This is a genomic window from Bythopirellula goksoeyrii (genome assembly GCF_008065115.1).
Lineage (GTDB): Bacteria > Planctomycetota > Planctomycetia > Pirellulales > Lacipirellulaceae > Bythopirellula > Bythopirellula goksoeyrii.
This window is the reverse complement of sequence record NZ_CP042913.1, coordinates 6,398,977-6,456,647: the sequence shown is the minus strand read 5'-3', so window position 1 is coordinate 6,456,647 and position 57,671 is coordinate 6,398,977. Positions and strand designations below refer to the sequence as shown.

General features: G+C 54.0%; 41 protein-coding genes (2 of these 41 only partly in view). 20 read left to right on the top strand and 21 right to left on the bottom strand.

The window, feature by feature from the left end; genetic code table 11:
* From lnt to Pr1d_RS25570, 3 genes are all read left to right on the top strand, one after another.
* Positions 1-438: the end of an apolipoprotein N-acyltransferase gene (gene lnt, locus Pr1d_RS25580; RefSeq protein ID WP_148076187.1), read on the top strand. It extends 1,251 nt beyond the left edge of the window; only the last 438 of its 1,689 coding nucleotides appear in the window; its start codon lies off the left edge, out of view; its stop codon occupies positions 436-438.
* A 10-nt stretch (positions 439-448) separates the two neighbouring features.
* Complete coding sequence (locus tag Pr1d_RS25575) at positions 449-2,224, top strand: ABC-F family ATP-binding cassette domain-containing protein (RefSeq protein ID WP_148076186.1); 1,776 nt, start codon at positions 449-451, stop codon at positions 2,222-2,224.
* Positions 2,225-3,054: 830 nt separating this feature from the next.
* Positions 3,055-7,905, top strand: a complete 4,851-nt coding sequence (locus Pr1d_RS25570; protein WP_148076185.1) for a phosphorylase family protein — start codon at positions 3,055-3,057, stop codon at positions 7,903-7,905.
* 1,349 nt (positions 7,906-9,254) lie between these two features.
* Here Pr1d_RS25570 and Pr1d_RS25565 read toward each other — a convergent pair.
* Positions 9,255-9,680: an RrF2 family transcriptional regulator gene (locus Pr1d_RS25565; RefSeq protein WP_148076184.1), complete on the bottom strand. Its 426-nt coding sequence runs from the start codon at positions 9,678-9,680 to the stop codon at positions 9,255-9,257.
* A 98-nt stretch (positions 9,681-9,778) separates the two neighbouring features.
* Entirely contained in the window at positions 9,779-10,486 is a 708-nt protein-coding gene (locus Pr1d_RS25560; protein WP_238476740.1) for a phosphoadenylyl-sulfate reductase, read from the bottom strand.
* 518 nt (positions 10,487-11,004) lie between these two features.
* On the opposite strand from Pr1d_RS25560, the gene Pr1d_RS25555 reads away from it, so the two are divergent.
* Both Pr1d_RS25555 and Pr1d_RS25550 read left to right on the top strand, forming a co-directional pair.
* Positions 11,005-11,511 (top strand): hypothetical protein, encoded by a 507-nt coding sequence (locus Pr1d_RS25555; RefSeq protein WP_148076182.1) that lies wholly within the window; start codon positions 11,005-11,007, stop codon positions 11,509-11,511.
* Positions 11,512-11,640: 129 nt separating this feature from the next.
* A complete protein-coding gene (locus Pr1d_RS25550; protein ID WP_238476595.1) occupies positions 11,641-12,126 on the top strand; it encodes a hypothetical protein in 486 nt (161 codons plus the stop codon).
* Here Pr1d_RS25550 and Pr1d_RS25545 read toward each other — a convergent pair.
* The 4 genes from Pr1d_RS25545 to Pr1d_RS25530 all read right to left on the bottom strand — a co-directional run bounded on the left by Pr1d_RS25545 (position 12,123) and on the right by Pr1d_RS25530 (position 16,254).
* Complete coding sequence (locus tag Pr1d_RS25545) at positions 12,123-14,360, bottom strand: penicillin acylase family protein (protein WP_168205487.1); 2,238 nt, start codon at positions 14,358-14,360, stop codon at positions 12,123-12,125. The two genes, Pr1d_RS25550 and Pr1d_RS25545, sit on opposite strands and share 4 nt — an antisense overlap.
* Positions 14,353-14,859 carry a GNAT family N-acetyltransferase gene (locus Pr1d_RS25540; protein WP_148076180.1) on the bottom strand — a complete coding sequence of 169 codons (507 nt, stop codon included), beginning with the start codon at positions 14,857-14,859 and terminating at the stop codon, positions 14,353-14,355. Before Pr1d_RS25540 ends, Pr1d_RS25545 begins: the two co-directional genes overlap by 8 nt.
* Before the next feature lie 11 nt (positions 14,860-14,870).
* Positions 14,871-15,413 (bottom strand): nucleotidyl transferase AbiEii/AbiGii toxin family protein, encoded by a 543-nt coding sequence (locus Pr1d_RS25535; RefSeq protein WP_148076179.1) that lies wholly within the window; start codon positions 15,411-15,413, stop codon positions 14,871-14,873.
* 118 nt (positions 15,414-15,531) lie between these two features.
* Positions 15,532-16,254, bottom strand: coding sequence for a YebC/PmpR family DNA-binding transcriptional regulator (locus Pr1d_RS25530; RefSeq protein ID WP_148076178.1), 723 nt, complete (start codon positions 16,252-16,254; stop codon positions 15,532-15,534).
* Positions 16,255-17,729: 1,475 nt separating this feature from the next.
* Here Pr1d_RS25530 and Pr1d_RS25525 point away from each other — a divergent pair.
* Together Pr1d_RS25525 and Pr1d_RS25520 are read left to right on the top strand one after the other, a co-directional pair.
* A complete protein-coding gene (locus Pr1d_RS25525) occupies positions 17,730-18,287 on the top strand; it encodes an ECF-type sigma factor (protein WP_148076177.1) in 558 nt (185 codons plus the stop codon).
* Positions 18,284-21,931: a serine/threonine-protein kinase gene (locus tag Pr1d_RS25520; protein WP_148076176.1), complete on the top strand. Its 3,648-nt coding sequence runs from the start codon at positions 18,284-18,286 to the stop codon at positions 21,929-21,931. The genes Pr1d_RS25525 and Pr1d_RS25520 overlap by 4 nt, the downstream gene beginning before the upstream one ends.
* A gap of 62 nt (positions 21,932-21,993) precedes the next feature.
* Here Pr1d_RS25520 and Pr1d_RS25515 read toward each other — a convergent pair whose 3' ends face one another.
* The gene (locus Pr1d_RS25515; RefSeq protein WP_148076175.1) at positions 21,994-22,818 is read right to left on the bottom strand and encodes an SDR family NAD(P)-dependent oxidoreductase; all 825 of its coding nucleotides are present in this window, start codon (positions 22,816-22,818) and stop codon (positions 21,994-21,996) included.
* A 597-nt stretch (positions 22,819-23,415) separates the two neighbouring features.
* On the opposite strand from Pr1d_RS25515, the gene Pr1d_RS25510 reads away from it, so the two are divergent.
* Both Pr1d_RS25510 and Pr1d_RS25505 read left to right on the top strand, forming a co-directional pair.
* Positions 23,416-25,602 (top strand): PEP-CTERM sorting domain-containing protein, encoded by a 2,187-nt coding sequence (locus tag Pr1d_RS25510; protein WP_148076174.1) that lies wholly within the window; start codon positions 23,416-23,418, stop codon positions 25,600-25,602.
* 46 nt (positions 25,603-25,648) lie between these two features.
* Complete coding sequence (locus tag Pr1d_RS25505) at positions 25,649-26,491, top strand: NHL repeat-containing protein (RefSeq protein WP_148076173.1); 843 nt, start codon at positions 25,649-25,651, stop codon at positions 26,489-26,491.
* Positions 26,492-26,910: 419 nt separating this feature from the next.
* On the opposite strand, the gene Pr1d_RS25500 is transcribed toward Pr1d_RS25505, so the two are convergent.
* Complete coding sequence (locus Pr1d_RS25500; protein WP_168205486.1) at positions 26,911-27,663, bottom strand: adenylate kinase family protein; 753 nt, start codon at positions 27,661-27,663, stop codon at positions 26,911-26,913.
* A 437-nt stretch (positions 27,664-28,100) separates the two neighbouring features.
* The gene (locus tag Pr1d_RS25495) at positions 28,101-29,876 is read right to left on the bottom strand and encodes a B12-binding domain-containing radical SAM protein (RefSeq protein ID WP_148076171.1); all 1,776 of its coding nucleotides are present in this window, start codon (positions 29,874-29,876) and stop codon (positions 28,101-28,103) included.
* A gap of 733 nt (positions 29,877-30,609) precedes the next feature.
* Between Pr1d_RS25495 and Pr1d_RS25490 the strand changes: the two genes are divergently transcribed.
* A complete protein-coding gene (locus tag Pr1d_RS25490) occupies positions 30,610-31,614 on the top strand; it encodes a hypothetical protein (RefSeq protein ID WP_148076170.1) in 1,005 nt (334 codons plus the stop codon).
* Between the two features lie 23 nt (positions 31,615-31,637).
* Positions 31,638-32,162, top strand: a complete 525-nt coding sequence (locus Pr1d_RS25485; protein WP_148076169.1) for a hypothetical protein — start codon at positions 31,638-31,640, stop codon at positions 32,160-32,162.
* A gap of 752 nt (positions 32,163-32,914) precedes the next feature.
* Here Pr1d_RS25485 and Pr1d_RS25475 read toward each other — a convergent pair.
* A complete protein-coding gene (locus Pr1d_RS25475) occupies positions 32,915-33,778 on the bottom strand; it encodes a LamG domain-containing protein (protein WP_148076168.1) in 864 nt (287 codons plus the stop codon).
* A 415-nt stretch (positions 33,779-34,193) separates the two neighbouring features.
* On the opposite strand from Pr1d_RS25475, the gene Pr1d_RS25470 reads away from it, so the two are divergent.
* Both Pr1d_RS25470 and Pr1d_RS25465 read left to right on the top strand, forming a co-directional pair.
* Positions 34,194-34,433: a hypothetical protein gene (locus Pr1d_RS25470; RefSeq protein ID WP_148076167.1), complete on the top strand. Its 240-nt coding sequence runs from the start codon at positions 34,194-34,196 to the stop codon at positions 34,431-34,433.
* A 2-nt stretch (positions 34,434-34,435) separates the two neighbouring features.
* Positions 34,436-34,777, top strand: a complete 342-nt coding sequence (locus Pr1d_RS25465; RefSeq protein ID WP_168205485.1) for a helix-turn-helix transcriptional regulator — start codon at positions 34,436-34,438, stop codon at positions 34,775-34,777.
* A gap of 59 nt (positions 34,778-34,836) precedes the next feature.
* Here the strand turns inward: Pr1d_RS25465 and Pr1d_RS25460 are convergent, their stop codons facing one another.
* Positions 34,837-35,676: an aldo/keto reductase gene (locus tag Pr1d_RS25460; RefSeq protein WP_148076165.1), complete on the bottom strand. Its 840-nt coding sequence runs from the start codon at positions 35,674-35,676 to the stop codon at positions 34,837-34,839.
* 218 nt (positions 35,677-35,894) lie between these two features.
* Here Pr1d_RS25460 and Pr1d_RS25455 point away from each other — a divergent pair, with 218 nt between their 5' ends.
* On the top strand, positions 35,895-36,737 hold the full coding sequence (locus tag Pr1d_RS25455) for a hypothetical protein (protein ID WP_148076164.1): 843 nt from the start codon (positions 35,895-35,897) through the stop codon (positions 36,735-36,737).
* Positions 36,738-36,802: 65 nt separating this feature from the next.
* Here the strand turns inward: Pr1d_RS25455 and Pr1d_RS25450 are convergent, their stop codons facing one another.
* The 5 genes from Pr1d_RS25450 to Pr1d_RS25430 all read right to left on the bottom strand — a co-directional run bounded on the left by Pr1d_RS25450 (position 36,803) and on the right by Pr1d_RS25430 (position 41,920).
* Positions 36,803-38,254, bottom strand: coding sequence for a glycoside hydrolase family 130 protein (locus Pr1d_RS25450; RefSeq protein ID WP_148076163.1), 1,452 nt, complete (start codon positions 38,252-38,254; stop codon positions 36,803-36,805).
* Positions 38,244-40,571, bottom strand: a complete 2,328-nt coding sequence (locus Pr1d_RS25445; RefSeq protein ID WP_148076162.1) for a glycosyltransferase family 4 protein — start codon at positions 40,569-40,571, stop codon at positions 38,244-38,246. Before Pr1d_RS25445 ends, Pr1d_RS25450 begins: the two co-directional genes overlap by 11 nt.
* Before the next feature lie 46 nt (positions 40,572-40,617).
* Complete coding sequence (locus Pr1d_RS26830; protein WP_148076161.1) at positions 40,618-40,839, bottom strand: glycoside hydrolase family 130 protein; 222 nt, start codon at positions 40,837-40,839, stop codon at positions 40,618-40,620.
* Positions 40,840-41,261: 422 nt separating this feature from the next.
* The gene (locus Pr1d_RS25435; protein ID WP_148076160.1) at positions 41,262-41,459 is read right to left on the bottom strand and encodes a hypothetical protein; all 198 of its coding nucleotides are present in this window, start codon (positions 41,457-41,459) and stop codon (positions 41,262-41,264) included.
* Positions 41,460-41,515: 56 nt separating this feature from the next.
* The gene (locus tag Pr1d_RS25430) at positions 41,516-41,920 is read right to left on the bottom strand and encodes a tetratricopeptide repeat protein (protein WP_148076159.1); all 405 of its coding nucleotides are present in this window, start codon (positions 41,918-41,920) and stop codon (positions 41,516-41,518) included.
* 94 nt (positions 41,921-42,014) lie between these two features.
* Here Pr1d_RS25430 and Pr1d_RS25425 point away from each other — a divergent pair, with 94 nt between their 5' ends.
* Positions 42,015-42,197 (top strand): hypothetical protein, encoded by a 183-nt coding sequence (locus Pr1d_RS25425; protein ID WP_148076158.1) that lies wholly within the window; start codon positions 42,015-42,017, stop codon positions 42,195-42,197.
* Between the two features lie 43 nt (positions 42,198-42,240).
* Here Pr1d_RS25425 and Pr1d_RS25420 read toward each other — a convergent pair whose 3' ends face one another.
* From Pr1d_RS25420 to Pr1d_RS25410, 3 genes are all read right to left on the bottom strand, one after another.
* On the bottom strand, positions 42,241-42,756 hold the full coding sequence (locus tag Pr1d_RS25420; protein ID WP_148076157.1) for a hypothetical protein: 516 nt from the start codon (positions 42,754-42,756) through the stop codon (positions 42,241-42,243).
* Positions 42,757-43,103: 347 nt separating this feature from the next.
* Positions 43,104-44,207 carry a pyridoxal-phosphate-dependent aminotransferase family protein gene (locus Pr1d_RS25415; protein ID WP_148076156.1) on the bottom strand — a complete coding sequence of 368 codons (1,104 nt, stop codon included), beginning with the start codon at positions 44,205-44,207 and terminating at the stop codon, positions 43,104-43,106.
* A gap of 211 nt (positions 44,208-44,418) precedes the next feature.
* Positions 44,419-45,225, bottom strand: a complete 807-nt coding sequence (locus Pr1d_RS25410; protein WP_148076155.1) for a PhzF family phenazine biosynthesis protein — start codon at positions 45,223-45,225, stop codon at positions 44,419-44,421.
* A 291-nt stretch (positions 45,226-45,516) separates the two neighbouring features.
* Between Pr1d_RS25410 and Pr1d_RS25405 the strand changes: the two genes are divergently transcribed.
* The 4 genes from Pr1d_RS25405 to Pr1d_RS25390 all read left to right on the top strand — a co-directional run bounded on the left by Pr1d_RS25405 (position 45,517) and on the right by Pr1d_RS25390 (position 53,022).
* Complete coding sequence (locus Pr1d_RS25405; protein WP_148076154.1) at positions 45,517-48,219, top strand: hypothetical protein; 2,703 nt, start codon at positions 45,517-45,519, stop codon at positions 48,217-48,219.
* Between the two features lie 16 nt (positions 48,220-48,235).
* Positions 48,236-48,904: a class I SAM-dependent methyltransferase gene (locus Pr1d_RS25400; RefSeq protein WP_148076153.1), complete on the top strand. Its 669-nt coding sequence runs from the start codon at positions 48,236-48,238 to the stop codon at positions 48,902-48,904.
* A 91-nt stretch (positions 48,905-48,995) separates the two neighbouring features.
* Positions 48,996-51,596, top strand: a complete 2,601-nt coding sequence (locus Pr1d_RS25395; RefSeq protein ID WP_148076152.1) for a PSD1 and planctomycete cytochrome C domain-containing protein — start codon at positions 48,996-48,998, stop codon at positions 51,594-51,596.
* Between the two features lie 7 nt (positions 51,597-51,603).
* Entirely contained in the window at positions 51,604-53,022 is a 1,419-nt protein-coding gene (locus tag Pr1d_RS25390) for a DUF1501 domain-containing protein (protein WP_148076151.1), read from the top strand.
* 255 nt (positions 53,023-53,277) lie between these two features.
* Here the strand turns inward: Pr1d_RS25390 and Pr1d_RS25385 are convergent, their stop codons facing one another.
* Both Pr1d_RS25385 and Pr1d_RS25380 read right to left on the bottom strand, forming a co-directional pair.
* Positions 53,278-54,582 (bottom strand): hypothetical protein, encoded by a 1,305-nt coding sequence (locus tag Pr1d_RS25385; RefSeq protein WP_148076150.1) that lies wholly within the window; start codon positions 54,580-54,582, stop codon positions 53,278-53,280.
* Positions 54,583-54,608: 26 nt separating this feature from the next.
* Entirely contained in the window at positions 54,609-56,345 is a 1,737-nt protein-coding gene (locus tag Pr1d_RS25380; RefSeq protein WP_148076149.1) for a PQQ-dependent sugar dehydrogenase, read from the bottom strand.
* A 484-nt stretch (positions 56,346-56,829) separates the two neighbouring features.
* On the opposite strand from Pr1d_RS25380, the gene Pr1d_RS25375 reads away from it, so the two are divergent.
* Positions 56,830-57,671: the 5' portion of a DUF1592 domain-containing protein gene (locus Pr1d_RS25375; protein WP_148076148.1), read on the top strand. Its footprint extends 1,519 nt past the window's final position; 842 of the gene's 2,361 nt are visible here — the first part of the coding sequence; its start codon is at positions 56,830-56,832; the stop codon falls past the right edge of the window.

Here is a 57,671-nt window from a genome sequence, read left to right as displayed (position 1 = left end):
ATCTGTTATGAATCCGCCGTCCCACATCTCATCGGCAGCCAAGTTCGTCATCTCATCGAAAACAATTACGAGCGGCCAGACGTCTTGATCAATCTCACCAACGATGGCTGGTTCTGGGGCTCCAGTGAACTCGACATGCACTTGGCTTGCAGCGTATTCCGCGCCATCGAAATGCGCACCCCCGTTTTGATCGCCGCCAACGGTGGTCTCTCAGCACACATCGACAACTTCGGCCACATCGTCGCCGTCAGCGAGCGCCAGGAGCCGGAATTTCTGCTAGCGGACATAGGGATTCCCCTGGAATCATCGCGCTATCCCAGCTTCTATGCCCGTTGGGGCGACTGGTTCGCGGCGCTCTGTATGGTATGCTGTGTGGTTTTAGCAATTGTCGCCTACCTCAGCAGGGCTACTGTCCAGCCCCCAGTCCCCAGATCCTAGCCCCCTTCCCATGCCCGTCGTCCTCCAACTTCAAAACGCCCACAAGCGCTACGGCCACCAAGAATTGCTCGACGGCACCAGCTGCGCGCTGCCCGACGACGAAAAGGTCGGCCTCATCGGTCGCAATGGTGCCGGCAAGAGTACCCTTTGCCGTGTGCTCTTGGGCGAAGAAGAACTCGACTCCGGCGAAGTCGTCCGCAGCCGCAAACTGCGACTCGGCTACCTGCGGCAACACGACCCGTTTCTCGACGGTGAAACCGTCATCGGCTTTCTCCAGCGTGACAGCGGACAACCGGAATGGCGCTGCGGCGAGATCGCCTGGCAATTTCAGATCCCCGACTCGATGCTCGACCAGCCCGTGCGGCAACTCTCCGGGGGTTGGCAAACCCGCGTGAAACTCGCCGCCCTCTTGCTACACGATCCCAATCTGTTAATTCTCGACGAGCCGACCAACTTTCTCGACCTCCGCACCCAGATGCTACTCGAAGGCTTCTTGCGCAGCTTTCCCGCCGGCTGCTTGGTGGTCTCTCATGATCGCTCGTTTCTCAAACGGACCTGCACCCAGACACTGGAACTCTCCCGCGGGCAGCTCACCATGTTCCCCGGCGACGTGGATTCCTACCTGGAAAACCTCGCCGAACGCCGCGAACACGACCTCCGCGTCAACGCCGCCACGCTCACCAAGCGCAAACAACTCGAAACCTTCATCAACAAAAACCGCGCCAACGCCAACACGGCCAGCCAGGCCCGCAGCAAAGCCAAACAACTCGAGCGACTCGAACTGGTCGAAGTGCAAGGCGAAGAAGCGACTGTGCGGTTCAGTTTCCCCGAGTCCGACGTCCGTCAGGGGACCGCCCTGCGAACCGAACAACTCGCCATCGGCTATCCCGACAACGAAGTCGCCACTGGCGTGCAACTCGAAATCGAACATGGCACCCGCGTCGGTGTGGTGGGCGACAATGGCCAAGGCAAGACAACGTTTTTGCGGACCGTTTGCGGCTCTCTCGATCCGCTGGCCGGTTCGCTCAAGTGGGGCTACGGCTGCCAGGTCGGCGTCTACGCCCAGCATGTTTACACGACGCTCCCCAACAATCAGACCGTCGAAGACTATCTCTACCACCAAGCCGCCCCCGGCACGGTGATGCAGCAGATCAAAGACGTCGCCGGCAGCTTTCTCTTCAGCGGAGAAATGATCGAGAAGAAGATCAACGTACTGAGCGGTGGTGAACGGGCCCGCCTGGTGCTGGCCGGCCTGCTCCTGCAACAACACAATGTGCTGGTCCTCGACGAGCCCGGCAACCACCTCGACGTGGAAACCGTCGAAGCCTTGGCCGACGCCTTGTGCCGCTATCAGGGCACGGTCATCTTCACCAGCCACGACCGTTACTTCATGGAGCGCGTCGCCACTGCCGTCATCGAAGTCCGCGACGGCCGCGTCGCCAGTTACCCAGCGAGCTTCGAGGACTATGTCTACCGAGTCCAAAAAGAACTCGACGCCGGCTTGCGTTCCGAACACGTCGTCCGCGGCAAACCCTCCGACGGCACGACTTCCGGCTCACGCACCCTCGGCGGCAAAGAAGAACGCGAACTCCAAAAACAACTCCGCAGCGTCGAACGAAAAATCGCCAAACTCGACGAGGAGAAGAAAGAGATCAACAACCGCCTGCTAACGATCACCGACGCCGCCGAAGCCCAGAAGGCCCACGATCAACTAACCTCGATCACTGCAGAGCTATCCAAACTCGAAGAAGAATGGCTGGAGATTTCTGGTAGCCTAGAAGTCTAGCGCGTATCCCAGTACCCTCCCTCCGGGAGGGTCGGCCTCTCAGGGCCGGGGAGGGGTTTTGGAATTGGCTCTTAGCCCAAAACAAGCGGTAGCGCAGTTCCGGCAATTCCCAAAAAGCGGTCTTCTTCAACAGCCCCCTCGTCCCGATGCTCCGCGTCGGGACGCTCCCCCCACCGCTCCGCGGCCGCTCGTCCCTTCCGTAATCAGATTTCCCTTTCCACCGCGGACTAGCGCTAGCCACCGCCACTTCCCTTCATCACGCAGCATTCATAAATCTCTTCCACATTTCATACCCCAAAGGGGTTTCATACCGTAGCCCAGGGTTGCCGCCAATTGAGTTCCACGAACCTTGCTGCTACCCTGGGGTACGAAACCCACAAATGCCTCTACCCTGAAAGGGTTGCACAGAGTTCCTGGCCCCTAGATCCACTTTCTCTTTAGAGCTCTTAATTAATTCCCCCCTCTGTGCATAAAAGTGACCGCACCGCGAAACACCTCACGCGGCCAACGGTTAATGCTGATTACCATTTGTCACAATCGAACTCGACATCAGAGTGTCAGACGAGGCGGGATTGAGAACTTCAGCAGGATTCTATGGTCTGACTGACCGAGGCAATTTGGGAGGCAGTGCTGAGATGCATTGAAGTGTCGGGCTGAAGCGAGTTGGGTTGCTAGCACCCATGTGGTTGTTCCGTTAAAATGCAAATCGATTCTAGAAACATCAGAATCAAACGTGCGCTACGATTACCTCATGGTTGTCTACTCGGTAGCAAGATCCCACTAATCCACGAGCGTTGGCGATAGCCCAAGCCAGCTCCAATTGATGAAACATGTCAGACACCATTAACGTCGAAGCCGTAAGAGGTAAAGTCGACTTCGCGGTCATTACGATTAGGCCGGACGAGTACAAAGCCGTCTTGGACCGAGTACCGGACCGGCAAGTCGTGACGCAAGGTCGTTGGTTCTACGAATACGGGAGTATAGAAACTGCCGACAAAAAGCCGGTGAATGTTGCGATAGCAAGAACTCCAGGCCAAGGCCAGGGATCAGCACAGCAGGTCGCTAATAACATGGTCATTGATCTTGAGCCCAAGTGGTTCGTACTAGTAGGAATTGCCGGTGCTTTTCCCAACGACGATTTCTCTTTGGGTGACGTTGTATTGGCCTCGCGCATCGTTGACTTTGCCGTGCAAGCTGCCATTGATGGTGGAACAAGTGAATATGCGACGGGAGGCGGGCCTGTTCACCGTGATGTCCAGAACTTATTGAGTTGGATCCCAAGTCAGGAAAGCACACTTGGAAACTGGAATACCACCAGCAAACTTGGGGCCGAGAAACCCACACTTGAGATTCCCGAAACGGATTCGGACGAGCGGATTTATGGCGAAGACGATCATCGAGACGAAATCTTGAAGTCGATTCGGCGCCACTTCGGGGCTAGGAGACTGCCGAAATTCCATGACGCGTGTTTGGCTACGTCCAACACATTGGTCAAAGACGCCGCACTCGTCGCTCAATTCAAGCAAGTAGCTCGCCACATCGAATATGTGGAAATGGAAGCCGGTGGTGTCTTTTTGGTCTGCCACGATCACCAACTGCCCCTGCTTTGCGTAAGGGGTATCAGTGACATAGTAGGATTCAAACGCGGAGCTGAATGGACCGGGTTTGCGTGCCACACTGCTGCCGCATTCTTCGTTGCAACAGTGAAGAGTTTGCCACTCGATGTTTGGGGACCAACTTTGGAACCGAGGCAACCACTCGAACCGAAAAAACCAGACACGGACGCCACGGTTACACATTCCACAAAGCCTCAGGGGCTCGCAGGCTTGCGAGCTGAAATGCTGCGTATCTCCGACTGGCTACTGCGATATGAGCTAAACGATGAAGAGCGTATTCACCTAAGTGTTGAAGACAATCTTAGTGAGCTCGATCAACACCACAACGTGTCGCTTTTGCTGGGAAAACCCGGAACCGGCAAGACTTGTTTGTTGGCGCGCATTGGAAACAAATTCATCGCGAAGGGACATGCCTTACTCGCGATCAAGGCTGATCTGTTTCCTCACAATAAGTCATTAGACGAATGGGCACGTGACGAGCTAGGTACCGACCTGACCTTTCACGACTTGGTTCAAACGGTATCAGCGCGAGAGCCCGTTGTAGTGTTGGTGGATCAGCTTGACGCATTGGCAAGTACAGTCGATCTGACTTCGTCGAGACTGAATGATCTACTTGTTTTTCTTGCAAGATGTAGCAGACTTCCGAATGTCCACGTTATCAGTTCCTGCAGGAACTTTGATTTTTCTTACGACCCTCGATTTCGGCGGATGAATCCGCGAACCTTTTCGCTTGACCTGCCGACATGGGACGAAGCCAGCGAAAAGCTGCGAGGCGCGGGCATTGACGCGGATCAAATTCAACCAAAGTTAAAGGAACTACTCCGTACGCCACAGCACCTGTCGATGTTCCTGCAATTGAGAGCGGTTTCCGGGGCCCGAACGTTTGAAACTTACTCTGAGATGTTGGGTGAGTTTTGGAATGCCGTCGTGACTACAAAAGAGAAAATGGCATTTGTTAATCAACTGACGAAGAAACTGGTAGACACTGAATCCATTTGGGCTCCGATGGCCGCTATGGAAGGCGATGAGGCGATCGTCACCAAGTTGTGTTCTGCAGGGCTTCTGGAACGCGAGAACAACCAACTCAGGTTCTCGCACCAAACCATTCAAGAGTACGCGGTGGCGAGAATGTTCGCCGAAGCGAATGCCTCATTGTCCGAATTCGTTCTGAAACACCAAGAAACTATATTCAAACGGCCGACGATTTGGGCCGTGTTAACGTATCTTAGGGACAACGCCAAGGAGAAATACGCTTCAGAAGTCGATACAATCCTCACTCATCAACCACGCCCCCATGTAAGGTTTCTACTTGTCGCTTTTTTCTGTCGCCAACCCGATCCGACCGAGCATGAAATCGCCATCATTGGCCACTGGCTGGGCGATGAGGAACTCCGGCTGAAGATTCTCAGTGGCATAAACAACAACCCAGCTTGGTTTGAGGCGCTTAAGGATTCTCATCTGCCTAGCATCATGAGCGATCCTACTACTGAGCAATGGCCACTGCTCTCCGTGCTCATTGACGCGTGGAAATTTGACTGGGACGCTGCCTTCAGACTTATTAAAGAATACTGGTCGAAACACAGCGAATTTGACGGGATGACGTTGCGAGCAATGGAGCATTGCGGCATATGGACGCCCGAAGTCGTTTCGCTTATCGAACGAATAGCTACACGAATCAAGCAAAACCACGGACGCAGCTATCAAGTCGAGACAATAGTCGGAGTTATGTCTGTCGACGCACCGGAGGATGCTGCGCGACTCGCTGCGCGAGTTATTTCCACACCGACCAACGAGCAGCCTGAGTCAAAAAGCCGACACAACAGTCCTTTGGAATCACGTGAAGGATGGTATGACCTAGAAGAAATTGCGAAGGCGGCACCTGCTGTTTTCCTAAATGAGATAACTCCATGGCTAGTGGCAACTGCCGTAGAGTTTCACAACGGATACGAGGGGTCAGCTCTGGCGCACTATGTTGGCAGTTGCTGGTGGTTGGATGATCGAGAGTATCCTCGTGAGTCGCCGATACTGACGGCGATACAAACATGCGTCGATATCGTGTCAAAAGAGAATCCCGAAACTTTCGTGAGCTTGTTTCGGCGACACTGGCAATCGGAAAACGCCATAGTGCATCGCATATTCATTGATGGATTGATGAATGCTGTTAGAACCTGTACCGAAGATGTCTTCGGGTACCTTATGTGTGACGATCGACGATTTACTGTTGGTCAATATGGTGATACGCAGGGATCGCAGTCTGTTCGGCTAATCACTCAACTTTTTCCTCATCTAAAGGAGGGGCATAGTGAACAACTCACCGACAAAATTCGCGGATGGAGCAAATACAAATCAGAAATCGAACCATGCGAATCTCAGCTAGAGTGGGATCGAGAATCTCGCCTCCATCTACTTGACGCAATCCCGCCGGAATTTCGGTCCGATTCACTCGCGCAGTTCATTGAAGGCGAAAAAACTGACTTGCCAAATTGGGATCGGGAACTCATAAGGGGGCATTCCGGATGGGTAAAGACCATTCCGCCAATGGAACAAGGAGAAATGGAAACCGCTGGCGACGATGAATTGGTTGACGCATTCTCTAAGCCAAAACCCGATCGATTTGAGAGGCGTGAAGTGGAAGGTGGATTCGAGGAACAAGGAGGGGGCCCAGCCGCAGCAGATGAGTTATCCAAACTTGCTGAAACCAATCCGTCGAGAGCTGCGGCGATCGTTCGTTTGCTGGTCTCAAAAGGCCTGACGACGCATATCGACCGTACTTTGCGAGGGTTTTCGGCAAGCGAAGATCGTGAACTCGTTTTCTCACTTGTCAAGGAAATCAGCTCCGCGTGCGATGAAGGTGAGGCGTTTCGATCTGCCGCGTCTGACGTTTTGCGGTCACACTGCGATGATGATGGTCTACCTGAGGAAATCATAGTTCTGTTGGAATCATGGCTCGCTAAACCATGGGACACGACCCGTTCGGTCGTTGTCGACGGCGGTAGGAAAGAATGGAAGCCGGAGCAAAGCTTCCTGTGGGCAAATCTAGGTGCAGTAATCATTGACACCGATAATTCTTACTACACGCTCATTGCATTGACACAGAGTCTTCTCAGCAAAAACAATCCTCAGGGTGATCGGTGGATTGGCGCGCTATCCTTCCAGCTCGACAACGAGGTCTCTTACAAGACGTGGCGAATGTTCTGCGACAGTCTTCGTTTCGTTCGAGCTTCGTATTGTTCGGAAGAAATGGGAAAAGCACTGATTTCCAAATTGTATGTGAAATTCCCTCAGCTTGCGTCTGAAACGTCTGGTTGTCGATTGCTCGCAATGCTTGCAAGGTTTCTCGCCCCCGACTTCCTCAACGCGATCTTTGAACGTCTTACTGCGTCGGAGGACGAGTTTGATCAACAGGCTGCGGGTGAACTGATAACCCTTTGCGCTTTGTTGGGCGAGACGTCAGAGTGGGGTGCGCCACTGCTCGATAGACACCTGTTCCAAGGCGAGAGTCCCTCACCAGCTTTCTTGGTTGGAGTCGCACACGCTGCATCAAACTTGTGGGACGACCTAAACAAGCCGAAAGACTGCTCAAGTATCGTCGCGAAAGTAATTAGCTTCGGTAATGAAGAAGCAACGAACGCCATTCAACGGTTATTCTGGAACGAGGTAGCGTTACCTGCTGACGAACAAACGTCCGCTATCTTGCAAAAGCTAACGGAGAAGATTGAAACGGTAAGCGGAGGGTTGGCAGCGGAGGTATTAGGCCAACTTACTGATATTCTTCCTCATTTGAGACCTGAGATTCTGGCCTTTGCGCAGAGATTAGTAGAGACTCGCTTTGATGAACTTCGGCGTCAGGAATTCAACGCCTATGAAGTCGGACCGTATTTGGTCGAGATCGCAATGACTCTTCAACGTTTCGATGATACACGATCAGCGGGTCTAGACCTCTTAGAGACACTCCTAAGTGCCGGTCTTGACGAAGCAAACAAAGCGCTTAAAGACGTTGACGCAGTGGACGAGGTCTCGCCGGAAAGTCCACGCATGCCAAGACGTCGAAGACGGAAAAGATAGAATTCGGTACAATAAGCGACTATCGACTTGACGGACTGCGAGTTTTTTCTGAAGGACAAGTCTACTTCGGTTGCACTTGCCGACGCAAATTTGTTGGGCTACGTATCCTGTCTAAGCGGTAAACGCCGAATTCAGGAATCAACTTCCGAACTCCTGCAAAATCATCGTCCTAAGCTGCATCGTGGTGTGGCCGTTGTTGGTGATGCACTTCCGCTGTATCGCTTCACTTGTCCGCTGCTACGCCGGCAAAACGAAAAAACTAGAAATGCCCATCCCATTGTAGCACGACTCTCCGAGTCGTAACTAAGTGCTTGTCCCAATACCCCTCCCCGGCCCTGAGAGGCCGACCCTCCCGAAGGAGGGTAATAACAAAAACCCTCCCTCGGGAGGGTCGGACGCGGTAGCGGCCGGGGAGGGGCTACGAGTCAAATCAGTTTTGGGATAGGCAATAAGTATTAGATGCGACTCGGAGAGGCGCGCTACAATAGACCCCAGCCCCCTCCGGTCACTCTCGTTCGAGGCTGGCCAATGGTCGCTGCGCGGCTGTTTTTGAGATGGCCCAAAAATAGTTGTGGAAATCTCTCGCGACATCTAGATAATGGGACTTGCGATAAGTGATGGAAACTTACCAGCGCTCGCGGAGTCCCGCGGGTTTGCTCGCGCCAGGTCCGCGCGCTCAGTGAGTTTGACGGTATGGGCGAGCAAGTAGCGGCCAGTTTGGAGGGGTTCTGTTTACAAAACCTCGCCGCACCCGAGGCAACGTGATTCGCGCAAGTCGTGATCGGACAACGAGTTGAAGCCCAGCGGACCGACCGATTGAGAGGGGGTTTTGTTTTGTAGAACAAGTTTGCGACAAAATGTGCAGCGACAAAACCCCACCTGCGGTGCGCAGGAGTGAGATAGAATCATCCAGTTTTCACAGCCCGCTACCAGAATGACCAATGACCAATGTCCACTGACCAATGTCCAACTGACCACTCACCACCAACCACTGACCACTGACAACTGACCTCAGATCTTTGAAAATCGAAAACGTTCTTACCACGCACCGAGTTGCGTCGTGGCTAAAGATCCGCCGGTAGGTACTGGGTCTCCCAGTTGCCACAACCACGGGGCCCAGTCACGATGCGGCCAGATATTTTGTATGACAAAACCATGAGAGAAACACGCAAAAACCACGGGATTCATAGAGCCAGTGGAAATAGTTTTGTATTTTGTAAGAAATAGATTCGTGTTAACCGCGATGCGAAGCCCCAGCGAAGCAGAGCGCGAAAGATCTGCTCCATATACCCCGACCCCGCTTTCTGGCTAACAGCTAACAGCTAACGACTAACAGCTAATAGCTTCACTCAGATATACCACATCGGATCGGCCTCGACGGCGGCGCGGTCCAAGAGATCGGCGAGCGTGATGGCTTCGAGTCGCTGGCGCTGGATAGCGGTCAGCTCGGCGCACACCTCCAGCAGCACGGGGGCCAACGGCGATGCGTTGGCTGCCGAACTGGTGCAGTCGCTGGACCCTTCCACGACTTCCAGCAAATCGGCCAGCGTCACTTCCTGGGGTGACTGGGCAAGTTGATAGCCACCACTCGCCCCGCGGGTGCTGTTCACCAAGCCGGCCCGTTTAAGTTGCTGGAGGATTTGCACCAAGAATTGCGCGGGAATCCCATGGCGCTCGGCAATCAACCGCAGTTGCACCGGTTCGCCCGAGGCATGATGCTGGGCCAACTCCAGCATGGCCAGGCAAGCATATTCAGTTTTAGCGCTGAGGTTCATGGCGGGACAGTTGAGGGTTTAGTGATGAGGGTTGAGAGTCGGAAAAGGGAGCAATCGAGGTTTTCTCTCAACACTAAACCCTCAACACTCAACCATTCTCAGATTCCACTACCTTCGGATTCTTGGATCGTGTGCAGGCCGCATTCGGTTTTGCCGGTGCCGCTCCAACGGCCGGCACGTTCGTCGGTTTCGCCGTCGGTAACAGCCCTGGTGCAGGGCCAGCAACCGACGCTGGGGTAACCCTGGTCGTGCAGCGGATTGTAAGGCACGTCCTCTGCGAGAATGCGATTCCAAACGTCTTTCTTCGTAAAGTTCGCCAGCGGGCTGACCTTCACGAGATTGAACTTTTTATCCCAACCGATGATCGCGGCTTGGGCCCGATCGGCACTTTGGTCGCGGCGGATGCCACTCATCCAGGCGTGTTTGCCTTGGGCGGCTTGGCGCAACACTTTGATCTTGCGATCGAAGCAGCATTGATTGGGGTTCGTCTTGTAGAGCGGCCCGCCGTGCAACGCCTCGTATTCGGGAACCGACAACTCAGGCTGGAGCATGTCGACCTCGATGCCATACTTCTCCGCGATGCGATCTCGCAGGTCGAGCGTCTGCTGAAACTGGTAGCCGGTGTCGAGATTAAAGACATAAGTCTCCGGCGCCACCTTGGCGAGCATCGACAGAATCACACACCCCTCGGGGCCAAACGCGGTGGCCATCGTGAGGTAAGGCGCAAAACGATCGTGAGCCCAGGAGATGATCTCCTCGGGAGAGGCCGACTCCAATCGAGCACTGGCAGCGGCTAGTTCGGCCATGAGCTCGGGGGTCGGTTCCAGTTGCTGTGGCGCATGGGGAGGCCAGGCTTTGGTCGAAGTCTGGAGTTGGTCATGTTTGACAGAAGTCATCGTAGGCATGGCAGGAGATTCCTAGTGGAATGACAATCAAAAACTTGAAGAATCCTGATAGTGAGCGGATTGGCGCTAGCCACCGGTAATTCACAGCTACCGGCGGCTAGCGCCGTACCGCTCAAATTGACTAGTTTCTCGCAGCCAGGGATCCTCGTGCGGTACTCTAATCAAGGAACACCAGAATCATAACTAACTTGGTCAAGTAAGTCAAGTATAGCACTCTGTGCCTGTTTTCGGCTATTTCGTGGAGGTTGAACCACAGAATTCAGCAAGAAACTTCCACTAGCAGTGCTGGCGATAGCGGGTGGAAACCACGATTCGGCAACAGTTTCTGTGAAACTTTGACGATTATAAGGAATATAGGACCTGCTCAAGCACGACGATTGGGCGCCACCGATTGAACACCATTTACGAGGAGCGACTTTATGAACCTCTATCACGACACTTATTTGCGAACCAAGGTGGGACTCGTGTGTGCCTGTCTGATAACTCTTGCCGCAACCGAATCCCAGGGGCAGACCTATCATGGGGGACCAGTATATTCCACGCCGGCTGCTGTGTATTTTGGCTCCGCGCAGGGTAACAATCGACAGATGATGACGCCACAACAAGCGGCGATCTCTCAGCCCGTTCAATTGACTGGCAACAAACCATTCCAAGACATTCAGCACGCTCCCACGGTGAGCCCCTACTTGAGCATGGACCTATTGGAGACCGGCACCAGCCTGCCAAACTACTACGCCTACGTCCGACCCCAGCTGCAGCAAATGGAAACCAATCAGCGCCAAGCCGAGGAAATTCGCCGCCTGAAAAAGCAGGTCCGCATGAGCAACGGGCAAGGGAGTCTCAACAAGAATCAGAATGAAGGCATGCCGACAACTGGTGGCAACAAGCAGTTTATGAATCTAGGGAACTATTTCCCAGGGCGTTAAGCGCCGGGCATACGAGACTTAGCGAAAGCCCCGGCCAAATTTGCCGGGGCTTTCTTCGTTTGCTGCTGAAACATGGTAGAATGTGCCGCGGTCTGTTGTGAGTCTTTATCCCTCAAGGAGCCACACGCCATGTTACGTACTACGAAAATCTTGTGTCTGCTGGCCCCTCTCTGCTGGACGCCGAGCGCCGCTGCCGACGAGCCTGCTGCGATTGAATCACAATCAGCACGCGACACCGAGTTAGCGAAGTCGCTGACGGGCGCCACCTTGGTGGGAAATTTTACCGTCACCGGACAAGAGAAGATCAACCCGCAAGCGGAACGCTATGAACTCACCAGCGTGAAACATCTGGAAGACGACAACTGGCTTTTCGTCGCCCGGATTCAATACGGGGATCACGACGTGACGCTCCCCATCGCTCTCCCGATCAAATGGGCCGGCGACACGCCGGTGATAACGGTCGACAACATAGGCTTTCCTGGGTTGGGAACCTACACGGCGCGTGTGATGATCTACCAGGACCACTACGCCGGCTTCTGGAGCGGCGCGGATCACGGCGGGCACTTGTTCGGGGTGGTGGAACACGGAAATGCCAAGCCGCGAGCGGGGGATTAGTAATCTTCGCCGGGGTGGTAGCTATATGCGGCGGCTTTTCGCACTTCATCTTTAGTAAACAGCTCGGGTTTCATTCGCTGCCCGGAGAGCAACTCCGCCTGGTCGAAGTAGTGGGGCGAATCAGGATCACCGCTGGTGCCGAAGGGGACGAGACTTGCGCCGCGGACACCTTCGGGCGTGAAATCCCAGGCGGCCATGTACGAGGTACCGACGATGCCGTAACGTTTGCGCTGGGAGATGACCCAGGGGATTTGCAGGCTGGGTGTGTAGTACTGAGTGAAGATGACGCCCATTGGGCCGTGGCCCCCGAGGGAGGTAAGACTGGGGGCCAGGTCTTCGAATCGAGCATCGGTGAGATCGCCGATCTGAGGCGGGCGTTGGATGCGATAGAGTTCGCCGTAGGGAACTTGCCAGGTGCCATGCAGACTCTGTAAGCGGTCCGCCGCGCGGGCGAGGGCTTCGAGTTGCTTCGCGGGCTTGTCCTGATAGAGCGAACGCATTTCTTCGCCCGGGTAGGTGATGCCGTAGAGCTGTTCGTACCATTCGTGACAGAGCGAAGCAGCGGTCGAATCGGCGGTGATGCGTGCGTCCCAAGCCAACAGGTGATCGAGGTAGGGTTGCACACGTTTGGCAAGCTGCGAGTTGTCGTGGGATAGTTGCTCCAAGTGATGCGCGAACTGGGGAAGTTCATGCCGGGCCCAATAGACTTCGGTGTCGAAGGCGGCCTGTTGCCACTCTTCGAATGTGACATTGCTCATGCCGCGCAGCATCTCCAAAGAACGCAGCGATCGGCGCGTTCGACGGTCGGCATCGCCGACCATGTAGGCGGGAAACTCCGCGCGATCGGGGTTGTGACCGTCGGTTACTTCAAAAGGAGTCGAGTTGCAATTTTGCAAGAAGCCGGCTCCCGGATTGAGAACCTGGGGCAGTTCATCCAGTCCATGGTTGCCGAGCCACTCGGTGGCTGGGTCACTTCCCTCGACTGGCTGCGTCCAATCGAAAGCGGGATTGCGACGCGGCACGCGACCTGTGTAGACAAACCATGTATTGCCGTCGCAGTCGGCATACAGCACGTTCATGTAGAGAACCTGCAAAGATGCCAAGGCACTGCGGAAGTCGGCCAGATTGCGCGACTTGATCATTCGCAGCGACTGCCGCAGGGGGACCACTTCAAAAAGCCCGGCGATCTGGGCGGCAAGCATGGTTCGCCCACCGCTGGGGGTTTCTTCTTCTGTTGCGACGATGGGGCCGTGGTGGGTCTTGCGGAAGGTGAATTGACGGTTCTCCCAGCCGCGCGATTTGCGTACGCGGATCGTGTCTTGCCACTCTTCGGCTTGACGCCAGTCGCCATCATATTCGTAGGCTAGCGGGTTGTCTGGATCTGAGAAGCGAATTCGCCAGGTGTCGGCTATATCGGGTTGATTGGTGACCAAAGTCCAGCCGAGGCGATCGTTGTGGCCCATGGCCAATACAGGACTGCCGTAAAAGCCGGCACCGGTAAAGTTCCAAGGCTCACCGCCACCCGAGCCATCGCACATAAGATGAGCTTCGAACATTTGCGCGAACCCGAACCACGGCATGTGGGGATTGGCCAGCAGGAGAGGGTTTCCTGAGTTCGTACGGCTGCCACTTAACGCCCAACCATTCGAGCCGGTGGCCGCCCAGATCTGCGGATTGCGGCGCGGCATGTAATCATCGGATAGGCCCGTGAACCGGAATGTCAGCTCCAACGCGATGTGCCGATAGTAAGCCAGCACGTGCCACGGCTCGAAATGCCGAATCAGTCGCGGTCGAACTTCGGGATGTTGCTCAAGATAGAAATTGATTCCCGCGACGAATGCCGAATATAAACTCTGCGAGACGGCATCGAGCGCTGCGAAATCTCGCTCACTGGATCGGACAATTTCAAAACTGCGATTCAGCAGATCCGAGTTGAGCCCTTTGGGGCCGACCACTTCTGAATAGCGTCCCAAGGCGAGAATGTAGGAATCTTCAAGCTGCCAGAAGTAGTCCTCCGCCTGGGCGTAGCCGTAGCCGAAGATCACGCTCTCGTCGGTCGCACCGATAATGTGTGGCACGCCATACTGGTCGCGGTGGATAGTGACTTCGGCGGCAAGCGCGCGAGAGTTGAGGCTAGGTGATGCTTTCTCTGTGGCAAATGTTGCCGAGCCAAGAACATGCCACCCCATGAAGAGCAACAAGGGAGCAGCGTAGAGTTGCCAGTTGCTAACCATCGGCATGCTCGTGGCTGGCGGCCAACGCTGCGAGTTCCTCGTCGACGATGCGGTAGCGAATCCACTCGCCTTGCGGTTTGGCGCCCAGAGAGTCGTAGAACTCGATCGCCGGCGCGTTCCAGTCGAGAACCGACCACTCTAGCCGGCCCCCTTCTCGCTGGACCGTTATCCGAGCCACCTCGGCGAGTAACTGCTTGCCAATCCCCCGACCACGATAAGAGGGTTGCACGTAGACGTCTTCCAAATAGATCCCCTCTTTCGCGAGGAAAGTGGAATACGTGGTGAAGTACAGAGCAAAGCCCACCGGTTGATCGTCCCACTCGGCGATCATGAATTTGGTCGCCGCATCGGGAGCGAACAGCGATTTCTGCAAGCTGGCTGGTGTTGCTACAACTTCGTGCGAGAGTTTTTCGTACTCTGCCAATTCAGAGATCAGCGAGAAAAGTAGTTCGGCATCGTCAGGAGTGCCGGGGCGGATATGGAGGTTTGGAGTTGGCATCGATGTCTTTTTCACTTGTGCTCTGTGGGTGGCTGCAACTGCTGTTTCACGTCTTCAGCTAAGTCACTCCACAAATGCGGATGAGATTCAACGAGGCGGGCAATGTCGGCAAGGTCCTTGATTCGCTTGCTTTGACGTCTGTCGGTTGTCCGCCACGCTTTGATTTTGCCACTGAGGGTATCCTCCAAAGAGGCGACTCGCATGAGAATGCCGTTTACGTCAGCAGGAACAGAACGCGACGGAAAATGTTGATAAAAATCCTCGGTACTCACCTGGAGGCTGATCTTCGATCGTCCTTGAAAAATGATCGACCATTCAAATCGCTCCGACTTGAAGCCCGCATCCTCCAAGAGCTTTACAGTTTTTTCCATCGCATCGGTGGTGACAACGAAATCAACATCCTGAGTCACCATGGGCTCAACAGCCCAATGGTTGACTGCCACCCCGCCGATCGCGCACCAGGCAATGTCTGCGCGCTCCAGACAATCCACCAGCCGCATCACATCGTCGGTACCGCCGGAGGTCTGCCAATCGAAAAATTGTTTTTCCGTCATGGTTGCAGTTTACCATAAATGCCGTGCGTTGGGATCACGCAAGCCTGATCGTGGGCTGAAGCGTCTCAAGAGAGTCATGTTGGTCAAGCGTCTATATCCCTAGCCAAAGCCCAGCACCTTAATCAGGAAGGATGGCATTGTGGTATACATCTTGCACGTCTTCACAGTCGTTGAGCAGGTTCATGAATTTCTCGAATACGGGCAGGTCATCGGCACTGATCTCGGTACGGGTCAGAGGTAGGTATGTTATCTCAGCTACTTCCAGTTCGGTCTCCGGCAGCGCCTCTTGCAATGCTTGCCTGGCTTTGTCGAATTCGGCGGGGGGGACGAACAAAGTCACTGTCCCTTCTTCAGATTCAACATCGCTGACGTCCACATCGGCAGTCAACATCGCTTCGAGGACTTGATCACCATCGTCCCCCGCAAAGGAGAACACTGCCATATGTTCAAACGTGTGAGCAACGGAACCCGGTGTCCCGATTTTCGCGCCGGCCTTGGTAAAGCAATTTCGCACGTCCGTGATGGTGCGATTATTATTGTCGGTCAAACAGTCGACAATCACCGCACAGCCGCCCGGCCCAAACCCTTCGTAGCGGGCCGAGGAAAAATCCTCGCCGCCGACGCCACTGGCCTTCTCGATCGCCTTTTCGATCACATGTGCCGGTACTTGATCGCGTTTGGCTTTGTCGATCAAGCTGCGCAAAGCCGAATTGCCTGCCGGATCGCTGCCGCCATTCTTAGCAACGACGTACAACTGCTTACCATACTTGGAGTAGACCTTGGTTTTTTGCGCAGCCGTCTTGGCCATCGACACTTTGCGAACTTCAAATTTTCTGCCCATGGCGTTTGTCTCTTTACGGACTGTGAATGGTTGAGGGCTGGATTATAGCCAACTCGCTAGGGGAAGGAATGGGGAGTTGGTTCGAGGAACTTGGCTGTAATTTTTCCTATGCTACAGAGGAATTCTTGTGGTTAGTGGTTGGTGGTGAGTGGGTGGAAAGCTCACGATTCTTTTTCGATCCTGCGCACCGCGGGAGGGGTTTTGTCGGCGTACATTTTGTCGAAAACTTTTTCTACAAAACAAAACCCCCTCTCCATCGGTCGGTCCGGTGGGCTTCAACTCGTTGGCCGATCACGACTTGCGCGAATCACGTTGCCTCGGGAGCGGCGAGGTTTTGAAAACAGAACCCCACCAAACTGGCCGCTCCTTGCTCGTCCAAACCGCCAAACTCCTCCAGCGCGCGGACCTAGCGCGAGCGATCCCGCAATGCTTTGCGAGCGCTGGTGCGCTGCTATGACATACTGCATGCTCCATTATCCAAATGCCATGGAGGAATTCCACAACGATTATTGGGCCAGCAATTTTGGGGACAGGGGATGGGGACGGAGGACTGAAATAGGCGCGAGGCGACCATTGGCTAGCCGCGAACGTGCGTGACCGGAAGGGGCTTGGGATCTAATGTATCGCGACTCTCCGAGTCGCATCTGGTACGTAGTGCCGATCCCAAAACGTAGAATAGGACCCCGTCCCGTTTGGACCAATGCTCTAAATCTCGGGTCGGGGACCCAAGCTACTTCTGAGCAAAATCGGTTCTGGGATAGGAGGGGTTCTTTGTTACGACTCGGAGAGTCGTGCTACAACGGGATGGGGATTTCTAGTTTTTTCGTTTTGCAGGTGTAGCAGCGGACAAATGAAGCGATACAGTGGGAGAGCATCACCAACAACAGCCACACCACGATGCAGCTTAGGACGATGATTTTGCAGGAGTTCGGAGGTTGATTCGTGATTTCGGTGTTTACGGCCGAACGCAGATTCGAGTTGCCATGGATCGCATGTATCGTCGGATTGAACATCTCCCCAACATTAGACGCAGGACACGCCCTCATTGGACAGGAAGGGTGTAGTCGATGCGGGTTTCGCTAAACAGAGCCTGGTTGTTGCCAATCTGGTGGCGCAACTACATAGTCGCCACCACCTCCCTCAGTTTGAGGCGAGGCTAAGTCACATCGGATGGTCCAACCTCTATCTAATCTGAGCTTCGCGAACTGCGTTCGCTTTTCTTACCTCCGCGGCTTAACGGCGACACCGGGGGCACTACCTTTACGCAGCCACGCTACCCAGAGCCGTTAAGCGATTATTAGATTTATGTATCTGAAAGACAACCAATCGACTATGTTCGACCCAATCTACGGCACTGGTCTGTTGTAGGGGAAGCAATACTGTTCACTTGTGGATTGTGGTATGATAGGGCATAGCACACCAAACGGGGACACAAGAGTTCCCAATCCTAATCCGAGACCTTATGCAGCAATTCAATGCCTATCGATGACAACATTTCTGTCTGGCTAGAACAGCTTAAACAGGGAGACCGGGAGTCCGTCAAGCCGCTCCTCGACCAGTACTTTCAACGGCTCGTTGGCCTTGCGGCGGCGCGAATGAGAGGGCAGGCACATTTGGGTGGCTACGAGGAAGATGTAGCTCTCAGCGCCTTCAAGAGTCTGTGCCTGGGCGCTGAAAAGGGGCGTTTCCCCGATTTGCAAGACCGTGATGAACTGTGGCGGCTGCTGGCTGTCATTACGATTCGAAAGGCCATCGACTTGCGACGTCGCAAGCGGCTTGATCTTGCCTCAGACCAAGAAATGCTGCAGGCGTTTCTTGGTCGTGAACCCTCTCCAGAAGAGGTCCACGAGATGAGCGACCAGGTTCTTGCTCTGCTAGACAAACTGGGAGATCCGGAGTTAAGAAAGATCGCGCTCTGGAAGGTTGAGGGATATACCAACGAAGAGATCGCCCAGCGGCTTAGCTGCGTCGTCCGCACCGTAGAACGAAAGCTACACCAGATCCGCCTTGCCTGGCAAAGTGAGTCAGCGTGAGTGAATCTTCGTCCCACATTTATGAACAGCTTCCTGCCAATCAGGTTGCGATAGTCAACCAGTTCTGTGATCAGTTCGAACACGCTTGGCGTCAGGGTGAAACACCAGCCATCGGGGACTATCTTTCCACAGCGCCAGCATCGGTCCGCAAAGTTTTGTTACACGAACTTGTCCTCATCGACGCAACCTACCGCAAACAAGCAAGCGTTGCGTTCGATGTGAGTGATTCTTATCAGCAATTCCACGACCTTGATCAGAGTTGGCTTGCGGAGAATATTCCCACCGCGGTTTCTATTCATCCGAAGGACAAGTCAGACCTCGACCCACCAATGTCGACGAGGTACGAAATCATCAATGAAATTGGACGAGGCGGTATGGGTATCGTTTATCAAGCCCGGGATCGTCGACTGGGGCGCAAGGTATGCTTGAAATCTCTACACCCTGAAACGAGTCGAAGTCCTGAACGGCTGGCGCGATTTCGTCGCGAAGCTCGAGTTGTCAGCTCGCTCAACCATCCTAATATCTGTACGATCTACGAGTTTGAAGAGCATGACGACCGGCCGTATCTCGTATTGGAATGGATCGAAGGAAATACGTTTCGCGAACTTGAGCGTCAAGGATGTGATCTGCGGCGTTTGCTAGGCTTGATGACTCAAGTGGCGAGGGCCCTGGACGCCGCACATGCCGCCGGTGTGGTCCATCGCGACATTAAACCAGAAAACCTTATGGTCCGTGGCGACGGATTGGCAAAGGTTCTCGACTTTGGACTAGCAAGACTTGTTGAATCCGAGCCATCGAACGTAAGTCTTACCGACGATCAAACTGCTGAAGGAGCGTTGCTCGGCACGGCGAAGTACATGTCTCCCGAGCAAGCCCGTGGCGAGCCAGCTACCGCCGCGTCCGATGTTTTTTCCCTTGGGATCGTGTTGTATGAACTGGTGACGGGGCGACACCCTTTCCCCGGCGCTTACCTAGCGGGCATACTCAACGCTATCGTAGAAACCGATCCTGCGCCGGCACTGACAGTAAACTCTGTCCTTGATCCTCAGCTCGTCACACTGGTCAGCCGAATGTTGGAGAAGATCCCAGAGGATCGGCCAACCGCCGCCGACGTTGTGGCCTTGTTGGGCAGCATTGACTCGCTTGCTGAGGATCAAGGGATCTGTTTGTCCGATTCCACAACAACAACAGCGCAACTCATTGTGGGGCGAGAATCCGAGCTGCAAGAAATACGCTTGGCGTGCACTGCAGCGGAGGGGGGGCGGGGTGGAGCCGTCTTCGTTAGCGGCGAAGCTGGTATCGGCAAGACGACTCTGCTCAAGGGATTTGCAAACAACGTTGCCAGACGCAAGGGATTTATCTTTCTGCATGGCCAGTGCTCACAGCGGTTGTCTACGTCGGACGCATACCTACCTGTTCTAGATGCACTAGCCCGGTGTAAAGACGGGCCCGATGGGCGTTTCGTCGAAGAAATGTTGAAGTCTAAGGCACCCGCGTGGGAGGCACTGACGGCATCCAGCACGGACGCGCTCGCACGGCTCTCGACTGAGAGTGGGCCGTTGTCTCAAGGCCGAATGAAACGCGAGTTTCGCACCCTACTTAGTGCGCTATCGCAACGACGTCCCGTTTTGCTGCTTCTCGACGACCTGCACTGGTCCGATGCATCAACCGTCGATCTTCTCAGCTACGTCGGGCAAGACTTGCAGGATATGCGTTTGCTGATCCTTGGTGCCTACCGAACGACGGAATCCGCACTCGAAAACCATCCGTTCGAGCGTCTCCGACGAGATTTTGTCGCTCGGGGTCAAGGTCGCGATAGCACATTGCCCTTTCTTAATTGTGACGAGATCGTGCTCTTTCTGGAACGTCATTTTCCAGCCCACCGTTTCCCCGATTCATTTGCCGAATTTCTCCATCGCCGGACGGAGGGTAGCCCTCTGTTCCTCCAAGGCCTGGTGCGATATTTGCAAGACCGCAAAGTGGTTACGCAGGAAGATGATCGCTGGATTCTTACGCAGGACCCGCTCACACTAGGTCACGAACTTCCTGATTCGGTTGCCAGTCTGATCGATACGACGTTGGATCAGCTTAAGGAAGAAGACCGACATCTATTGCAGGCGGCCAGCGTACAAGGGTCTGAATTCGACAGTGCCGTCGTCGCGGACGCACTGGAAATTGATCGTGCAGCGGCCGAAGAGCAGCTTCAGCGCATCGAGCAAGTGTACGGTTTGATACGCACGGTTGAAGAGACTGAATACAGTGACGGAAAGCTGACACTTCGGCACGCGTTTGTGCACGTGCTCTTTCAGGAGGCTTTATACGCAGCGATCACGCCGGCGCGGCGTGCTGGGTGGAGCCTGGAGATCGCCCGAGTCCTGGAAGAACTCCACGGTCGGCGTGCAAAGGGAATTGCTCTCGAACTTGCCTTTCTCTATGAAGCGGCACGCGACTTTCCGAGTGCTATTGAATGGCTACTGCAAGCGGCACGTCAGTACGTGATGATTGGGGCAAATTGCGAGGCAGCAGAGACTTGCCATCGGGGATTGCGGTTACTTGAGAAGCTTCCACCCACGTCGGAACGCGATCAGACGGAATTGGAACTGCAGTTCACCAGCGGATTTGCGGAAACCTACGTGCGTGGTTACGGCTCCAGTCAATCTTTGCTGGCGTACCATCGAGCTCTAGAGCTGTGTGAGCGTCAACCTCCGACGAAAGAGCAATTCTCGGTGTTGCATGGGATCTGGGTATATCATTCGGCGAGAATGGACGCAGAGAATGTTGCTACGCTGGAAGAGCGAATTGTGCAGTTAGCAAATCACTTGGGGCTGCCCTGCTATCACTATGCTGCGAACACAACGATCGTGCTGAGTCTCATGCACCAAGGTAAGCTTGAGCTTGCGGAGAAACATCTTCAATTGGCGCAGTCCGTCAGCGAATACTCAGTAGACGACGATCGCCACTTCATCGAGCAGATGTGCATGCCATTTGGCCCTGCGTTTCATACTGCTCGTTCCTGGCTCCGTCAACTCCAAGGTCGCGAGGAGGAGGCGCTCGCGGAAACGGCAACCGCGGTAGCTTGGGAAGATGAGCTGGGCGTGCCGCAATTCCAGGTTTCATCGTGGTACGCAACTTTGCACTATCTGCAGCGCAATGCGGGGCAAGCTCTCTATTGGGCACGAAAATCGATTGAGTTCGCCCGCCGCGCCGATTTCGATCACTATCTCGACATGGCAAGCATCATCGAGGCCTGGGCAGTAGAAATCGGCGAAGTGGGCGACCGGCTGAATCGTGCATCACTCGTCGAAGCAGTCCTGAAGGACATGCCTGATAATCGAGACGAGAGAATTCGATTTGGATCACCGCTGCAAACGTGCATGCTTGGCGAAGCACTCGCGTCGCTTGGCCGCCACGATGAGGCGCGAGCGGCATTCACTGATTCTTTGACCTTCGGTCGCGAAAACAACGTGAGATGGTGGGAGGCGGAAACGCTGCGCCAGCTCGGCCTGCTATACGAACAAGCCTTTGACAATTTGGAGCAAGCGGAGGCGAACGTTCGCGAAGGTCTTGTTCTGGCTGAAAATCAAGGAGCAAAGTTGCTCGTTCGACGATGCCTTGATGATCTGAAACGCCTGGAAGCACTTTGACCCCCAACTCTTAACCCAGACTCTCCCGACCGTTGTGATCGACCTGCAACCGATAGGAAGCACTAATTGCTAAAGTCCTCACGCAATCTAAGTTTGCTTGGAGGACGTCGATCTAGAACGATTTCCACTCCAGTGAGGTGCGAGGAGTCGTCCGACGCCAGATACATGATCGTTCGAGCTACCTCTTCAGGGGTAAAGAATTCCTGCGAAGGTGTACCGTTGGAAATGGCCGCGAATGCTGCTTCCGTTCCGCCGTGTTGCTCGGTCAGGGACTGAAAGAACGGCTCTTTTTCCCACATCGGGGTCTTCACACCGCCTGGCGTTACGATATTAACACGGACGCCCGTGCGAGCATCCGCACATTCGATAGCGGCGGTTTTTGAAAAGAGTCGGACAGCCGATTTGCTTGCGCTGTAGTTGCTGGCTCCCGCACTTGGCGTAATGCCTGAGACAGAAGCAACGTTGACGATGCTGCCGCCCCCGCTATTGGCCATTACGTGAAGTGCGGATTTAGTCCCTAGAAACACTCCGTCCAGGTTAACAGCCATCACGCTGCGCCACTCATCAAAAGCCATTTCCGAAATATGTTTAGATTTCGAAATCCCAGCATTATTGACAAGCACGTCCAGCTTGCCATGACGATCAACTATTTCATTCATGACCGAGTTCCACGTCTCTTCAGAAGTCACATCAAGTTGGACGGCTTCTGCACTACTTCCGTCTTGTGAGATTACTTGCGCGACTTTCTGTGCAGCGTGGAGGCTGGCATCGGACACGATCACTGTCGCACTCTCACTGGCGAAAAGCTGGGCCGTAGCTTTGCCAATGCCTGACCCCGCGCCAGTAATCAGTGCAACCTTGTCCTTTAGCTTTCCGTGCATTGTCATTGGTTTTATGAACTTTCTGGACCTCTTCCGAAATTCCAATAGCGCGGCTACCAATGCAACGAGTCGCCGCGAAATACCTACCGTTCGAGGCGTGTCAGTTGTTCATTACTAACCGACTCGGTGAGAACCACGGGCAGTATTGTAAGCAGAAGAATTCTAGGCAATCTTCCTTAGCTCTGCAATTCGCGTCGTGGTTAGGCATGGCTAACCGCCAGTTATCAAAGTTAGCCATCGAAGAACATGTGGCCGAGCCGAACGCCAAACTTTGATGTTCCTAACAGTGATTTTGGGAATGCCCGTCGGCTTTCTCGCCCCCAAAATCCTTCTGGAAATCTATTTCGAAGTTTTTCAGTTTCAGCTGTCGGGTTTTGGGGTAGGTGGCTCGATGTTCTGGTAGAGGCATCGGTTGGGGGCTCTTGTGTCGCCGCCATTCTCCAAAATTATGGGATCAAGAAATGACCAATTCAGCATTTTGTGAAGACCAGACGTTTGGGAACTTAACTTTGATCAGAAGCCCCTGCTCCGCCATGTAGCGTAATTCGGTGTTCTACTACTGTACGCCCAAACGCGGCGTCTATTTAACCAACGGTGCCCATAATGCCTTCTTTTACTCCGATACATGCGATCGCTCTCGCTGCGGTTGCACTACTGCCTTTCGCAACTCCCTCGGAATCGGCTGCGGCGGCCTTTCATTGGAATTCCACGGATTCCTTGGATGTGTGGCATGACCCAGCTAATTGGCTCGAAGGAGCGGTCCCCACGGCTGCCGACAGTGCCTTTCTCGGCCTTCTCGCTGGCATTGAGAATACGGGCGTGCGGATCCAACAGCCGGTCTTCATCACGGATCTAGTCGTTGAAGACGGCATGGCGTTGCTCAATATTAGCCCTGGTGGTGTGCACCATCCAATTTCGGTGTCCGGGTCTGCTGTAGCCGGTGGTTTCAACTTCCCTGATAATCGCTCCGCAATACGACTGTTTCGCGGGCCTACCGCTTACGATCTGAGAGCCAATGACTTGGCGATTGATCACGGGGCAGAGCTTGACCTACGTAGCGGCGCGATCGTTGAGATTGATGACATCGCGTTCATCGGCAGCAGCGGCGTGATCGAAGGAGAGGGTGTCATTAATCTTAGAGTCGACAACGATGTCGTCACTCTGCGGAATAGTGGTGCCATTACTCCCTTGGGGGCCGTCGGCTTGACCTTCAACCAACTCGGTGCCGGGCTTTTTGACCTGGATGGCTTGAGCGAGGCCGGTGCACTTGGAGTTGTTCGAGGAACTGTGGACGGCGGCGATGGGCCGGCTAGGTTAACTTTCAACGGAACGGGTCTTAGCGACACGTTCAGCGGACAAATCCGTTTGGCGACTGGCCGGTCGCTGGCGATGAATCTCTCGGACGGATGGACTGCCGACGCACAAAGTGAGATCCGGATTGAACCGGGTTCGGGAAGCAGTGGGCCGGCGGTGCTATCCGGTGGTCACCTGACTCTCGAAGGACGGCTCAGAGTTTTCCGCAGCGTTTTCGAGTCATCTGTTGCTTGGGCCGATATCGAGTCTGAAGTAACGATCAACGATTCAGCTTCGATCGAAATTCAAGAAGACGCTCTGTCGTTCGACTCGAAAAGCATCATCAACGGCGGTACCTTTACGCTTGAGCCGGATTCTTCCCTAACATTTCAAGGCGAGACGATCGTACGGTCCGGTGATTTCAGCACTCCAAGTATGGATCCCAATGAATCGATTATTCGCTTTTCAGGCGAGACGAGATGGGATGGGACCGTAAGTTTCGTCGGCGCCGCGCGTCAAATAGGTGACGCCACGGTCGCCGGTTTGACGGTGATCAATGCCGACCTATTTGATATGGATGGACCTATCTGGTTGTCTGACAAGCCGACGTGGAATGTGAACTCCACTTTGACAGTTAACGCCGACAGCATCGACAGCCAAACCAGCAACGCCTTTCGCGGTGACGTGAGTGTGGCGGGCAACGCACTGGCAAAGCTTACGATTAACCTTGCTGACCCAACCGACTACTGGCAGCTTAATGGCACGCTGAATCTGAATAACAACCTGCCCTTCGGGGCCACTCGAGTCAGTGGCTCAGCGGTTGAGATCTCCGGCGAATTGAGTATCAATGGCTCAGACATTCGTGTCGATGCCGATGCAACCTTCGCCCCGGACAGCACAACTAGGTTTATCACCAACGATTCAAGTCTGATCATGCGTCGAGAGACCCGCGTAGAGGCGGGTGCCACATTTGTCGCCGATGGTCTGCTCGGCAACGCGGCAGCCGGTCACATGACGCTCTACGATGGCGTGAGCACCGATGATGTCGGACTGAGTAATGCCGGCTTGTTGGATATCGACGACGCTGCTGGCATTGTCGCGGTCGATCGGTTCGAGAACACAAGCACCGGCACGCTGGCGATCGACATCGGCGGTTACCTGCTAGGCGACGAATTCGACCACCTGCAAGTCGCCGGTGAGGCGGCAATCGACGGTGCCTTGATGGTCGACCTATTGCTCGACGAATTCGCTTTCTATCCCGAGATTGGCGACGAGTTCATGATCCTCACGTCGCTCGGCGGCGTCAGCGGCGAGTTCGCGAACGTGCTGCCGACGTTTGCCGAGGGGAGTGTTTACGGGTGGGAGGTGCTCTACCATCCACACGACGTGACGATCCGACTCGCAAAGGTAGGTCCTGCCGTACCCGAGCCGGGTTCGTTGGCCATGGTGGCATTTGCCTGCGTCTCGCTGGCCGGTCTCCGCCGCCGCGTCCGGTAACGCAACACTTCTCGGCATCAATATCAAAAACTTAAGGAGGTACGAAATGACAACTCATTTTCCCCGATTCGGCTTGTCGCTCGGTATCGCCATGTTGGCAATCACCACGCCGCTGCTGGCCGAAGGTCCAGGCGGGTTCACCGATGGAATGCAGGCCTCTGACGGTGTGCTTTACAGCGTCAATCAAATCACCGGCGAGTTGATCACGATCGACCCGAACTCGGCGGCCATTAGCGTAGTCGGATCCACAGGGTTCAACCTAGTTGAAGGTCTCACCTACCACACGCCAACCGACTCGCTGCTGGCTGTCGACAACGAGAGCGACCAACTGATTGCGATTGACCGGCAGACGGGCGCGGGCACCGCTATCGGCTCGATCGGGCGCGACTTCGTGTTTGGTCTAACCTACAGCGAGCATAACGATACACTTTACGCTTACGATAACCTGGCGAACGAACTTTTGACGCTTGACCCGACGTCGGGTACCGTCGAAGGGGGTGCGCCGTTGTTCATCGACTTTGTCGGAGGCCTGACCGACCAACCGGAGACAGGCGTCATCTTCGGCGTCGACTTCGGGAATAGCCAGGTCTTCTTGATCGATTTGGAAGGCGGCCTGGCGGGGCCGATCGTTGATGTTGGCCTCACCTCACTGCAGAGCGTCGCCTTCGACTCCACCACCGGCGACCTGTTCGCCATCGACCTTCAGGTGGGCTCCGACGCCCTGCTTCGCATCGATCCGCTGAGCGACACGGTCAACACGGTCGGTTTCCTCGAGTCGGTCTCGCTCGCCTCGCTTGAGTTTGTTCCCACCGCCGTACCCGAACCGAGTGCGTCCATTTTATTGTTTACGGCTGTGGCGTTCCTCAGCACCCGTCTGTCTCGCCTGTGAGTTGTGAACCCGCGTCGGTTGCATCAACCGCGTTGAATTGGGGCTTCTCCGAAGTTGCAGAGGTGTCAAATCTCGGACAAGACCGCTGCGAGTTAGCCGACTGGCTAACTCACTGGTTTTGGTCCAGCCGCTGTCATTTCGAGGAAGCTCAAACTGAACGAGGATGTGCACACCGACGCTAGATAACGTTTGGCAATGATGTGCGGTATCTGACGTCTGGCGACCTCAGCACTGTAGTCTTGCTATCCCGCCTTCCCAACTTTCCAACAGCAAGTTTTCACTTAAAGTGTATCAACCTATCATTTAGCGTCGCCCCGAAAGTCCGTTGCAAATTGGCTAATTGGCCGCATGGGAGGGCTGCCACTCGATCGACTGGCTGCACCAAGTCGGCAGCGCAAGAAGCCGGCGGGGACTTTATGTCAAGGGACTTCAACGTCCAGATGGTTCTGTAAGGCGTCGAGAGTTCGCTCAACGATTTTCTCAGGCCGGCCATGGGCTTCGATCCTAATCAGTCTTCCTCGCCCGGCGTAAAATTGGAGAAGCGGCTGGGTCGCCTCGGTATAAGCCTGCATTCGCACGCGGATTGTTTCGGGTTGGTCGTCGTCGCGCTGCACCAACTCGGCGCCACAATGGTCGCAGGTGCCCTCGAACTCCGGCGGGTTGGCAGTCGCGTGATAGACGGCGTTGCAGGATACACAGGTGCGACGTCCGCCAAGGCGGTCGACAATTTCTTTGAGCGGTAGTTCGTATGAGACGACCGCGTTCAAGTCGACTCCCAACTCACGCAACGTGCCCTCAATGCTCTCGGCCTGAGCCAGCGTGCGGGGAATACCGTCGAGCACAAACCCGCCTCCGCAACGAAGGCAGTTCGACCGCTCGCGCAACATCGATATGACTAGCTCGTCGGAAACCAATTCGCCCCGGCCCATGGCATCAAGTGCGGCGGCCATTGCCGAGCTGGGATCCTGGATGCATTGGTTTGCACGGAACAGATCGCCGGTGGACAAATGGCATGCGCCAATCCGAGCGCAAAGCAGCTTCGCCTGGGTCCCCTTGCCAACACCGGGCGGTCCAAGCAACGCCAGCCGATAGGGGCGATCTCGCCGTATAAATGGCTCGCATGAAACGCCGTCGCCATGAAACCAGCCTACTCGACTCGGATGTCGGCTCATCGGCATTTCCTCCAAGAAGTTGGCTAACTGCTCTATAAAAATACTGGCGTATCAGACAACAGCCATGACGTCACAAAGTACTATTCTATCCCTCTATGTGGGCGATTCCGCACGTGCACTCCAGCTCAGGCCCCTAGGCCTGGGTAATATGGTGGTTCTTCCTAACTCTAATCTGGAAGTGGGGCAAGTCTTGTTCCAGAAGCCGGTGTGCGAGCCGACTTCGGACCCTAGAAAGCTCACTTGTACGCGCAGCGGAGCACCAGACTTCGCTCAATTTGAAGATGGACCAACTGAAAGAAGTTGCATCAACCGCGGCGGCAAAGGAGATCGGCAAACCGCGCGAGGTATCCTAGCTGCGAGTAGACCGCTGAACCTTGGCCGACAGGTTAACTTGCTACGCTTCACACAAGTGAACGGAGAACCCAAGCAGCTGTAGTTTACGAAACCATCTCCAACTCCTCCGCCTTGCTAACAGAATCTGCCTGCTGCCTTGACGGCAAGCAACTGGAGGGCGTCAGAATGCCGTCGATTCGTTGCGCCTGCGGCGGGCCATTGGCGGAGTTGGTTTCGTAGAATGTCGGCGGTTCGTAGATCCAGCCGTTGCGGAGTTGTTTTTCCTGGCGTATTAGGGACCGGTAGAGATAGCGACCGGCGATCGGGGCAGCCAGGCGTGAGCGCCAGCCAAACTCCGCGTGCAGTTCGCGTAAGAGCCCGTTGATCTGTTCGACGCGCCGCGGCTCGTGCCAATAGTATTTCCGCGTGGCCCACAGCACGCCTGCGTAACGAGTGGGCAAGTTAGCGGCTTCGTGCGCGAAGCGAATGCGAATTCGCGCGTCGCGGTGGTTCTTAAACTTCTTCCATCCTCGCAGCACGGTGCGAACGATTCGCACTACGCTCGGGCCGTTCACTTCAAAGTCGCGACGGAAGGCACGCAGCAGGAATTCCGTTTCCTGACCCTCCGGGATGTGCGGGTGCTTGTAATTGAAAACGTACTGCCCATGGATGTCAGCAATGGAGACTTCCGCCAGGCTCTTGAGTTTCCCGTCGGCCAAGTGTTCGGCAAACAACGGCGTGCCAGGGATTGGTGTGTAGAGCATGAACTGATGAAACTCCGTGTCATGGCACACCGCATGCTCGATCGCATCATCAATATTTTCCGGTGTGTGCTCTTCCAGGCCGATGATGCTTGAGCCCAACACGCGGATACCATTGTCCTGCAAAGTCTTCACGAAACTGACCGTGTCGGTGCCGGAGAGCTTGGAGTACTGAGATTGTTTTCCTTCTAATCCCAACCAGACCCAGGAGACTCCCAATGCGACGAGTTGCTCAATGTCGTACTTTTTCAGCACGTTTGCGGAACTGAAAACATAGAGCGACCAAGCCTTGGCGTTCTGTTCCATCAACTCCAGCAGACGCAAGGCGCGCGGTTTGTCGATGAGAAAGTTCTCGTCCATCACGAAAAAGGCTTTTACCTTTAGACGCTCTTCCAACTCGCACATGACGTCGAACAGTTGCTCACCGGTCTGGAAATATTCCACGTATTTGCCTTTGCCACCGAACATGGCGGAGGTCGAACAGAAGTTGCAGCCGATCGGGCAGCCGACCGATGGGATCAACGTGGCGCAGGCGTCTCCTGGGTGGTTATCGAGTCCGACGCCCATGATCCGCGAGCCGATGTTCGCCCGCGTGACGGGGTGACGCACCGGCTGATTGACGTCCTCGCCTAGGAAGTGCCGCATCCATCTCACGCCGTCGCCACGGACAATGTGGTCGACGTCGGCGTACTTAGACAACTCAGGCAGGTTGGCTAGATGGCCGCCCACCACGATGGTCGCCTCCGGCTGATACTTGCGGATTAGCTTGCACATGCGGCGAACCTTCAGCAGATTGGTCATGATCGAGCTGATACCGATGATGTCGTACTGCTGAGTTTTGAGTTCTTCGACGAAGCGTTCCTCGGTGGGGAAATCCAACAGCGTACAGTTCGCCTGCAGGTTGGCTTGGATCAGCATCAGCCCCCAACTGCGGTTGAATGTTCTCAGCGAGAACGCCTCCTGTACGCGAGTGACCTGGTTGTGGTACAGCTCCATTGGGTTGATGAGTCGACTGCCGTAGGCATCATCCTGGGCGTAGGGGCCGAAGACGCTAGTGAGCAGTACGCAGGCCTTAGTGCCCTTGGGATGGACGAGTCCTGAGTGGGGAGATTGGGACATGAGTAAGTTGTCCTAAGGTGGTACAAAGGGCAGCCGAAAAATTTGCGTCACTTGCAAGCTCTGCGCATATTGCCAAACAAGCGCGCCAATCCCGCCGCCTCGGTGTTCCAAATCGCACACTATTTGGACATCGCAAATGCTCCAGACGGCTGATACTGTGGCTTGGCGGAACGGTACGTTCGTTTGACGTTTTATAGGGCAAAACGCGTACCTTTTGGTCGACTTCTTCTCACTTTGATTTTGTAATTGATACTGGTGCGGGGTGGTGATTGGCTTTGTGCTTCTGGGTTGTTGCTGAAGTCGCGTCGGTGCAGTTCACTTTTTTCAATTCGCCGAATGGACAATTGAAATCGGGTGCATCAGCCGACATGACCGACGGAAGTTGGCGTAGGACGATTTCGACGGTTGCAAGGCAATCCGCATAACTGAGACTGACTATAAGTATCTTATTGTTAGCTCGTCGTATGCGTGTGGAACAAGTATTGCACTTAGCAGAGAGCAAGAGGTGATACTGTCAAAATTGAACCGGAAGGGTGACAACCGGTTGCGCATAGTGTGCGGATATGCCCAGTCAACATGAACAAGAATTCGCAATGCTACTTTCGTGCAGAGACATGACTGTTTGCTTCCACGTAATGCAGGCGCAGACGATCATTCGATAAACGCTGCTCGATGAAATATCAGATCGGGCTATGTGCTATCTATGACATTCACGAGGCGGGAGTTTAAAAACTTGTACGGGAACCGATCCATTACGAAGAAGCTGTTAGTTGGCGTCACAGTTGTTGTGCTACCAGGGTTCGCATTTGCCGCTCCCGTCGTGTACACGGATGAAGCACTGTTTCTAGCAGAATTGGCGACAATTGGGGGATCTACTATCCATGAAAGTTTTGAGGACGGCCTTGTATGGGCCAATTCTCGCAATTCTATTGTGAGCCCCGGCAGTGCACCGGACGTAATTAGCCAAGGAATACTTTGGACTTCAAACTATCTATTAAACAACATTGCAACAGGCACGGTCGGGGGTAGTGCGCCAGATGGATCGTACGCAATCTATTCACTTCCTCACGGCATGACAACAGATTCAGGCCTCTATTGTGACTCCGCCGAAGATCCAGACATTCCTAGCGAGTGTTTCCAGAACGACGGTTTGAAGGTTGAGTCCGCAACGGGTGCAACGCTCTATGCTTTTGGGGGACGAATTGACACGGCGAACAATGGTAAAGTCACTTTCTTGTTGGACGGCGTTGATATCAATGGCAATAACACGGACAACATCGACAATTGGCAGCGCGAGGGGGACTGGGCAGACAGTTGGGCGTTCGTTGGTGTGATTGACACAACAGGATTCTTGACTGCAGAACTTCGAGAACTCAGAGGAAAAGATTTTCAACAGGTGCTCATGTTTAATGACGACTTCACTATTCAGACGGAAGGAGTTCTCTTATTGCCAGGCGACTTCGACGACGACGGCGACGTTGATGGAAGCGACTTTCTGCGTTGGCAGCATGGCGAGTCTCCGACCCCACTGAGCAGCGGCGATCTGGCCGACTGGCAGACGTACTACGGCGCGACCACACCCCCGCTGCCTGCTTCGTTTGCAGTGCCTGAGCCCTCTGGCATGGCATTGCTTGTTGGGCTTGCAATGTTCGGCGCACGCATCAGATCAAGATCGCGGTTCTTTCGGATCTTTAATCGGTTTGTGAGTCCATTCGATTGGCTAGGAGAGTCCCTTTAATTGCTGTAAGAATTACCTCTTTCGTGATGATCTGTCGTTTCATCTGTGTGGCCGCGCCTCATGCGTACCCAGATGTAATTAACTACACATTGGATAACGTCCGACTTGCTGATTCCACACACAGGCCCGGTTCATTCTCCTGGACCTTCAGTATTGGCGACTTCGAGGGAGGTGTCGGGGCATTCACTGCGCTGGGAATCCCCTGGCGACCCGGTGGTACTTTACCAACTCTTGAAGATCCTGGAATGGTTCTCACGATCGAAAATAACCAAATTGAGATTTCAGTGGATGGCAACTTTCATGATTATGGGTTAGACAGTAGCCTCAAATTCGTTCAACCTATCTCCTCCATGCAGTCCTCGTTGATTGACCTGAGCAGAAGCCTCTTTGAGTGCTGTGGCAACGGTTTTAAAGATCAGCCTTTCCAAAGTGGAAGAATCATTCCCAGTACCTTTCACGTCGGCGACTTTGATGTCGATAGTGATGCAAATGGTTCTGATTTTCTCAAATGGCAACGGGGTGAGGTATTTAGCCCACTCGCTGCCTAGGATCTGGCCGCTTGGGAAGCGAATTACGGCAATACGCAGTCACCACTGAGTGCCACGAATGCCATTGTGCCGGAACCAAATGCGGTATTGTTATTCGTGATGGCCAGTCTCTTTGTCATCGTTATCTCTTTCAGGCGCCATACATAACCACTTGCGGCCCAGCTTGGGCGCAATTATGAAAGGTGTTTAATGAACGCCAGCTTTATTCGTTTGCCCCTTCCGACAGTAGCGAACCATGATCCGCCAATGGCGGTCGGAGCGCACGGTCTCCTTCAATCTGGCAACCTGCGAGATGAGCGAGGATGCATCACCTTCAGCGCCGAAGCCAAAGGATCAAGTCACTGAGGTAAACGCCACCGACAACACTTGTTAGCGACGGCGAACGTCGTGAAGACGATGACATTCAGTGATTTCCGGGCGTCAGCACATTTGAAAAACGCCGAATCAATCCGTGCGCATCGGCCCTACGCCGAATCTACCTCAACCGGACACGCCGATTTCGAATTTGACAGCGACAAATGGCAATCTACATTCACCGTCTATGCAAACGAATTCACCGCTGACCGCGTGAGGTGTTTCACGGTGCGGTCTCTTTTGTGAACAGAGGAGGGGTTAATTCAGAGCTAGAAAGAGGAAGGGGGGCTGGGATCTAGGGGCTAGGGACTGGAATAGGCGCGACGCGCTGGTTGTTGGCCACGGCGTATCTTTGACTAGGAGCTAGTCAGAGTAAGGGAGATTGGGACGGGGAACCACTAATATCGCAGCCGAAGCCCGCAAGCCAGGGCTGCCGAAAGTAGCAGAGCGAGCGAGCCTGGTTCAGGGATGGTGCCGGCAAGCCTCACGCGCTCCAATTCAGCCAACGACAAGGCGCTTCCGTACACACGGACATCATCTTGCCAACCTTGAACTGAGGTATCCGCAGTAGGTGCGGCATCGGTGAAGCCAACGCCGAAACGGGATGTCCCCCCATCTAGGGTCAGCTGAGCTAGTGATAGATCGGAACCGAGTTGACTGACTGAAGTCGTTGGGTCGCCAATATAGAACTTGGTATTATTGGCGGCTTGGGTGCCGTCATAAGTAAGGGCCAGAAAAACCCACTTGTTATCAGCGTCCACATCGGCATCGGAGAAGCCGGCCGCGAAATCGGCCGCTCCTGAACTAACGTTGTTTCCCAAAAAGATGGCGAGGCGGAAATTATCAGGGCCCACGGCGCCAGAATTCGGCGTGGCATTCATATTCCAGCTAAACCCTCCAAAGGCTCCCCCTGACTGTTTTGCCACGAGGCGATTGTTGCCGCTCGTATAGCTCTCCACTTTGAGCCAGGTAGTGAGAGTTAACGCGGCGAGTCCATCCAAGTCGGCCGCATCCCCTTCAAGCACATGACCAAACGAAGGGGAATCATTCCGCAGATCGATCGAAGAACCGAAACCGCTGGGGGTGTCTGACGAGCGCGTTGCTCCTCCCATCAACTGACCCGAAGTGTTTGGTGCGTCGCCCGTGTCTAATGCGTCGCCGCTGGGTTCGTCAAAATTATACAGAAGCAATGGCGCTGCCGACGTCACCGTGGATAAGAATAAAACGAGAGATGCTGAAACCAGAAAGGTCGTTCGAGTCATTATGCTTACCCCTCGCGATGCAACGCGTATTGACTGATGTGAGAGAGATGCCGTTTGGAAATAAAAAGGAGATTCCTTCTCGGGTTGCTGATTATGACGACTTTGTAAGGAGAATGCAATTTTTTTCCTAATTTCTGAAAGTGCAGGGCCGATGCGAAGTTACTAAGTCTTGTGGTGTCATGGGTTTATGGTTCTCTTCCTTGAGGTGATGGTGGGGAAAATGAGGAGTAATTGGTAGAGGCGCGAGTGGAAGAAAGGGGGGAGAAGATGATAAGTCGCTAGGCAGAAGAGGGGGAGGTTGGGATCTGGGGCTAGGAGCTGGCGACCCCCTGCAGTTCTCTTAAAGAACCAAGAGTTCGTTTGACTTCCGCGTATGAGGGTGTTATGATAAATAGTAACAGCAGGGTATTCATTCATGCCATATTACTTCTTTCACTGGAATGACCAGTTGGTCGAATACCTTGACTTGCATGACATATCGATTACCGATTTTCAGAATATCGTGATGGGTGCCCATCGAATTGCAATTAGCAAATCGACTGGCCGCGAGATTTGTTTCGGCTGGTCAGCCGACGGTCGTTATGTAGCGTGCGTCTATGAATGGATCGACGACGATACGATTTTGCCCATCACTGCTTACGAAGTGGAGTATTGACTATGGCCCGTCAAGCGAAAAGCATTTTCCGTGAGTTCACTCCCGCCGAAAATGCTCGGCTAGCGAAGCTTCGCGAGAAGCTTGACAAAGAGCGTCCGGAAATTGAGGCGATGGGACGTGCTTTCTTGGCAGCCGAGCAGGAGGCCAAGCGAGCCATCGCCGACCTGCGTGCAGAACGGGAACGCCAAGGTTTGAGCTTGGCGGATGTATCGAGTCGCTGTGGTATTACTCGGGAAACGATCTCCGCTCTGGAGACGAACGAACACCCCAACCCTACGATGAAAACACTCCAACGGTACGCCATGGCCTTGGGCAAGACATTGCAGCTTAGCCTGGGGAATTGAGGAGGCGGTAGGCAGAGGATCTGGGGGCTTGGGGCTGGAAGGAGATAAGGCACGCGGCGCTAGAAATCGAAGTTGTCGGGATCGGGGCCGAAGCGTTTGTTGCGATCCATGTTGTCCAGCTTTGCGACGTCTGCGGGGGAGAGTTCGAAGTCGAAGATGTTGGCGTTGGCGAAGATGCGCTCGGGCTTGGACGATTTGGGGATCGTGGCGACCCCTTTTTGCAGATCCCAACGCAGGACGATTTGGGCGATGGTCTTGCCACACTTCTCGGCGAGATTGCGGATGGTATCTAGCTTAAAGACCTCGCCTGCCATTAATGGTGACCAAGCCTGATATTGAATCTGGTTGGCTTGGCAATAGTCCAGCAAATCTTGCTGCACCAGGTACGGGTGAAATTCCATCTGATTGACCATCGGCGCGACTTCTGCTTTTGAGAGCAGAGCCTCGAGATGATGACGCAGAAAGTTGCTGACGCCAATCGCCCGTACTTTTTGATCTTTGTAGAGTTTTTCGAGGGCTTTCCAGGTTTGTTGAAACTTGCCGGCCACGGGCCAGTGAATGAGATACAAATCGAGGTAGTCCAGGCCGGTGCGTTGGAGGCTGGCGTCGAACGCGGCAAGTGTCGCGTCGTAGCCTTGATCGTTGTTCCATACTTTACTCGTCACAAACACTTGCTCCCGAGGCACGGTGCTTGTCCGAACGCCTTCGCCTACTTCCGTTTCGTTGCCATAGATGGCAGCCGTGTCGACGAGACGATAACCAGCCTCCAGTGCAGATCGCACGGCGTCGGCAACTTGCTCTGTTTGGTAAACGCCGAGCCCGAAGTACGGCATGTGGACATCATTGTGAAGTGTGAATGTGCCACTCACATCAGTGACAGTCTTTTGGGGTGTCGTCATCGTTTTCTCCTTGGGTTTAGGTATAGCTAAGACGAAAGGTTTTCGCTAGCCGTCGAATCCTGAATCGGAACTGCAATTGACCGTCGTTGCCAGTGATAGACAATAGTTCTGCCTGTGAGGGGATCGCATTAGAAGCTACCAGAGGCCCGATCCTGATTTTGCAGGCTGGCTGTTCCGAGTGTCGATGTTCAATCTCTCTCTGTTTTTGAAGACGCCGTATGCAGTTTCACCCGACTGGTACCGATCCTACAACTGAGGCCTTTCTTGTATGTCGCAACACAAGGTGGAATCTGCTTGTGCTGCTGGCCGTGTTTTGGGCCATACCCCTTGTATGGTGGTGGTTTGAAGTTCGCTGGATTGCCTACGCGTGTGTGGTACTGGCGCTGCTACTCACGGGCCCGATGTTGGGGAGTTGGCGCAAGCGTGGACGTGCTGAGAACTGGGTGTTGGCACTACTTCCCGACGCGTTGTGGGTCAACTTGCGTGACTGTGAATACCATGGAGCCGAACCCGGGCTGACGGTGGTATCGATTCCCTATGATGAAGTGCTCGCAGCTTACAAGTCGGTGCATCGCTACAAAACGCCTGATAGCGATGGCGACGTGAGCCATAGGGATGTCTACCTCGATCTGCAGATATCGAGTCCGCAACGAGAGCAGCTTCGTGGCGCATTGCAGCAGGAGCGGCAGCTTTCTGGACCGCGAAGAAAATACCTGGGCGGATTGGTAACCGTCGGTGCGAAAAATCTGAAACAACAGCCCGTGGATTTTGTTGGCGATGATTTGCTGAGGATCAAGTTTACCGTTGGCAATTACGGATTGAGGCCGCGAGTGAAGCATGTTCTTGCTGAGCTGCGAAGATACACGACCGTCCGTGAAGAAGTGGATCAGTCAACCAAAGATTGGGAGAAACTGAGTGACGCGGAGTTCAACACGTTTCTGCGAAAATTGGTTCTTGATGGGAAAGATATTCGCGCCATTGATTTACTGAGACGGCGCACTGGCAAGTCGACTGTCGAAGCAAGAGAGTTCGTGGACGAGATCCGTAGGCAAGTCCAATAATCGGTATGTCCGGCCAGTATGGATTCAGCGAACGCTTGTTGATTCTTATTTGAAGGAATAGATCGCTAGACTGGTTCCATTGCTGCTACCAATTCATCAAGTGGGACAGTTCCAAAAGTGGTGGCGTAGTCTGACATCGCATACGGAACGATCAACTGGCCATTGTGTACCACGGCTCCGCAGCTATAGACAACATTGGGGACATACCCTTCCCGTTCATTTTCATTCGGTGTCACGAGGGGCTGTTTTAGTCGTCCGATCAGGCGAGACGGGTCGTCGAGGTCCACCATGAACGCGCCAATCGAGTATTTTCGCATGGGTCCTACGCCATGGCTCAGTACCAGCCACCCGGCATCGGTTTCGATGGGCGAGCCGCAATTTCCCACCTGCACAAACTCCCAAGGGAAGGTGGGTTTCAAGAGGATTTGTTTAGAGTACCAGAAGTGGAGCATGTCCGAGTACATCAGGTACAGGTTTTCACCATCCTGCCGAGAGAGCATGGCATAATGTCCATTTAGCTTCCGGGGAAAGAGCGCGAGTCCCTTGTCGGCAATTTCAGGTCCATTGAGGGTATGCATCTTGAAGTGGAGAAAGTCATCTGTCTCAAGCAACTGGGGGAGTACCATTTTGCCGTCGTAGGCACTGTAGGTTGCATAGTAGTGTGTTGAGCCGTCTTCCTCCTGAAACTCTACGAAGCGGGCATCTTCGATTCCATTGGATTCTGTGGGTCCAAACGGGAATATCAATCGCTCCGAGAGGACGTGCTCTGGACGGTAGGTGATCTCATAGTTGGACTTCGCGAGCATGACGATTGATTTGAAGAATAACGTGAGCGTCTCTTTTTGATCACGATTCTCGCGGATCGTGTCTTGAATGGTCGCTTCTAATTGCTTTAGGGTAAAACTCTCCTCAAGTCGTGAGAGGACATGTTCGGCGAAGCTGTTTGCCAGTCCAAGCTCGATTAGTTTCCTTTGAAAAAGAGTTTTCTCGTATAAAGAATCGGGAACCGCATCGGGTGTGGTTACAAAGCGAGTTGCGTCATCGATTGTAATCGTATTCGAATTGTCCACCACACCGGAGCGGAATGTAATGGAAGAAATATGTCCTTCACCAGTCGCTCGGAGACTTAGTGCGAATCGTTTCGAACCCTCTGGTAGATTGGTCTGATCAGGATGCCAAACGATCGACGGATTGAACAAGGCGGCCGATTCTAGTGCGTATTCCTGAGTGAAGTAAGCACCAATCAATAGTCGGCGGTTTTCACTCAGTGGTGTGTCGGTAATTACGTAGCTACTAACTGCCTCAAATCGTCTGAGGAAAAACTCCCGTGGTTTTTGGTGACGGCCATGGAACTCTTCGAAGACGTTTTCCAGAAGCCGATCTATTTCCGCCTCTGAAAGCATCGCTATGCGGGCAATGATTTTCAGCTTGCGTTGGTCGCCGGGGGGGCTAAAGTTGCGGAGGACTACGCGCCGACTGTTCGGTGCAAGTACAATCCCAGTTCGTTCAAGTTGCATGTACTACGCCCAATCGGGTTCGATTTTCTGTAGTCGATTTTAACACGGCCGGAAATGAAGGCTGGAAAACAGATGCAGAGCTTTCCAAAAGTTCCATCTCAGAGAGAGAGAGCAGGAAAGCTAAAGTCGACTCGGCACCCTGGTTTTCATTGAGTCGGTTCTCTTGAAGTCCGTCGTGACAGCCCCCAGTTCCTGTGTCGTACAGTGGTTGTCCGAGATCATTGCGACCCAGGAACCAGTCGAAAGCGAGGTGAGCTTGGTCGCTCCAAAAGTGGTCGTCGTCCGCATTGCGAGCCTCGATCGCGGCCGAAACCATCGCATGTGCTTCGATTGGTTGCTGGTCGAACTCCGCCGCAGGTTCGCCTTTTGGGGAGAAACCATTGCTTCCAATTGGGCGGAAACGACTGAGTGGTGACAGTTGCTTTTCTGCAATCCAGCGAAGTGACTTGAGTCCGATTTCGAGGGCACGCTCATTGCCTCCCCACCTTCCGCTGAGAATCAGTGCCTGTGAGAGCCTGGCGTTGTTGTAAGAGGCGATTTCCTCAAACCACGGCCAATCGTCGGTAGCAACGTCTTCGTACAAATCAATCAACTTATTGGTCAAAAGCTCTCGCATTTGATTGACCAGTCGATCTCCGCTAAGTCGGCGGAAGTATTCATGGATTCCAATAAGTGCGAGGGCCCAAGTTCGCGGGGAAGTTGTTTCCGCACACGCTGGCAACGCACGTTCAAACAGCTGAACCGCCCAGGCTTGGAGATTTCTACGCTTTGACCGGCCGATGCATGTTCCCAGCGCCCAGATCGCTCTGCCTTGCGAATCGTCCGACCCATCCCTCTCCAGCCATTTGCGGTCGTAACTCATAAAGTTGCGGAATCTTCCCGTCTCTGAATCAAACGCATAGTTGAGGAAGGCGGCGTAGGTGGACGCACACTGATGCACCTCTCGCGAATCCTTGCCCAGTTCCTCAAGCAGAACGGTTAGAATCAATGCTCTGGCATTGTCGTCGGTACAATAGCCTTCTTGATTGTTTGGAATTGAATAACATGCATGCTGCAAGATGCCCGTCGAATCTGTCATTCGTAGCAGGTGGTCTAGATTCAAACTAGGCATTGCCAGTGGTTGTTCTTCCAAGGTTCGAACTGCCAATGGTTTGGGAACTTGTGTAGGACTACGACGTGCGACCTGGAATGAGTTGAGGTACAGTCCGGCTACGTGACTCCAGACCATCTCGCGACCCAGCAGATAGGCACGCTTTCTCATCGTATGTCGACGATTATCGTCGCCCAGTAACGCAATCATCTCTCGTGCAATTGCAGGAGAGTCGGCAAACGGCACAAGGACTCCACGATCGTCGTCCAAGAGTTCTTGAGCATGCCAATACGGTGTTGAAATTACCGCCTGTCCGCAGCCAAACGCGTAGGCAAGCGTGCCAGAAACCGCCTGGGCTTCATTCAAATAGGGTGTGATATACAGATCAGCTGCACCAATGAAATCGGTCAACTCGTGCAATTCGACAAAGCGGTTGTAAAAGCTGACGTGCTTTTGGATTCCCAGTTCCTTGGCCATTCGCTCCAGGCTTATCCGATAGGTTTCGCCTTCGGTTCTAACAAGACTCGGATGAGTGGCTCCCAGAATGATATACATGAAATTGGGAAATTCCTGAATCACTTCGGGCAGTGCCTTCAAGACGCATTCAATGCCTTTGTTTGGCGAGAGAAGTCCAAATGTCAGGCCAACGGATTTCCCTTCCACTCCAAATTGATCTTTGTAGAAATTCGGATCGGCAAAGGGACGATCTGGAATACCATGCACAATAAGATCGATTTTTTTCTCCGGCACCTTGTAGACTTCGCAAAGCATAGAGCGACTTCGCTCGGTCATAACAACCAGGCGTGCGGAGAGGTCGATCAACTGGTCCATGACACGTTTTTGGTTGTCATTGGGCTCTGGCAGTACCGTATGGAGTGTGGTTACAACTGGTCGCCTAAGGTCGCGCATAAACGCTAAGATATGCCCACCAGCAGGGCCACCGTAAATACCGAATTCATGTTGTAAAGAAACGACATCGACGTCGCTAAAATTGAGGAAATCGGCGGCGCGACGGTAGGATCCCAGGTCTTGTTCAGTGATCTGGAAACGAACTTCAGGAGGATATTCGTAGCTGTCCGCAATGTCATCTACCGGAACTACTATGCATTCGGAGGGTGCGTAGAGAGCCACTGCACTTCGGAGATCGTGGGTAAAGGTTGCAATGCCGCACTTGCGAGGTAGATAGTCACCAACAAATGCAATTTTTCGTAAGTCTGTATAAGCCATGAGGGGACTCCTTGAGAGTGTATGGCAGTTTGTATGGGGAGAAATATCATTTTAAGGCTTCCATTAATTCACTTTGTGAAAATTCAGCAACTGCGATACAGGTATCAGCGGCACCGTAGTACAACGGCAGCGAATCTCTTGATTCGATCAGTGCCGTGGGAAACACCAAATTGGATAAGTTCCCTGATAGTTCGAAGTCAGCCGAGGAGTGCATGTTCGGGCAGTGAGTTCGTTGCAGGATGCGAGACGGAGGGTGTCTGTAATGCATGGGTCTTCAATGCCGTATACAACTAATAACGACTCTGGCCAGCAGGACTATTTCAGAATCAATCTTGACCCCACCGGGATTGAGAACACCAATCACGTTGAAATCATTAGCAAACGGTTCCAGATTTTCTGGTCGAAGGACAACTTGTTCCCTCAATCGTCGAATCATCGAAGTAAAACTCCAGACGCAGCTACCGTTTCGTTGGCGTTCTTGACCATTTCAACTCTTGCCCTTTTATCGGCAGCCAATTGTAGCCGTCTCGGCTCGTCCGCTTGCGAGACTGAGCACTGGGGATGGACACCGGTCGGCGAGTACGATGAATGACCACATACTGGACATGTTTTTGCTTTGGATGGACTCGCGAGAGGATGTGGTTTCTTATTGTTCATAGATGTTCCAGAATGCTCGTGGATAGATGGGCTTCAACGCTTTTTCTTAGAGCCCGCAGGCTGATTTATGTGGCGTATTTCATCGATCTCCGTTGCAAATCGCAATCGCAACGGACTTTCCGAAGGTAGCTGGCCTACAAGTGTCTCAGCTTTGGCAAGCAATTGAGTGGTAATCGACTTTCCTTCAAAAATCTGCCGCCACTTTCGCGTGGCATCAGTCTCATTCATCATCGGTTGATCTCCTAGGTGTTTATGGATCCTGGCAGGTTTATTCGAAGTGAATAGGTTTACATCGGTGAGTCCGGGCTATTCTTCTCTCGAACCCCTTCCTCGGGGTTCGCTGCATCGCGTGGGTTTCTTGAGTCAGGGCGATTGGAACTGCGTTGCATTCTGACGAGCTTTCTGCGCGCTTCGGTTCTAACTTGTTCTGTCGCACCAGGCATCTCTAATACTTTTTGTAGTTCCTCCACGGCTTGCACTTCGCACGAGGTGGCACAGTGAACCAGTGCTCGGTTGTAAAGAGCCATTGCACGTATACTGGAGGGAGCATGCGCCATTTCGATCACGCGCGTGTAGTCAGCAATCGCCAACGCATTGTTTCTTAGTCTGGCATACATCATCCCACGACGATAAAGCCACGACGCGTGAAGTTTCGAGATAAGCGGTGATTCTAGTAAGTTGAATTGCGGCATTGTTTCGACTACAGCTAGCTAATCTTGCCACCTTGCGGCGCAACTATCGGAGTTCCGCTCCTGGAATCGCAGACAATAGGCTTACTAATTGTCTATGCGAGAGTTGCGAGCCATAAGCAACCCAAAAGATGCACTGGGGCGGACTCCAGCTACTTTGCATCGGCTCGCTCGTTTTGAAGACAAAAGCATTGCTCAATCTCAAGAGAATCTCACGAGCGAATTCAATGCTATCGACACGGATGCGACAGGCGAAACCTTCGTCTTTGATCGAAACTGAGAATGGTTTTACGAGAGACGTGAGATTTGATCCTTCACAAGCTTTAACACTTGGCAGACGATTGCTTTGTTCGTCCTGCCTGTAGTTCTTTAGATCTTGCTGATACCGGTCGGAACGGCATTCCTTCTGCAAGCTCGTAGCGTTCGGCTCGGACAAACCACAGAGCCAATCCACCCGTGTTATGGGCCGGGACATGCGAAGACGCCTCGGCGCGGACTCCTAGGGAGCCCTTCTTACCAGTTTTCTTCCAACCGCGGCGTTGCATGATGATACGTACGAGGACGCCAATCGCTTGCCGCAATCGTTGAGTTCGTTGTGCATGGATTTCCGAGAGAAACTGGTTAATAGCTGGTAAAGATTCAAGTTCACGCACTACTCCCGCCATAGGAGCACGATCGTGGTGAATTTCGGATTCTTCCATCCGTCGTTGACGGTTCTCATCACTAAAAAAGGTGAGCATTTCTTCGAAAGGTTGCTCAGGGTCGTTTAGCACATCGGCGAAGGTTCTTCCCTGACGGTCCGCGAGGAATTCATCCCGGGTAATTGTGACTTTCGACATATATGTGGAACTCGCTAGGGTCGTGTGCGTAGAGGGTTTTGCAGATACATATATTGTAGCTGCAAAACCTGACTGTTCAATGGGTTTCCTGTTGATTTTCTGCAATTATGGTTAGGTGACCCCTCAGTTGTAGCGGTATTGCAAGCTTTGCAACGCTGAGAAACTTGCTTGTGAGGTTCGAGGACCTGCCTTCAAGTTGAGGTTTTTTTGCAAGCCGAGCTGCAAATTGGGCCGGCAGTCAAAACTTTCAAGAAAATTGGATGAGTTTTAGCAAAGCATGTCGACTTGCTGCGGGACGAATAATTGGACTGATCGAACGAGCGAACCGCGAACCCAAGGCCACCCAGTCATTGTGGAACCACGGCATCGAGTGCGGTGACGATTCTTTGCACACATTCTTCGCGGGCGCCGTGGCCCATGAGACCGATGCGCCAGCACTTGCCGGCCAGGTCGCCGAGGCCGCTGCCGATTTCCAGGTGATGTTCCTCTAGCAGTCTACGTCGGATGGCTGCCTCGTCTTCGATTTCTGTGGGGACGTTCACGAGGTTGAGCATCGGAAGTGAATTCTGGGGGTCGGAGGCGTAAGTGTAGCCGCGGTTGGTCAGTTCCGACTTTAGCGACTCGTGCGCCTGCTGATGGCGGGCGAAGCGGTTTTCCAGGCCCTCGTCGAGAATGATTCGCAATGCCTCGTGCAAGGCGTAGTTCATGTTGACGGGCGCCGTATGATGATAGGCACGGATGCCGGTCCAGTAGTTTCCCACTAAGCGGAGATCGAGATACCAAGAGTTGACGGTCGTTTTGCGATGATTGAGTTTGTGCATTGCACGTTCGCTGAGTGTGACCGGCGCCAGGCCGGGGGGGCACGACAGACACTTTTGTGTTCCTGAGTAAGCGCCATCCACGCCCCATTGGTCGATCTTCACTCTCAGGCCACCCAACGAGGTAACGCAATCCATCAGCAGGAGGCCGCCATGTCGGTGGACCGCGTCGCCCAGCCGATCGAAGGGCTGCAGTGCGCCGGTGGAGGTCTCAGCATGGACCAGCATCACGATGTTTGGTTTTAGCTCGTCGATGGCGGCGACCACTTCGTCTTGATCGAAGACCTGTCCCCACGGTGCGGTGAGATTGTGTACCGTTCCCCCTGCGCGGCGTGCCTTTTCTGTGAGGCGCTGACCAAAGACCCCGTTGATTCCGATCAGGCAGATGTCGCCCGGCTCGACGAGGTTGTCCATGAGCATTTCGGCCCCGGCCGAGCCAGTGCCGGAGCAGGGGAGTGTCATTTCATTCTCGGTTTGAAAGACTTGCTGGAGCATTTCGCGGATCTCGTTCATGATCCGCATGAACTGGGGATCCATGTGTCCGATGCAGGGGAGTGCTAGTGCAGCGAGGACAGATTCCGGCACCGGCGAGGGGCCGGGGCCATGGAGATAACGCTGGGGCACGGAAGGCATAGGTTTTTCTCAAGAAAAGGATGCTATTCTAATAATCGTCTGCACATGTTTTATACGAGACAATCGAGGAGGATGCAAAGCGGGCAACAACGAGGGATTGCGTTCTCTCGGTGTTGGGGAAATGAACCACCGAGTGCGCTGAGGACGCAGAAGAGCTGGCACAACTCGATATCTTGCATGAGTTATCCGTCGCAAAACCCAGATCCTGGCACTAGCACGGAACAGCTTCGAGTTCACCTCGCCAGACGGTGACAGCCTGGCCTCCCAAGATGACCCGGTTGTCAGCGACGCGCACTTGAACGACTCCTTTCCGCCGCGAGGCTTGCAACGCCACTAGCTCACGTTTTCCTAGCTCGGCAGCCCAGTAGGGTCCAAGGCAACAATGTGCCGAACCGGTGACGGGGTCTTCATCGATGCCTACGGCCGGGGCAAAGAACCGAGACACAAAATCGTAGCTATCGTCGTCCGACTCGCTGGTGACAATGGTTCCTCGTGTGGGAATTGATTTCAGTTTGCCGAAATCGGGCTTGAGAGAGCGGACGGTCTCGGCTCGATTGACAACGATCAAGTGGTCCATTCCATTCTTGCGGACTTCAACAACGGACTCCAAGCCCAAGGCTTCCAACAGGCCTTCGGGTGGCTCGGCGTTGAGGGATGGTTTTGACGGGAAATCCATCTCGATGGTCTCGTCTGTTAGCCGGCACGTGAGGACGCCGCTTTGTGTATGAAATCGGATAGGCTCCTTGCGGCTATGAAGGTCTGCAGTCCAGAGTGCATGCGCCGAGGCGAGTGTCGCATGACCGCACAAGGACACCTCCACCTCGGGAGTAAACCATCGCAGGCTGTAGTCGTCGGCTTGCCGCCTTACAAACGCGGTCTCGGAGAGATTCATCTCGTTGGCGACGGCTTGCATCCACTCAATAGGAGCATCACAATCAATCCAACAAATGGCGGCAGGATTCCCACTAAAAGGAACTTGTGTGAAGGCGTCGATCTGCCAGCATGGTATCGCAGTCATCTTGTGTTTTCGTTGGAGTTAAAGTGGAATTGTTCTGGCAAGACACAGTGAGTGGGAGTGCAGTTCACTGCGAGGAAGACCTGCCGGGCGTAGCCCGGCGGCTAGGGTGTGAGGGGGACTATTGCTCCCGAAAAACACGTGATTTTGCTTGACATCCACGTCGTGCTAGGTTCCATACACCAGTTTACAAGGATAGTGATATATTAGGAATTCACAGGATAATGGTGTAGAATAAACTGGCTGTGGAATCGTCGTAACGCCTAGCTTAATCTTTTCATTGCAACCAGCCACATGATGTTTCAGCTGCTTCGATCCCTCTTTGCTTGGACGATACTGTCCGTTGTGTGCCAAACTTCATGGGCACAGTTCACAACGACACTCAACATCCCACCTGATGTGGCACCCAGTCAGATCGATTCCGATACGCAACTCAACTTGGGTGATGGCGGAGTAACTTCCAATGGATTTAGTGCCGGCAATCCCAATGGATCCAGCACCAATGTGGAGATGAATATCACCGGCGGAACCGTGGGACGGGATTTCGCTGCCCGTAGTGGTTCGGTGGTGAATATGAGCGGCGGCTGGATGGGTCGTTCCTCAGACGCATTTTCAGGGAGCACCTTTAACTTTTCGGGAGGGACAATCGACGAGGTCTTCGGCGCACGCTTTGGCAGTAATGTGAGATTGAGCGGAGGTGTGGTGTACGATGGTTTTCGAGGATTTGGCGGGAGCCAAGTCGCTATCTATGGAGGCGACTTCCGAATTGATGGCGAGCCGATCATTGGTTTAGAGAGCATCGGCGACACTTTGCAGTTTGATCCTCCTGATGGTTCTGTCCTGAGCGGAACGTTTATGGATGGCAACCCGTTCGCGTTTCTGATCTACGGGGACGAGTACCAATGGATCAGCAACGACAAATTCTACCCCGGAGTGCTGACTCTACATGAGGCGGCAGTACCTTCGCCGGGGCAAACTTTCATTACCGCCTCGATCGATCCTGTGCCGAAAGGCATTCGCGATGGTCAAACAGTCGTTGTTGATGCGGGGGGAGTGGTTGGCGAAAGTTTTAATATGGGACAGAATAGCTCCCTAATTGTCCAAGTAGGGGGCATTGTCGCTGAAGAACTCGAAGCGATTGATGCCTCGATCACGATGACAGGAGGCGTGATCGAGCGGTATGCAAAACTAATCGGCGGCGAGATTGCAATCTCTAGTGGAACCATCGGTACCTTCTTCGAAGTTCGCAATGGGACGACTGTCGATTTGACGGGGGGCAGTATTGATACCCATTTTACCCTGTTGACGGACAGCACGTTGAACATCAACGGGGGAACGGTTGGCGACTATTTCCGCGCGGGGCACTCTTCGGGGGTGAGTACGAAAGTGGTCGTGAATCTCGAAAAAGGATCGATCGGCCGCTACTCGCACGCTCATGCGGGAAGCACGATCAATCTCATGGGGGGAACGATCGCTCAAGATTTTACTCTTGAAACGGGGGCCACGCTGAACATCTTGGGTGGTTCGATTGGTCGCGATCTGGAGGCCCTGCCGGGGAGTGTGATTAACCTGTCGGGGGGAGCGATTGGATTTGGGTTGGATGCCTACGACAGCGAAGTGAATGTTTCCGGCGGCACGATCAGCAGCGCGTTTGCCGCCCATGGCAACACAACGGTCAACGTGACCGGAGGCTTTCTCTACGGGAGTTTAGCGGCCATTGATACGAGTACGATCAATCTCTCAGGCGGCACGATTCAAACCGATCTCTACGCTAACAGTGGCAGCACCTGGAATGTCTCTGGCGGGGTGGCGGGGCATTACTTCGAAGCGCGAAACGGGAGCAGAGTGAATTTCATCGGTGGTAGCTTTGGTGGCAGCTTCGACGCATTTGCGGGAAGCGAAGTTCACCTGTCGGGTGGAGAATTTCGTCTCGACGGCGTACCCTTCATTCCCGATGGCGTGACGCCGCTTGCTGCTCTTCAAGGAACGCTTAGCGGTACGTTGGCCGACGGTACACCGTTCGTGCTTTCTCCCCAGAACTTCGACAGTTTGGCGGCGGGAACGACAACTCTGCATGGTATGATGCTTCCCTCTGTCGGGCCGTCGCTGATACTGGCATCCACAGATAACGTTCCTAGTGGAATCCGCGGTGGTCAGACATTGATCGTTGATAGCGGTGCGACCCTTGCCAGTCACTTCAACGCCGGATGGGGGAGCACATTGGTAATTGAAGAAGGCGCTACGGTGGGATGGAATCTTGAAGCGGCGGGGGCAAACGTTATCGTTGCCGGGGGTGAGACAGCAGCCCTAGAAGCCTACTTCGGGACCACGGTCGTGGTGAAAGGGGGGAACGTTGTTGATCTGGATGTTTATGATGGAGCAACAGCTGAGATTTTAGCGGGAACGATTGGCTCTCCCTTGAAAGTACATGCGGGGGGCACGATTTCCCTTTTAGGTGGAACACTAGGCGATCAGTTGTTTGCGGAAGAAGGAAGTAGTGCCCATCTATTTGGTACGGAGTTTCTGGTCGATGGAGTAGACATCAGGGACATGCTCGAGGAAAACGTTCCTTTCACCTTGGAAGATCGAGACGTGACTCTGAGCGGACTACTGGCGGACGGTTCACCTTTTAGTTTCGATATTCAAGATGAGGCTTATTTTCCCTTCATACATTTTCATTCCGATGCTTTGTTGACCCTCACTTTGGTTTTGCCCGGTGATTTCAATAGCGATGGCAAAGTGGACGAAGAAGACTATTCGATCTGGCAAGGGGCGTATGGTGCTACTATAGCAAGTCGTTTTTCTGGTGGGGATGCCGATGGTGATCATGACGTCGATGGCAGAGACATTCTAATTTGGCAGCGGCAGTTGGGCATTGATATCAACTCCATGCGTGCTTCGCAAGCGGTCCCTGAACCGCCGTCATTGGTGATACTGGCTTGGGCGGTAGTGGCGTGGGGTACATGGAAGACCGGCCGGGCGTTGCCCGGCGGCTAGAGGGGGTGAGTGGGGAGTGAATGGTGTAACTCAGGAGCAGGTTGTCGCGGGGCAGGCGGTTTATTCGCCGCGGACGCTTTCGATTTATGACTGGGTGGTGTTGGGGTTCTCGAATCGTCTGGTTTGGCGGTGCCCGACGTGGCGATTGCTCGAGCATTACAACCAGCACGTTACATCGAATCACTTGGATGTGGGAGTGGGGACAGGGTACTTTCTTGATTGCTGCCAATTTCTCTCGGCCGACCCCCGCATTGGATTGATGGATCTTAACGCGAATGCCTTGGCGTATGCTGCGGAGCGGATTGCGCGGTACCGACCGGAAACTTACCGCCAGAATGTGTTGGAAACCATTGAAGCTGAGATGCCCAAGTTTGATTCGGTTGGCGTCAACTATCTGCTGCATTGCCTTCCTGGCACGATGGATACCAAAGGAGTAGTTTTCGATCATCTGCAGGCTGTGATGAATCCGAATGGAGTGCTATTTGGTTCGACACTATTGCAAGGGGGCGTACCGCGAAACTTTCTGGCGAAGCGAGTGATGCGATATTACAACCAGCAGGGAATTTTTTCCAATGATAAGGATGATTTGGATGGAGTGAAGAAAGCTCTTGGAGCACGATTTGCAGAGGTATCGGTTGAAGTGCTGGGGTGTGCAGCTGTGTTTGTGGCGAGGGGAGTACGCTAGTAGGGATGCTTGGAGGTAGAGTTTGCGGGGAGCGAGGAATTCATTAAAATAAGAGGGTCCCCCCCATTCCTCCTGCCTGGTCAAACATTGCATGTGTCGGCTTGTCGCAAGAATTCTGTTCGTTCCTTGTCTGGTATTGAATTGTGGACTCGGGGCAAGCGCCGACGAATCTTCGGTAGGCATCGAGCTGTTCGAGAATCGAATTCGGCCAGTACTCGTCGAATCATGTTTCCAATGCCATTCGGTCGATGCCGACGAAGTCGAGGGGGAGCTGACGCTGGATAATCGCGCAGCCGTACTGCGCGGCGGACGATCTGGTGCGATAATCACACCGGGCGATCCTGCTGCTAGTCGGCTGCTTCGCGCTCTTCGTTATGACGATCCTCAGCTGCAAATGCCTCCGGAGGGAAAACTGCCGGAGGCGGTGATCGCTGATTTTGAGCGGTGGATAGAACTCGGTGCACCTGATCCTCGGGACGGGAGCGCGGCTACTCTGGAGACGATTGCCTCACGTGCCGAGTTGCACTGGGCATTTAAGCTGCCGGTGCGACCTGCTCTGCCAGATCTGGAAAATGCGTGGGCAACCAACTCGCTCGATAAACTGATTTCGGCGGAGCTAACTCGAGCTGGTCTTTCTCCAGCAGCTCAGGCTTCGCGCGGTGAACTCATTCGTCGCCTCTATTTCGATCTGGTGGGTTTGCCGCCCAGTTGGGAACAGGTGCAAGCATTTGAAGCGAACGATTCGCCGGATGCCTATCACAAATTGGTCGACGAATTGCTTGACTCGCCGAAGTTTGGCGAGCGTTGGGCGCGGCATTGGCTCGATGTGGCCCGGTTTGCTGACACCAAGGGTTATGTGTTCACAGCAGATCGTAACTTTCCTAACGCCTACAAGTATCGTGACTGGGTGATCGGGGCTTTCAACGACGACCTGCCGATCGATCAGTTTATGATGTACCAGATCGCGGCCGATTCCCTGATAAAGGGGGATGAAGAGCGGCAGCACTTGGCGGCGCAAGGGTATGTCACGCTTGGTCGAAGGTTTATCAACAATCCGCATGACATCATCGCCGACCGCATCGATGTGGTATTTCGAGGGATGATGGGAATAACTGTCGCTTGTGCGCGGTGTCATGACCATAAGTTCGATCCGATCACGGATGAAGATTACTACGCACTCTACGGTATGTTCGCCAGTTCGGAAGAGTTGCAAGATGAGGATTTGCCACTGCGATTGGTGGACAAGGCCAAGCCACAAAACGTGGGCGTATTCATTCGAGGTAATGCCCAGAATCGTAGCAAACCGATCGCGCGGGGATTTCCGAAATTTTTCACAGTTTCAGCGCAGCCCGTAACCTCTGGCAGTGGCAGGTTGGAGCTCGCGCGAGCGATCGCCAGTCCCGAGAATCCGCTAACGGCGCGGGTATTTGTGAACCGGGTGTGGGGACACCTGTTTGGTGAGCAGCTTGTCGGCACGGCAAGTGATTTCGGGCTCCGTAGCGATATTCCTCGGCAGCAAGCGGTGCTCGATTTGTTGGCCACTGATTTCATGAGCAAAGGTTGGTCGCTCAAGTGGCTGGTGCGGGAATTGGTCACCTCGAGTACCTATCGCCAATCCTCGCAGGCTGACCCCGCTACGCTGGCCGCCGACCCCGAGAACCAGTTGTGGGGTCGGATGAATCGGCGTCGGCGTGACTTTGAGGCGCTGCGTGATGGATTGCTTGCAGTCTCGGGGCGTCTGGAAGAGCGAGTAGGAGGTGAGTCGGAGCGGATTGATACCGAAGAGGGAGGAGCGCGGCGCTCCCTTTACGCCCACATCGATCGACAGAATCTTCCTGGAGTGTTCCGTGCCTTCGACTTCGCGAGTCCCGACACTCACTCGCCGGAGAGGGCGCATACCCTCGTTCCTCAGCAAGCACTTTTTTTACTCAATAATCCGATGATGCAAATAGTAGCCCGGGACTTGGTTTCGCATTTAACTTCTGACGAGCCTAGCGAGCGAATTGCGGAGCTCTATCGCCGAGTGTTGACGCGAGAACCGAGCGCAAGCGAAATAGAACAGGCCCTAGTATTTCTCAATCGAGGTGATCCTCAGCCCTTGCCAGCCGACGAATGGAGTTTCGGCTACGGCAAAATCAAGTTAGTCAGCAATCGTGCCAACGTGGCGATTGTGCCCCTCGCGCACTTCGTCGAAAACCGCTGGCAGGCGAAAAACGAGTTTCCGGAACAAGAATTCGGGTACGTCTCGGTGACACCCGAAGGAGGGCATCCCGGCAACAAGAGTGATTGTTGCTCGATACGGCGCTGGACGGCACCGGAGGGTGGCAAGTTGTTGATCACTGGCGAGATTGAGCGTCCCAGTGAAAATGGGGATGGGATCGAGACGACGATTGTTTCTTCTCGGCTTGGAGTGATTGCCAGTTGGATTGTCGAGCAAGGCAAAAAAGTGACTCGCGTTGAGTTGCCGGTGGTGGAATCTGACGAGACGATTGATTTTGTCGTGGGTTGCCGAGGCAATGCAGGTTGGGATACTTTTCAATGGAAGGTTGCGCTTTCCTTGGAATCAGGCTCAGGGATGCAACATTGGTCGTCGCAGCAAGATTTTCATGGCCCACAACCTGAGCCGCTCGATCTGTGGACCCAGTTTGCTCAAGTGCTGTTGGTATCGAACGAGTTCCTGTTTATCGACTGAGGAAGACATGTCTATCTGCTCAATGCCTGTTGTCTCTCGTCGCGATTTCTTCGCCAAATGCGGGATGGGAATGGGCGGATTGATGCTCAGTGGGTTACAGAGCGAATCTGCTCTTGCTGCTGCCGATCAACTGGCGACCAGGACTCCCCACTTTGCGGGGAAGGCGAAGCACGTTATCCATTTGTTCATGAATGGGGGGCCCTCGCATCTCGACACCTTCGATCCGAAACCGATCCTCAATAAGTATGCCGGCAAGCCGCTGCCTTACGAGAATTTGAAATCGGAGCGTCCCACGGGGGGCGTGCTCGCTTCGCCATTTAAATTCAATCGCTACGGTGAGAGCGGCATTGAGGTTAGCGAATTGTTTCCGCATGTCGCTGAGCGAATTGACGACATCTCGGTGGTGCGTTCGATGTATGCCGACGTGCCGAATCATGAGCCATCGTTGATGCTGATGAATTGCGGCGATGGGCGGCTGATTCGACCGAGTGTTGGTTCTTGGGTGACCTATGGCCTAGGAAGCGGCAATCAAAACTTGCCAGCCTTCGTGGCGTTGTGCCCCGGTGGTTATCCGATTCAAGAATCACAGAATTGGCAGGCCGGATTTTTGCCCGGTGTTTATCAGGCGACTCACATTGACACCCAACACGAGAGCATTGACCGGCTGATCGAGAATATCGAAAACAAGCGCACTTCCCGCAGCGATCAACGACAGCAACTGGATCTGCTATTGGAACTCAATGCGCAACATGCCGCGAGTCGGCAGGATGACCCACAACTGGAGGCCCAGATCAATTCGTTTGAGTTGGCTTATCGAATGCAGATGGAAGCGACCGACGCGTTTGATGTTACGCGTGAGCCGCAACACATTCGCGATTTTTATGGCTCCGGAGTGCAAGGTCGGCAGATGTTGATTGCCCGCCGTTTGGTGGAGCGCGGTGTGCGGTTTGTACAAGTCTGGCACGGCCACGGTCAACCCTGGGACAATCACGATGACATAGCTAGCCTGCATCGCAAATTGGCGAATGAGTGCGACCGGGCGATTGGTGCGCTATTGGCCGATCTCAAGCAGCGTGGGTTGTTGGATGAAACGCTCGTTCTCTGGGGGGGCGAGTTTGGCCGCACGCCGGTGGTAGAACTCCCCAAAGAGGGTCTCAACGAAGGCAAGATGAACGGTCGTGATCACAACCACCACGGGTTCACGGTGTGGATGGCGGGTGGTGGAGTGCGCGGCGGATATATTCACGGTGCAACCGATGAGTTTGGTTTCAAAGCCGAGGAAAAGCCGATGCATGTTCACGACCTGCACGCCACGATGTTGCATTGCCTGGGCTTCGATCACGAGAAGCTGACGTATCGCTACGCGGGACGCGACTTCCGACTCACCGACGTGCATGGTCAGGTGGTGAGAGAGTTGCTGGTGTGATCGGGAGTCGGTGTGCGGGTTAGTTCCCTGAAAGTGCCGTCAAGAGTGTGGCAGGGATGTATGTTAGCACTACAGCGCAGGGTCGAATTAACCGCGACGAACACAACAAGAACTTAGAATGCTGCATGGTAATCGCTTCATCATGGTTCGCGCGGGAACGGATTCTACAACGAATCAACAGCAGTCAGGGCGCCGGCTGTGAAGATGCCGGAGAATTTTGCGATTCTCAGACTCTTATCGTTGTGCCGTTCTGGTTCAACCTTGCGTAGTAGTACTAGAGTCTTGCTGCGTGGACTCACGTGGCAAGGCTGCGAAAGCGAAGATTCCTGCTACCACGAATAGAGCGAAGGCTGAGGGCTCGGGGACGGTCGTTGTATTGGCCCTGAGCGAATTGGGAGAGCCATAGTTTGCTTGCCAATCGGCCAAGCTTCCCGTAGCGGGACTTCGTTGCCAAACTAGAAAATCCCTGCCGTCGACGATGCCATCTCGATTGAAATCAGCGGAGCGAGTGGCAGTGACGAACTGCTCACCTGGGATGTTGGCCAGATTGATCGATCCGAAGTTGTTTCCCAAGTTTCCTTGCAGAATTCCCACTCCAGCGAATTGGTTCGAGAGATGGCTGTGAGAGCCATTGCCAATAAACGCGGCAATTTTGACGGGGCCAGTGGGGTTTCCTAGCTCGGCCAGCGGCAGCGAAAACTCGATGCCGGTCATCACATTCTGGGGATCTCCGCCCGTGGGGCCCGAGCCCGACACGACCCCTTGTGTATTGCTGTTGTTGATTGCCATGAGAAAGCCGATGTCATTGGCTAGGTCGCGGTGGCCACGGGTGTTGTTGGGATCGTTGACGGTGTCGACGGGTTCGGCGAACTCGTGTTCTGCTGGGTTGCAGGAAGTGTCGGCGGGGCTAGAACAGCCATTGTTGAATTGGTCAATCGGCTCCCCTTGGGCTAGACCAGGCTCGAAGCCGAAAGCATTGCGCTGAAAACCGATCTCGCTCTTCTGTCCCCCAGCGCCTGCGGTGAGATCTGCGTAGAAGGCCGACAGGGTGTAGATGTCAACGGGATTCATCGGGTCGCCAAACTGATGATTGCCGTTGGAAAAAGTGACATACCGATCGGCCTCGAACCCCGCGTCGAACCGCAGGCCATGGAGTTGTTGGAGAGCACCGGTGGAGGGGGAGCTCCCGGGACAACAATAGGGATCGACCTCGGCTGGGAGATTTGAGCCAACCAACTGATTCATGCCACCTGGCATGGCGTCAATAAAGATTTCCAGCTTGTTAAAGTTTGATTCCAGATTACCAGCGATGAGCACGTAGAGACGGTCTCCAGTGATCGTAGCGAAGACTTGATCGATCTCCGAACCCCCGTTGGCATAGCGAAAGTCTCCGTTGGTGGCATTGCCGTATTGTGTGTTCGTGTTCTGAACCGATCGAGCGGCGCCGTAGTACATCTCGTCTCCAACAGCGGTGCCGTCCACGACCGGCGCAGCGACAGATTCTTCTGTTGCTATGACCAGCAGCGAACACGCTATCAGGATGCACGGAAGCGATTTCATCAAAAGTCTTGTAAGATACGGCATGATTAAACTAAGAGCTTGCGCGACAGACTTGCGACCATGAGAGCGATCAAACAGGACGAGATGATTGTTGGCTCGGGGACTGATCGCGACGACGCTAGGGCAGCAGAGTTGCCGTATTCCGCTTGCCAGAGGGCGAGGTCTGCCTGGTCGACCATGCCACTGGCATTGAAGTCACCATCGCTCCAGTCGCCACTCTTGCCGAAGTTGCGTTGCCAGGTCAGGAAGTCACGTCCGTCGACGTCGCCATCGCGATCGGCATCGCCATCAAGAATGCCCGAGACGCTGACTATCTTTCTAACGACACCATCGTGTTTGTTGAGAACATAGATTTCACCATCGGGACCGACTCCGAAGCGAAGGTCAGTTCGTGACTCATTTTGTCCCGTCTCATCAGCAATGATTTGCAAGAGGGTTTTCTCGACCCCGCCACTGGTGAGCTGAACCTCGGCAAACGGTGCCAGGTGCCCGTTGTTGAGATTCGTGAGATTGGTAAAATCATCGCGCTGGAAAAGTTCGTCGACGTCCACGGCGAAGATCGGTCCGGAGTTCGTGGCGAACTCTCCAAAGAGATAAAGTCCTGTAAGTTGTGGCACCTGGGTGCCACGGTAGACGGAGCCACCGACGATCGCCACGCTGCCGTTGACCAGATTGTTTATGTGGTCGTACTGAGCGACGGGGTAGGTGAAGCCGTCAGTCGTGTGGTTGGCTGGTAGGTTGTCCACTTCGTTGGGATTGCCTGTTGTAAGAAACGTACCCTCTCGTAGGTCCCAGCCATAATTTGCTCCCGCGACGCCCAAGTTGATTTCTTCGATACTTCCCTGACCGATGTCGGTGATAAGCATTTTGCCGTCGCCCGCCGTATCGAAGGTGAACCGGTGGGCATTGCGAAGACCATTGGCCCAAATCAAGTTTCGCGCGGTTGCTGGATCATTGCTGGTGCGAAAGGGGTTGTCGCCAGGGACCGAGAATGGGTTGGCTCCCGCGGCCAGCGGATCAATACGCAGATAGGAACCGAGTGGTTGGGAGAGATTTTGAGCAAGATTGAAGGGGTCCTGCGGACCGCCGCCATCTCCTAAGGCAATGTAGAGCTTGCCGAAATCGGGCTCGCCTGAGCTAGCATTGGGGTTGAATCCGATCTGGGCAATATTGTGATCACTGTTAGTTTGACCGACATAGAGCAATTCTCGATAGGAACTGGTGTCGACGGTGCCATTGGCGTTGACGGTCCACTCGCCAACGATCGAATCATGGTCGACGCCGGGTGGAGAGGGTGCACCAAAGATGACTGGATTGCCGACTAACGGCCCGCCAAAAGCTGTGCGACTGTGTGAAGTGTAGAACTTGCGATAACCATCGGTGCCTGAATTGTTGAAGTCCGGATGGAATGCCAAGCCTCGCAAACCTTGCTGAAAGCCATCACGGAAAGCCGGAACGGCAGTGGTGAGATCCAAGAAAGTCACGGGAGTGGGACTTCCTGCGCCAGTGTCGAACGAGTAGATCTTCCCGCGCTGGTCAAGCACGTAGGCCAGCCCAGGGGCACCTCCCCCGGTGAGGAATTCCAGGCGCGGCGCTTGATTGTTGCTGTTGGGGATCGAGACGACGTCTTGCAGTTCCATCGACCAGTCAAACTTGGGAATGCTTGCGTCGAGCGGATTGCGAGCGGGCAGAGCTGCTGCCGCTTCTAAACAAATGGACATTTGCCCAATAAGAAACACCAAGATCCATCGAGTTCCGCCCATTTCACGCTCCAGTTTCCGAGCAACACTGACTGTCGAATAGTTTCCAAACGGTGATCGGGCCCAGAACAATTCCGGACCTCGAAGGAATTCATTATACCAAGCCCTTCCTGATGGGAGCGAAACTGCTGCCTTGATTTGTCGTTTTTTTTACAAGCGGCCAATTTCAGAATGATGAGCTAGGCGATATCGATGCGACCTCATGTAGTACTGGGGAGTTCTCGACGTGCGGGGTCGTGGTTTACAGCAGGAGAACTGCAAAGTTCGTCGCATGAGTTGAATGTTGAATAATGACCAATGTGCAATTTCCCATGACCAATTTCGGCAGAAAACTCTTAAGTCTTGGTCATTCGTCGTTGGGCATTCGGGATTCAGTGTATATGACTTTGCAGTTCTCCTGTGGTTCACTGGAGGAGCGTTGTCGGGTTGTGAATTGTGAAGTAGAATCAGAGAGTCGTTTTTCCATGTTATTGTGTCGAGGTTCTCAATGAGCGACTCTTTTCTCGTTCGCTCGCATCAAACCGCTTTTGGTGTAGGCTGCCTGCTACTTTCTTTTTGGGGAGTGGGGATCACGCAGGGAGTCGACCTCCAAGGCGCGCACCTTTTTACAGCGAACTGTGTGCGGTGCCATGGGGAGGCAGGAAGTGGCACAGAAGATTACCCCGATCCCCTGCGGGGCGATCTTTCCGTGGCACAGCTTGCGGAGCTGATTCGGCTGACGATGCCGGAGGATGATCCAGAAACACTTTCTGTCGAAGAGGCCCGGTCGATTGCTGAGTATGCTCATCGTGAATTTTACTCACCCGTGGCGCAGTCGCGAAATAAGTTGCCGGAGATTGATTTGGCACGCCTCACTGTGAAGCAGCATCGCCGAGTTTTGGCAGATTTGGTTGGCGGCTTTGCAAAGGCCGTGCAGTGGCAAGGAGGCGAGGGACTCAAGGGTGAATACTACTTGGGTCGTCAGGGAAGCGAGACGAAACCACGAGGCGAGTTGGCACTGACTCGTGTGGACCAAACGGTTGAATTCGATTTCACGGGTTCTCCGCCAGTTGAAGGTGGTAAAGACAAGGGTCACTACTCGGTTCTTTGGTCGGGATCGATCTATGCTGCCGCGACGGGTTGGTATCGATTCGACGTACGAACCGAGCGATCGGCACGACTATGGGTGAACGACAATAGCGATCCGATAATCGATGCCTGGATACAATCTGGGGAGGGAAGCAATTCTGAAGCAAAGGTTTTTCTGATCGGGGGGAGGAGTTACCCCGTGCGGGTCCAGTTCTCGGTAAGCAATCAAGGCGTGCAGGACAAGAAATTCGATAGAGAAGA

Excerpts from the sequence above, each read along its gene's own strand:
- Pr1d_RS25575 (WP_148076186.1), top strand. The coding sequence starts at position 449 with ATGCCCGTCGTCCTCCAACTTCAAAACGCCCACAAGCGCTACGGCCAC.
- Pr1d_RS25570 (WP_148076185.1), top strand. The coding sequence starts at position 3,055 with ATGTCAGACACCATTAACGTCGAAGCCGTAAGAGGTAAAGTCGACTTC.
- Pr1d_RS25565 (WP_148076184.1), bottom strand. The coding sequence starts at position 9,680 with ATGAACCTCAGCGCTAAAACTGAATATGCTTGCCTGGCCATGCTGGAG.
- Pr1d_RS25560 (WP_238476740.1), bottom strand. The coding sequence starts at position 10,486 with ATGGCCGAACTAGCCGCTGCCAGTGCTCGATTGGAGTCGGCCTCTCCC.
- Pr1d_RS25555 (WP_148076182.1), top strand. The coding sequence starts at position 11,005 with ATGAACCTCTATCACGACACTTATTTGCGAACCAAGGTGGGACTCGTG.
- Pr1d_RS25550 (WP_238476595.1), top strand. The coding sequence starts at position 11,641 with ATGTTACGTACTACGAAAATCTTGTGTCTGCTGGCCCCTCTCTGCTGG.
- Pr1d_RS25545 (WP_168205487.1), bottom strand. The coding sequence starts at position 14,360 with ATGGTTAGCAACTGGCAACTCTACGCTGCTCCCTTGTTGCTCTTCATG.
- Pr1d_RS25540 (WP_148076180.1), bottom strand. The coding sequence starts at position 14,859 with ATGCCAACTCCAAACCTCCATATCCGCCCCGGCACTCCTGACGATGCC.
- Pr1d_RS25535 (WP_148076179.1), bottom strand. The coding sequence starts at position 15,413 with ATGACGGAAAAACAATTTTTCGATTGGCAGACCTCCGGCGGTACCGAC.
- Pr1d_RS25530 (WP_148076178.1), bottom strand. The coding sequence starts at position 16,254 with ATGGGCAGAAAATTTGAAGTTCGCAAAGTGTCGATGGCCAAGACGGCT.
- Pr1d_RS25525 (WP_148076177.1), top strand. The coding sequence starts at position 17,730 with ATGCCTATCGATGACAACATTTCTGTCTGGCTAGAACAGCTTAAACAG.
- Pr1d_RS25515 (WP_148076175.1), bottom strand. The coding sequence starts at position 22,818 with ATGACAATGCACGGAAAGCTAAAGGACAAGGTTGCACTGATTACTGGC.
- Pr1d_RS25510 (WP_148076174.1), top strand. The coding sequence starts at position 23,416 with ATGCCTTCTTTTACTCCGATACATGCGATCGCTCTCGCTGCGGTTGCA.
- Pr1d_RS25505 (WP_148076173.1), top strand. The coding sequence starts at position 25,649 with ATGACAACTCATTTTCCCCGATTCGGCTTGTCGCTCGGTATCGCCATG.
- Pr1d_RS25500 (WP_168205486.1), bottom strand. The coding sequence starts at position 27,663 with ATGAGCCGACATCCGAGTCGAGTAGGCTGGTTTCATGGCGACGGCGTT.
- Pr1d_RS25495 (WP_148076171.1), bottom strand. The coding sequence starts at position 29,876 with ATGTCCCAATCTCCCCACTCAGGACTCGTCCATCCCAAGGGCACTAAG.
- Pr1d_RS25475 (WP_148076168.1), bottom strand. The coding sequence starts at position 33,778 with ATGACTCGAACGACCTTTCTGGTTTCAGCATCTCTCGTTTTATTCTTA.
- Pr1d_RS25470 (WP_148076167.1), top strand. The coding sequence starts at position 34,194 with ATGCCATATTACTTCTTTCACTGGAATGACCAGTTGGTCGAATACCTT.
- Pr1d_RS25465 (WP_168205485.1), top strand. The coding sequence starts at position 34,436 with ATGGCCCGTCAAGCGAAAAGCATTTTCCGTGAGTTCACTCCCGCCGAA.
- Pr1d_RS25460 (WP_148076165.1), bottom strand. The coding sequence starts at position 35,676 with ATGACGACACCCCAAAAGACTGTCACTGATGTGAGTGGCACATTCACA.
- Pr1d_RS25455 (WP_148076164.1), top strand. The coding sequence starts at position 35,895 with ATGCAGTTTCACCCGACTGGTACCGATCCTACAACTGAGGCCTTTCTT.
- Pr1d_RS25450 (WP_148076163.1), bottom strand. The coding sequence starts at position 38,254 with ATGCAACTTGAACGAACTGGGATTGTACTTGCACCGAACAGTCGGCGC.
- Pr1d_RS25445 (WP_148076162.1), bottom strand. The coding sequence starts at position 40,571 with ATGGCTTATACAGACTTACGAAAAATTGCATTTGTTGGTGACTATCTA.
- Pr1d_RS26830 (WP_148076161.1), bottom strand. The coding sequence starts at position 40,839 with ATGCATTACAGACACCCTCCGTCTCGCATCCTGCAACGAACTCACTGC.
- Pr1d_RS25435 (WP_148076160.1), bottom strand. The coding sequence starts at position 41,459 with ATGATGAATGAGACTGATGCCACGCGAAAGTGGCGGCAGATTTTTGAA.
- Pr1d_RS25430 (WP_148076159.1), bottom strand. The coding sequence starts at position 41,920 with ATGCCGCAATTCAACTTACTAGAATCACCGCTTATCTCGAAACTTCAC.
- Pr1d_RS25425 (WP_148076158.1), top strand. The coding sequence starts at position 42,015 with ATGCGAGAGTTGCGAGCCATAAGCAACCCAAAAGATGCACTGGGGCGG.
- Pr1d_RS25420 (WP_148076157.1), bottom strand. The coding sequence starts at position 42,756 with ATGTCGAAAGTCACAATTACCCGGGATGAATTCCTCGCGGACCGTCAG.
- Pr1d_RS25415 (WP_148076156.1), bottom strand. The coding sequence starts at position 44,207 with ATGCCTTCCGTGCCCCAGCGTTATCTCCATGGCCCCGGCCCCTCGCCG.
- Pr1d_RS25410 (WP_148076155.1), bottom strand. The coding sequence starts at position 45,225 with ATGACTGCGATACCATGCTGGCAGATCGACGCCTTCACACAAGTTCCT.
- Pr1d_RS25405 (WP_148076154.1), top strand. The coding sequence starts at position 45,517 with ATGATGTTTCAGCTGCTTCGATCCCTCTTTGCTTGGACGATACTGTCC.
- Pr1d_RS25395 (WP_148076152.1), top strand. The coding sequence starts at position 48,996 with ATGTGTCGGCTTGTCGCAAGAATTCTGTTCGTTCCTTGTCTGGTATTG.
- Pr1d_RS25390 (WP_148076151.1), top strand. The coding sequence starts at position 51,604 with ATGTCTATCTGCTCAATGCCTGTTGTCTCTCGTCGCGATTTCTTCGCC.
- Pr1d_RS25385 (WP_148076150.1), bottom strand. The coding sequence starts at position 54,582 with ATGAAATCGCTTCCGTGCATCCTGATAGCGTGTTCGCTGCTGGTCATA.
- Pr1d_RS25380 (WP_148076149.1), bottom strand. The coding sequence starts at position 56,345 with ATGGGCGGAACTCGATGGATCTTGGTGTTTCTTATTGGGCAAATGTCC.